The 57,501-nt window shown below is 64.4% G+C and carries 49 protein-coding genes and 2 pseudogenes (1 of these 51 only partly in view); 29 read left to right on the top strand and 22 right to left on the bottom strand.

What is annotated here, in order from left to right; genetic code table 11:
* On the top strand, positions 1-492 hold the 3' end of the coding sequence (locus ACFQ24_RS16130; protein WP_380913046.1) for a uracil-xanthine permease family protein. The gene continues 909 nt to the left of window position 1, outside the view; the window shows 492 of its 1,401 coding nt (coding positions 910-1,401); the start codon falls outside the window, past its left edge; the stop codon is at positions 490-492.
* A gap of 10 nt (positions 493-502) precedes the next feature.
* Here the strand turns inward: ACFQ24_RS16130 and ACFQ24_RS16125 are convergent, their stop codons facing one another.
* From ACFQ24_RS16125 to ACFQ24_RS16105, 5 genes are all read right to left on the bottom strand, one after another.
* Complete coding sequence (locus ACFQ24_RS16125) at positions 503-1,150, bottom strand: cytochrome b/b6 domain-containing protein (protein WP_380913044.1); 648 nt, start codon at positions 1,148-1,150, stop codon at positions 503-505.
* Between the two features lie 10 nt (positions 1,151-1,160).
* Positions 1,161-1,610 (bottom strand): c-type cytochrome, encoded by a 450-nt coding sequence (locus tag ACFQ24_RS16120; RefSeq protein WP_380913042.1) that lies wholly within the window; start codon positions 1,608-1,610, stop codon positions 1,161-1,163.
* A gap of 27 nt (positions 1,611-1,637) precedes the next feature.
* Positions 1,638-2,939 carry an ankyrin repeat domain-containing protein gene (locus ACFQ24_RS16115; RefSeq protein WP_380913040.1) on the bottom strand — a complete coding sequence of 434 codons (1,302 nt, stop codon included), beginning with the start codon at positions 2,937-2,939 and terminating at the stop codon, positions 1,638-1,640.
* Between the two features lie 100 nt (positions 2,940-3,039).
* Positions 3,040-4,380: a DUF1552 domain-containing protein gene (locus tag ACFQ24_RS16110; protein ID WP_380913038.1), complete on the bottom strand. Its 1,341-nt coding sequence runs from the start codon at positions 4,378-4,380 to the stop codon at positions 3,040-3,042.
* Positions 4,377-6,800: a DUF1592 domain-containing protein gene (locus ACFQ24_RS16105; protein WP_380913036.1), complete on the bottom strand. Its 2,424-nt coding sequence runs from the start codon at positions 6,798-6,800 to the stop codon at positions 4,377-4,379. The genes ACFQ24_RS16110 and ACFQ24_RS16105 overlap by 4 nt, the downstream gene beginning before the upstream one ends.
* Before the next feature lie 278 nt (positions 6,801-7,078).
* Here ACFQ24_RS16105 and ACFQ24_RS16100 point away from each other — a divergent pair, with 278 nt between their 5' ends.
* The 8 genes from ACFQ24_RS16100 to ACFQ24_RS16065 all read left to right on the top strand — a co-directional run bounded on the left by ACFQ24_RS16100 (position 7,079) and on the right by ACFQ24_RS16065 (position 15,607).
* Positions 7,079-8,587 carry an adenosine deaminase family protein gene (locus ACFQ24_RS16100; protein ID WP_380913034.1) on the top strand — a complete coding sequence of 503 codons (1,509 nt, stop codon included), beginning with the start codon at positions 7,079-7,081 and terminating at the stop codon, positions 8,585-8,587.
* Between the two features lie 446 nt (positions 8,588-9,033).
* Positions 9,034-9,687 (top strand): isochorismatase family cysteine hydrolase, encoded by a 654-nt coding sequence (locus ACFQ24_RS16095; RefSeq protein ID WP_380913032.1) that lies wholly within the window; start codon positions 9,034-9,036, stop codon positions 9,685-9,687.
* On the top strand, positions 9,684-10,550 hold the full coding sequence (locus tag ACFQ24_RS16090; RefSeq protein WP_380913030.1) for an alpha/beta fold hydrolase: 867 nt from the start codon (positions 9,684-9,686) through the stop codon (positions 10,548-10,550). The genes ACFQ24_RS16095 and ACFQ24_RS16090 overlap by 4 nt, the downstream gene beginning before the upstream one ends.
* Positions 10,551-10,576: 26 nt before the next feature.
* Positions 10,577-11,035, top strand: a complete 459-nt coding sequence (locus ACFQ24_RS16085) for a DUF4126 domain-containing protein (RefSeq protein WP_380913028.1) — start codon at positions 10,577-10,579, stop codon at positions 11,033-11,035.
* The gene (locus tag ACFQ24_RS16080; protein ID WP_380913026.1) at positions 11,032-12,405 is read left to right on the top strand and encodes an FAD-containing oxidoreductase; all 1,374 of its coding nucleotides are present in this window, start codon (positions 11,032-11,034) and stop codon (positions 12,403-12,405) included. Before ACFQ24_RS16085 ends, ACFQ24_RS16080 begins: the two co-directional genes overlap by 4 nt.
* A gap of 173 nt (positions 12,406-12,578) precedes the next feature.
* A complete protein-coding gene (locus ACFQ24_RS16075) occupies positions 12,579-14,036 on the top strand; it encodes a catalase (RefSeq protein ID WP_380913024.1) in 1,458 nt (485 codons plus the stop codon).
* 24 nt (positions 14,037-14,060) lie between these two features.
* Positions 14,061-14,891 (top strand): alpha/beta fold hydrolase, encoded by an 831-nt coding sequence (locus ACFQ24_RS16070; RefSeq protein ID WP_380913022.1) that lies wholly within the window; start codon positions 14,061-14,063, stop codon positions 14,889-14,891.
* Positions 14,892-14,974: 83 nt separating this feature from the next.
* Positions 14,975-15,607, top strand: coding sequence for a response regulator transcription factor (locus tag ACFQ24_RS16065; protein WP_380913020.1), 633 nt, complete (start codon positions 14,975-14,977; stop codon positions 15,605-15,607).
* Between the two features lie 261 nt (positions 15,608-15,868).
* Here ACFQ24_RS16065 and ACFQ24_RS16060 read toward each other — a convergent pair whose 3' ends face one another.
* The 4 genes from ACFQ24_RS16060 to ACFQ24_RS16045 form a co-directional block, all read right to left on the bottom strand.
* Entirely contained in the window at positions 15,869-17,446 is a 1,578-nt protein-coding gene (locus tag ACFQ24_RS16060; RefSeq protein WP_380913018.1) for a PAS domain-containing sensor histidine kinase, read from the bottom strand.
* Between the two features lie 27 nt (positions 17,447-17,473).
* Entirely contained in the window at positions 17,474-18,730 is a 1,257-nt protein-coding gene (locus ACFQ24_RS16055) for an MFS transporter (protein ID WP_380913016.1), read from the bottom strand.
* Positions 18,727-19,104 carry a response regulator transcription factor gene (locus ACFQ24_RS16050; protein ID WP_380913014.1) on the bottom strand — a complete coding sequence of 126 codons (378 nt, stop codon included), beginning with the start codon at positions 19,102-19,104 and terminating at the stop codon, positions 18,727-18,729. Before ACFQ24_RS16050 ends, ACFQ24_RS16055 begins: the two co-directional genes overlap by 4 nt.
* A gap of 769 nt (positions 19,105-19,873) precedes the next feature.
* On the bottom strand, positions 19,874-21,178 hold the full coding sequence (locus tag ACFQ24_RS16045; RefSeq protein WP_380913277.1) for a radical SAM protein: 1,305 nt from the start codon (positions 21,176-21,178) through the stop codon (positions 19,874-19,876).
* 130 nt (positions 21,179-21,308) lie between these two features.
* On the opposite strand from ACFQ24_RS16045, the gene ACFQ24_RS16040 reads away from it, so the two are divergent.
* On the top strand, positions 21,309-21,971 hold the full coding sequence (locus ACFQ24_RS16040) for an OmpW/AlkL family protein (RefSeq protein WP_380913012.1): 663 nt from the start codon (positions 21,309-21,311) through the stop codon (positions 21,969-21,971).
* Positions 21,972-22,136: 165 nt separating this feature from the next.
* Positions 22,137-22,339, top strand: a pseudogene (locus tag ACFQ24_RS16035) (NAD(P)-dependent oxidoreductase); the annotation flags it as partial.
* Between the two features lie 84 nt (positions 22,340-22,423).
* Here the strand turns inward: ACFQ24_RS16035 and ACFQ24_RS16030 are convergent.
* Positions 22,424-22,921, bottom strand: coding sequence for a GNAT family N-acetyltransferase (locus tag ACFQ24_RS16030; RefSeq protein ID WP_380913010.1), 498 nt, complete (start codon positions 22,919-22,921; stop codon positions 22,424-22,426).
* A gap of 16 nt (positions 22,922-22,937) precedes the next feature.
* Entirely contained in the window at positions 22,938-23,300 is a 363-nt protein-coding gene (locus tag ACFQ24_RS16025; RefSeq protein WP_380913008.1) for a hypothetical protein, read from the bottom strand.
* A gap of 116 nt (positions 23,301-23,416) precedes the next feature.
* Between ACFQ24_RS16025 and ACFQ24_RS16020 the strand changes: the two genes are divergently transcribed.
* From ACFQ24_RS16020 to ccoS, 12 genes are all read left to right on the top strand, one after another.
* Entirely contained in the window at positions 23,417-24,232 is an 816-nt protein-coding gene (locus tag ACFQ24_RS16020; protein WP_380913006.1) for a universal stress protein, read from the top strand.
* A 20-nt stretch (positions 24,233-24,252) separates the two neighbouring features.
* Entirely contained in the window at positions 24,253-25,398 is a 1,146-nt protein-coding gene (locus ACFQ24_RS16015; RefSeq protein ID WP_380913004.1) for a sensor histidine kinase, read from the top strand.
* 15 nt (positions 25,399-25,413) lie between these two features.
* Positions 25,414-26,019 carry a response regulator transcription factor gene (locus tag ACFQ24_RS16010; RefSeq protein ID WP_380913002.1) on the top strand — a complete coding sequence of 202 codons (606 nt, stop codon included), beginning with the start codon at positions 25,414-25,416 and terminating at the stop codon, positions 26,017-26,019.
* A gap of 155 nt (positions 26,020-26,174) precedes the next feature.
* Positions 26,175-26,918, top strand: coding sequence for a Crp/Fnr family transcriptional regulator (locus ACFQ24_RS16005; protein WP_380913000.1), 744 nt, complete (start codon positions 26,175-26,177; stop codon positions 26,916-26,918).
* Positions 26,919-27,064: 146 nt separating this feature from the next.
* A complete protein-coding gene (gene ccoN, locus ACFQ24_RS16000; RefSeq protein ID WP_380912998.1) occupies positions 27,065-28,723 on the top strand; it encodes a cytochrome-c oxidase, cbb3-type subunit I in 1,659 nt (552 codons plus the stop codon).
* 12 nt (positions 28,724-28,735) lie between these two features.
* Entirely contained in the window at positions 28,736-29,470 is a 735-nt protein-coding gene (gene ccoO / locus ACFQ24_RS15995) for a cytochrome-c oxidase, cbb3-type subunit II (protein WP_380912996.1), read from the top strand.
* Positions 29,467-29,643 (top strand): cbb3-type cytochrome c oxidase subunit 3, encoded by a 177-nt coding sequence (locus ACFQ24_RS15990; protein ID WP_380912992.1) that lies wholly within the window; start codon positions 29,467-29,469, stop codon positions 29,641-29,643. Before ccoO ends, ACFQ24_RS15990 begins: the two co-directional genes overlap by 4 nt.
* Positions 29,636-30,556, top strand: a complete 921-nt coding sequence (gene ccoP, locus ACFQ24_RS15985; RefSeq protein ID WP_380912990.1) for a cytochrome-c oxidase, cbb3-type subunit III — start codon at positions 29,636-29,638, stop codon at positions 30,554-30,556. Before ACFQ24_RS15990 ends, ccoP begins: the two co-directional genes overlap by 8 nt.
* Before the next feature lie 120 nt (positions 30,557-30,676).
* Complete coding sequence (ccoG, locus tag ACFQ24_RS15980; protein WP_380912988.1) at positions 30,677-32,113, top strand: cytochrome c oxidase accessory protein CcoG; 1,437 nt, start codon at positions 30,677-30,679, stop codon at positions 32,111-32,113.
* Positions 32,113-32,586, top strand: a complete 474-nt coding sequence (locus ACFQ24_RS15975; RefSeq protein WP_380912986.1) for a FixH family protein — start codon at positions 32,113-32,115, stop codon at positions 32,584-32,586. Before ccoG ends, ACFQ24_RS15975 begins: the two co-directional genes overlap by 1 nt.
* Positions 32,586-34,721 (top strand): heavy metal translocating P-type ATPase, encoded by a 2,136-nt coding sequence (locus ACFQ24_RS15970; protein ID WP_380912984.1) that lies wholly within the window; start codon positions 32,586-32,588, stop codon positions 34,719-34,721. The genes ACFQ24_RS15975 and ACFQ24_RS15970 overlap by 1 nt, the downstream gene beginning before the upstream one ends.
* Positions 34,718-34,864 carry a cbb3-type cytochrome oxidase assembly protein CcoS gene (ccoS, locus tag ACFQ24_RS15965; RefSeq protein ID WP_380912982.1) on the top strand — a complete coding sequence of 49 codons (147 nt, stop codon included), beginning with the start codon at positions 34,718-34,720 and terminating at the stop codon, positions 34,862-34,864. Before ACFQ24_RS15970 ends, ccoS begins: the two co-directional genes overlap by 4 nt.
* Before the next feature lie 165 nt (positions 34,865-35,029).
* On the opposite strand, the gene ACFQ24_RS15960 is transcribed toward ccoS, so the two are convergent.
* Positions 35,030-35,473, bottom strand: a complete 444-nt coding sequence (locus ACFQ24_RS15960) for a pseudoazurin (protein WP_380912980.1) — start codon at positions 35,471-35,473, stop codon at positions 35,030-35,032.
* 80 nt (positions 35,474-35,553) lie between these two features.
* The gene (locus tag ACFQ24_RS15955) at positions 35,554-36,093 is read right to left on the bottom strand and encodes a rhodanese-like domain-containing protein (RefSeq protein ID WP_380912978.1); all 540 of its coding nucleotides are present in this window, start codon (positions 36,091-36,093) and stop codon (positions 35,554-35,556) included.
* A gap of 82 nt (positions 36,094-36,175) precedes the next feature.
* Between ACFQ24_RS15955 and ACFQ24_RS15950 the strand changes: the two genes are divergently transcribed.
* On the top strand, positions 36,176-36,994 hold the full coding sequence (locus tag ACFQ24_RS15950; RefSeq protein ID WP_380912976.1) for a quinoprotein dehydrogenase-associated SoxYZ-like carrier: 819 nt from the start codon (positions 36,176-36,178) through the stop codon (positions 36,992-36,994).
* Positions 36,991-37,941, top strand: a complete 951-nt coding sequence (locus tag ACFQ24_RS15945) for a quinoprotein relay system zinc metallohydrolase 1 (protein WP_380912974.1) — start codon at positions 36,991-36,993, stop codon at positions 37,939-37,941. Before ACFQ24_RS15950 ends, ACFQ24_RS15945 begins: the two co-directional genes overlap by 4 nt.
* 6 nt (positions 37,942-37,947) lie before the next feature.
* On the opposite strand, the gene ACFQ24_RS15940 is transcribed toward ACFQ24_RS15945, so the two are convergent.
* From ACFQ24_RS15940 to ACFQ24_RS15920, 5 genes are all read right to left on the bottom strand, one after another.
* A complete protein-coding gene (locus tag ACFQ24_RS15940) occupies positions 37,948-40,266 on the bottom strand; it encodes a TonB-dependent receptor (RefSeq protein WP_380912972.1) in 2,319 nt (772 codons plus the stop codon).
* A 69-nt stretch (positions 40,267-40,335) separates the two neighbouring features.
* A complete protein-coding gene (gene acs, locus ACFQ24_RS15935) occupies positions 40,336-42,294 on the bottom strand; it encodes an acetate--CoA ligase (protein WP_380912970.1) in 1,959 nt (652 codons plus the stop codon).
* Positions 42,295-42,305: 11 nt separating this feature from the next.
* Positions 42,306-44,327, bottom strand: coding sequence for a TonB-dependent receptor plug domain-containing protein (locus ACFQ24_RS15930; protein ID WP_380912967.1), 2,022 nt, complete (start codon positions 44,325-44,327; stop codon positions 42,306-42,308).
* 109 nt (positions 44,328-44,436) lie between these two features.
* Positions 44,437-45,816 carry a porin gene (locus ACFQ24_RS15925; protein ID WP_380912965.1) on the bottom strand — a complete coding sequence of 460 codons (1,380 nt, stop codon included), beginning with the start codon at positions 45,814-45,816 and terminating at the stop codon, positions 44,437-44,439.
* A gap of 104 nt (positions 45,817-45,920) precedes the next feature.
* Positions 45,921-46,883 (bottom strand): PQQ-dependent catabolism-associated beta-propeller protein, encoded by a 963-nt coding sequence (locus tag ACFQ24_RS15920; RefSeq protein WP_380912963.1) that lies wholly within the window; start codon positions 46,881-46,883, stop codon positions 45,921-45,923.
* 169 nt (positions 46,884-47,052) lie between these two features.
* Between ACFQ24_RS15920 and pedF the strand changes: the two genes are divergently transcribed.
* From pedF to ACFQ24_RS15900, 4 genes and pseudogenes are all read left to right on the top strand, one after another.
* Positions 47,053-47,481 (top strand): cytochrome c-550 PedF, encoded by a 429-nt coding sequence (gene pedF / locus ACFQ24_RS15915; protein WP_380912961.1) that lies wholly within the window; start codon positions 47,053-47,055, stop codon positions 47,479-47,481.
* Positions 47,482-47,486: 5 nt separating this feature from the next.
* Positions 47,487-48,338 carry a substrate-binding periplasmic protein gene (locus ACFQ24_RS15910; RefSeq protein ID WP_380912959.1) on the top strand — a complete coding sequence of 284 codons (852 nt, stop codon included), beginning with the start codon at positions 47,487-47,489 and terminating at the stop codon, positions 48,336-48,338.
* Between the two features lie 97 nt (positions 48,339-48,435).
* Positions 48,436-50,180 (top strand): annotated as a pseudogene (locus ACFQ24_RS15905) (methanol/ethanol family PQQ-dependent dehydrogenase).
* A gap of 11 nt (positions 50,181-50,191) precedes the next feature.
* Entirely contained in the window at positions 50,192-50,959 is a 768-nt protein-coding gene (locus ACFQ24_RS15900) for a response regulator (RefSeq protein ID WP_380912957.1), read from the top strand.
* 42 nt (positions 50,960-51,001) lie between these two features.
* On the opposite strand, the gene ACFQ24_RS15895 is transcribed toward ACFQ24_RS15900, so the two are convergent.
* The 4 genes from ACFQ24_RS15895 to adh form a co-directional block, all read right to left on the bottom strand.
* Complete coding sequence (locus tag ACFQ24_RS15895) at positions 51,002-53,242, bottom strand: hybrid sensor histidine kinase/response regulator (RefSeq protein WP_380912955.1); 2,241 nt, start codon at positions 53,240-53,242, stop codon at positions 51,002-51,004.
* The gene (locus tag ACFQ24_RS15890) at positions 53,239-54,390 is read right to left on the bottom strand and encodes an FIST N-terminal domain-containing protein (RefSeq protein WP_380912953.1); all 1,152 of its coding nucleotides are present in this window, start codon (positions 54,388-54,390) and stop codon (positions 53,239-53,241) included. Before ACFQ24_RS15890 ends, ACFQ24_RS15895 begins: the two co-directional genes overlap by 4 nt.
* 100 nt (positions 54,391-54,490) lie before the next feature.
* Positions 54,491-54,883: a DUF779 domain-containing protein gene (locus tag ACFQ24_RS15885; RefSeq protein WP_380912951.1), complete on the bottom strand. Its 393-nt coding sequence runs from the start codon at positions 54,881-54,883 to the stop codon at positions 54,491-54,493.
* 106 nt (positions 54,884-54,989) lie between these two features.
* Positions 54,990-56,510, bottom strand: a complete 1,521-nt coding sequence (adh, locus tag ACFQ24_RS15880) for an aldehyde dehydrogenase (protein ID WP_380913275.1) — start codon at positions 56,508-56,510, stop codon at positions 54,990-54,992.
* Between the last annotated feature and the right edge of the window lie 991 nt (positions 56,511-57,501).

Below are 57,501 nucleotides of genomic sequence, written 5' to 3'. Positions count from 1 at the left end.
CTGATTGGGGCGACCTGCGCCGACGGTATGGGCACGGCGATCGCCGGCATGTTCGGTGCCATGCCGAATACCAGCTTCAGCCAGAATGTCGGCCTGATCGCCATCACGGGCATCATGAGCCGCCACATCGTGACGATCGGCGCGCTCTTCCTGGTCGCATGCGGCCTCGCGCCCAAGGTCGGCGCCTTGGTCACCACCATCCCGATCGAGGTGCTGGGCGGCGGGGTGATCGTGATGTTCGGCATGGTTGCGTCGGCCGCGCTGTCGATCCTGTCGGGGGTCGCCTGGACTCAGCGCAACATGCTGATCTTCGGCGTGGCACTGTCCGTCGGCATCGGGTTGGAACTTGAGCCTGATGCGGTTTCCCACCTGCCCGATACGCTCCAGGTCGTGCTGACATCGGGCGTGCTGCCTGCGGCGCTGATCGCAGTGGTCCTCAACCTGCTGGTGCCCGATCAGCCTCCGCAGCCTCTGGCAGCCCCGGCAGAATAGGGGATTCCGGTCAGAAATGCAGGCCTTCCGACACAAAATAGGTGACCGCGGCTGCAATTAGCAGGCCTATTAGGGCTCTCCAGGCGGACGTCCCAAGCGGCACGGCAGTTGATCCGTCGATTGTCGTCGTGCCGCCGGTGATCATGGGTCCGATTAGGTTCCGCCGGCGCGCTACTTGGTAGAAGAGGATGGCCGCAACATGCAGCGCGATCAATCCAAGCAGCAGGTTGAAGATCAGGCTATGCATGTCCGAAGCCCAGCGTCCTGCATCGAAGCTGACATAATCGGCAAGCGGCCCTGATTCGAGGCCATCGACATCGACCGCGAACAGTCCGGCCGTCACCATTACGATCAATATCGCCAGCACACTCCAGCCGCCTAGTGGGTTATGACCAATGTCCGGTCTTTCCAAGCCGCGGAGATAGGCATATGCCGCGCGGGGCCCTCGCACGAAATGCGCAAAGCGGGCGGTCGTTCCGCCGACCAGCCCCCAGTAGAGACGGAAAACGAGCAGGAAGAGAATCGCGTAGCCCGACCAGCGATGCCATTCCATCTCGTGATTCTCGCCGCTCCACCAGGAGAAGGCGAGGAGCCCGACGAGCAGCCAGTGGAACAGGCGGAGCGGCAGATCCCAAACAGGCTGTAGGGTCGGCTTCATCGCTCGCGCCTCAGTTATCCGCGCGGAACTGCTTGTGACAGCCTGCGCAGGTGCCGCCGACAGTCTTGAACTGCGCGCCGATGGCATCGACGTTGCCGCCGTTGACGACCGTCACCAGCTTGCCCGATTCCGCGACCAGCTTGGCCATTTGTGCGTCGAAGGTCGCCTTCTGCGTCCAGATGGCGGGCAAGGCATCCGTGCCCGCGCCGCTGCCGGCTGGGAAGAGGGCACCCTGCTGCCTGGCGGTGGCGGCAACCGTTTGGGCTGCTGCCAGCATCGCCGGCTTGGCAGGAGAGCCGCTGGCGAGCTGTTCCTTCAACACTTTCATCGCGGCGCCCATCTTCTTGAAGCTCGCCTGCCGCGTGGCCTTGGGGTCCGTCGGCGCTGCGCCAAGCGCGCCAGCCAAGGTCAAAACCGTCAGCGGAAGCGCGATGCGGCGGGTGATTACAAATATGCTCATGCCTGTCTGCCCAATGTCCTTGTTGATCTATTTCTGTGCGGTCGCGAGGGTGGTCGCAGCCGGCGGTGGAAATATTTTGAGGAAGATGTTCTTGACTTCGCTGAGGCCCTTTTCGGCCATCTGCGCCGCCGTCGCGCCGCGCTTGGTCGCGATGTCGGTGCGCGCACCATGCGCCGCCAGCAGGCGCAGCATGGGTTCGAGCGCCGGCTGCGGCCCGCCATAGAGCAGTACGTGCAACGGCGTCGCGCCGGCGGCATCGGCGACATTGGCATCGGGCGCAAGCGTCAGCGCATAATCGAGCGCCTCGACATTACTGCCGGCTGCAGCCGCCAGCAGGATGTTGGTCCCGTCCGCAGCGATGAAATCCGTCTTGGCGCCAGCGTCGACCAGCTGTCGCATGACAGCCGCATGGCCGCCAGCGGCCGCCATCAACAAAGGCGGCGTCGGCGGAACCGGCGGAGGCGGGACGCCGAAATTCGCTTCGGTCACCCATTTGATGCTGGTCGAGCCAGTGAGGCCGTTCACGTCCGCGCCCTTCGCCAGCATCGCGGCCACCAGGGCAGCGTCACCCCCCGACGCAGCGACATGCAGCGGCTGTCGTCCCTCCCGGTCCCGCTCGGCAAGATCACCGCCCTGCCCCACGAACAGCAAGGCAGCAGCATAATGATGCTGGTAGAGCGCGAGCTGCAGCGCGCTCGTCCGCTCTGGCCCGCGATAATCGGCCTTCGCGCCCGCCGCCAGCAAGGCCTCGCAGGCGGGAACAGACCCTTTGCGGATCGCGAAGAACAGGGGCGTGAAGCCGCCCTTCGACACGCGATTCACATCGGCACCGGCCTTGATCAGTGGTACGATCGCCTCGACCCGGCCTGAGGACGCGGCCCACATCAGGGGCGTCTGCCCCATGGCGTCGGACTTGTCCGCAGGCGCGCCGGCCGCGAGCATCCGTGCGACCGCGTCCGCCGGGCCAAAACGCGCGCAAATGGCGAGCGGAGTGACACGATCCGGCCGAGCGGCACCGACATCGGCATGGGCGTCGAGCAATTGCGATACAATCCCGGCATCGCCCAGCTCGCAGGCCAGCGCGAGCGGAGTCACCCCGTCGGCGCTGGCCGTGTCTGGCCTTGCGCCGCCGGCGAGCAGCGCCCGCACCAGATCGGGATTCTGCCGGCTGACCGCCCAGGCGAGCGGGGTCGCGCCGAAGCCAAGCCTCTCGTTCGGATCGGCCCCGGTCACGAGCGCGCTGGTCACACCAGCCACATCATTCGCCTTGATCGCGTCGAGGAGCGGCCCCTGAGCCTGGGCGAGGCTCCCCCAAAACATCAACGTCATCCCCGCGAGGCCAGGAAACCATTTCCGACCCTTGCATCTAGACGAAAGGACTGGAGATGGATTCCTGCTTTCGCCGGAATGACGGCCGTTCTGCGCATGGCTAGCCATCGGTCAATGCTCCGAACGGCGCGTTGCTATCGCCGATCGCCTTGGCTGGCACATCAAGCAGATGGAGGCCCGCAAGCAGCAGGTTGGACATGGTCGTGCCCTTTTCCGCCGCGATGTGCCGCCCGCCCCTGATGAGGCCGCCAGCCGCGATCACCGGCAGGTCCATATGGTCGTGATCGTTGGGATCGCCGAAGGCCGAGCCGCGCAGCACCAGCGTACGATCCAGCAGGGTGCCGTCGCCATCCTTCACCGCCTGCATCCGATCCAGATAATAAGCGAAATAGCTCATATGATGTCGATTGATCTTCGCCAGCTTCTCCATCTTGTCCGGGTTGTTGCCGTGATGGCTCAGCATATGATGGCTGTCCGGCACGCCGATCTCGGGATAGGTGCGGTTGGAAAGCTCGCGGCCGATCATGAAGCTGCCGATGCGGGTGATGTCCGCCTGCATCGCCAGCACCTGAAGGTCGATCATCAACCGCACATGCGCGTCGAAACTGTCGGGAATGCCGGCCGGCTGGACCATGTCGCCGGCGCTTGCCGTCACCGGCGATGTCATGGCCCGTTGGATGCGGTTTTCGATGTCGCGGGTGGCGGTTAGATATTCGTCCAGCTTGGCGCGGTCCGCCATGCCGAGGTCGCGGGTGAGCCGCGCCGTATCCTCCATCACGAAATCGAGGATGCTGGTCTGGCGGCGCAGCTGCGCGATCCGCCCCTTCTCGTCCAGGGTCTCGCCGTCGCCGAACAGCCGCTCGAATACGTCGCGCGGGTTGGCGGTGACGGGCAACGGCACGGTCGGGCTGCGCCAGCTGATGCCGTTGGTGTAGGCGCAGCTATAGCCAATGTCGCAGCTGCCGAGCAGGCTGGCCTGATCGATGCCTAGCTCCAGAGAACTGATCTGCGTCGCGTCGCCCAGGTGATCGGCGAAGACCTGATCCATCGACACGCCGCAGCGTATGTCGGTTCCTTCGGTCTGCTTCACATGCACCCCGGTGATGAAGGCGGGGCAGGAACGGCCATGCCCGGCCGGCCGATCGCCCATCGCGGCGGCCTGCGGATGGCCGAGGCCGGTGACGACGGCGATCCGCTCCCGATGCGCGGCCAGCGGCTCCAGCGTCGATGGCAGGGTGAAGCCAGCGCCCGTCTCCTTTGGCACGAAATCCTTCATCATCATGCCGTTGGGAGAATAGAATATCTGGAGGCGCTTGGGCCGGGCCGCGAGGTCGGCTGCCTTCGCGCTCGGCATCATCGCCTCCAGGAATGGCAGCGCCATCGTCGCGCCGAGGCCGCGCAGCATCGTGCGCCGATCAATGGGATTGCGGATCAGCCTCATGATTGCGGGGTCTTTCGCAGGAGGAAGGCGTCGCTCTTCACGATGCCGCGCACGATCGTCTGGATGCGATAGCCGTCCGCAGCCGCCGCCCGGGAAATGCCCCGCACCATCGGCATGTCGCGGCCGGTCAGACCCCGCGCCAGCGCGTACGTCAGCAGCCGTTCTGTGAAGGCGGCGGTAAACTGATCCTTGCGTGCCATCAGCACCTCCCGAAGACCGCCGATGCCGGCGAACTTCGTGCCGTCGGGCAGGACGGCGGAGGCGTCTATCGCCTGCCCTGCATCCATCCGGCGATAGCCGCCGATCGCGTCGAAATTCTCCAGCGCGAAGCCAAGCGGGTCCATTTTCACATGGCATCCGGAACAGGCGGGGTCGGCGCGGTGCATCTCCAGCTGCTCGCGCGCAGTCAGCAGCCGGCCATCCCGCGTTTCCTTGAGCGCGGGCACATCGGGCGGCGGCGGCGGCGGGGCGGCGGCTAGCATATTGTCGAGAATCCACTTGCCGCGCTTCACCACCGACGTGTGATTGCCATAGGAGGTGACGGTCAGGATGCTCGCCTGCCCGAGCAGTCCGCCCCGGTTTGAACCGGCGGGCAGACCGACCAGCCGCATCGCTGGCCCGCTGACGCCGCCGATGCCGTAATGATCGGCCAGCCGCTGGTTCATGAAGCTGTAATTGGCGGAGATGAAGTCCAGCAGGCTGCGGTTGGTGCGCAGCACATAGCTGAAGAACATCGCCGTTTCCTGTCCCATGGCGCTGCGTAGCCGCGCATCGAACTTGGGGAACACGCTGATATCGGGCCGCTGCTGGTCGAGGTTGCGCAGATAGAGCCATTGCCCGGCGAAATTGGTGGTCAGCGCCTGTGCCTTGGGATCGGCGAGCATCCGCGTCACCTGCGCGTCGAGAACGGCCGGATCGCGCAGCTGCCCCTTGTCGGCCAGGTCCAGCAATATGTCGTCGGGAATGCTGCTCCACAGGAAGAAGGAGAGGCGTGACGCCAGTTCATGATCGTTGACCGCGTGGACGCTGCCGGGCGCGCTGCCCTTCGGATCGCCTTCGACCAGAAACAGGAAGTTCGGCGACACCAGGATCGCCTCCAGCCCCGCCTCGATGCCATGCTCGAAATCGCTCCGCGCCCGCTCAGCGGCATAGAGGCGCATCAGCGGCGCGAGATCCGCATCGGTCACGGGCCGGCGATAGGCGCGCCGCGCTAGCGATCCCAGGATGCGCCGCGCACAAGCCGTCTGCGCCGCCTCGCCCTTTGGATTGCAGAGGAAGACGCGGTCGCGGCTGGGCGTGCGCGCTGCCCCCTTCGGCGCGAACGGCCCCGCGACATCGATCTGCAACACGTCGCGCGGGTAGTTCTGCTGGGCATAGCGGGGCGACAGACGATAGGACGGCACCGCCACAGTCTTCACCACCTTGCCGTCGATGGAGACGTCCATCGGCAGCATCTGCGGCGCGGCGGTCGGCATCGGCACCTTGTCCAGATCGTTGCGCAGCGTCTGCACGCTCTCCTCAGGGGCCAATCGCCGGCGGAAGGACAGGCCCACGACATGCGCGCCTGCCTTCATTGGCACCCGCACGCTCACCTTGTCCTCGGGCAGCCGGTCGGTCTCGTTATTGGTGTTGGCGTTCAGCCAGCCGCTGATCTCGTACGTGCCGTCATGCCGCGCAAAATAGGTGAAAGCACCGCCGCCGCGCGAGCCCAGCGGCAGATCGTCGCTCGCCTGCTCATTATAGGCGGGGCGGCCGCCATTCATGATCGATCCGTCCTTGGGCAGCTCATAGCTGGTGACGAACGGCCTTGCCGAGGCAAGTCCCGTCGCCATCCGCCCGACCTTGCCCGCGACCGCGATATAGCGGTCCATCAGCGTCGGCGAGACGCTCAGCACATCGGCGATATTGTCGAAGCCATAGCCCGAATTATCCTGCGGCAGTTCGCGTGACATATCGATCTTGAGCGCCAGCAGGTCGCGCACGGCATTGGCATATTCGACGCGATTGAGCCGGCGGATGGTCGCGCGGCCCGGATCGGGATGGGCGGCGGCATAATCGTCCAGCGACTTTTCCAGCCACCAGACGAAGGCGGCGCGCTGGGCCGGATCGGGCTGCGGTTTATTGAGCGGCGGCATTTCGCCCAGGCTGACCCGGCGCAGCACCTTCTCCCATTCCTCGACATGTTTGCCCCACTCCAAATCGGCGGTGCGCAGGTCGTCGAGCGATAGGCCGGCGATCCGATCGTCGTCATTATGGCATCGCCCGCAATAGTCACTAATGATGTCGGGCGGGCTGTGCGCGCTTGCAGACGCCGGAACGGAGGGCATTGTCGGCGCGTCCTGCGAATGGCTGACAACCGAAGCGCCAAGCGTCAGCGCGGCGAACGCAAACGCGTATCTCGGCCACAATACGCCGGTCATAGCCGCCAATCCCGCCGCCTTGTCGGCACCCGTCAAACTCCCTTTCGATAAGCAGGACGGGCAGCGCAGCGATATCCGCAGTCTGCTCGTCCGCGCTGGACTATGGAGGATACAGCGCAACGTCCATTGCCGTTATCGCGACGAGGCGATGTAAAAATTAGGCGGCAATGGCCCTGCCCGATCGAATAAACGCAATGTCACGTGCGCAATATCGTGATTGAAGCGCCGCGGAGGGACCGTCACAGCGCATCGCGGTGCTTGTTCGTTTGGGGGGTGACATGACAGGCTTGACGAGATGGATCGCAGCGCTGCTGCTGAGCGCGACTGCGGTATCGGCGGAGACGCCGCCCGTGTCCGACGAAGCGCGCACCGCCGCCTATATGGACGGCATAGCGGCCAGCCCACCTCGCCTGCGCCTTTTCCTTCAAGCCATGCCCAAGGGCGGCGACCTGCATAATCATGCCGGCGGCGCCAATTTCGCCGAGGACTATCTTCGCTGGGCGGCGTCAGACGGGCTTTGCCTGATGACGGACAGCTACAAGCTGGTCGAACCCCCATGTGACGCGCCGGGCCGCATTCCCGCCGCAGGCCTGGAGCGCGACTATCCGCGCTATGCCGCTGCCATCGACGCTTTTTCGACGCGCGGGTTCGAGGCCGGGACGGGCGACCCGACAGTCGCGGGCTATGACCGGTTCTTTTCGACCTTTGATCGGTTCGGTCCAGCCTATTCGCGCCACGTGGGGGAAGTGCTGACGCTAGCGCGGCGACAGGCGTCGGCGGACCATGTATCCTATCTCGAATTGTCGAGCGGATCACGCGTCGCTGGGACATTGGCGGCAAAGTTCGGCAGCGCGGACCCGGGCGACTTGGCCGCGCTTTACGCCCGGATCGCCCCCCTCCTGCCCGATGTCGTGCGACAAGTGACCGCCGATTATGATGGCTATGACGCGGAAATGGCTAAGGCCGATGGCTGCGGCGGCGCGATGCCGACGCCCGCCTGCGATGTGCCGATGCGCTATCTGTTCACCGCGTTGCGTACCGTGCCACCAGCCCAGGTGTTCGCCCAGCTCGCGCTTGCCTTCGCCACGGCCGACGTCGACCCGCGCTTCGTGGGCGTCAATATCGCGGCACCTGAGCACGATCCCGTCGCGATCCGTGACTATCGGCTGCACATGGCGATGATCGCCTTCCTGAAGGCGCGCTATCCCAAAGTCAGGTTGTCGCTCCACGCTGGCGAACTGTCGCTGGGGCTGGTGCCCTCCCGCGATCTGGCCTTCCACATACATGACGCCGTGACGGTGGCGGGGGCCAACCGCATCGGCCACGGCATCGACATCAGCTATGAAACCGATGCGGCCGCGCTGCTCCAGCGTATGGCGCGGGACAGGATCGCAGTGGAGATCAACCTTACCAGCAATGCCGTGATTTTGGGGGTGAAGGGCGCGGCGCACCCCCTCTCGCTCTACCGCGAGGCTGGTGTGCCGGTGGTGCTATCAACCGACGACGAAGGGGTATCGCGCAGCGACATGACCAACGAATATCTGCGCGCCGTCGTCGAGCAAGGGCTTCGCTATCGCGATCTCAAACAAATTGCGCGCGACGGACTCCAATATGCTTTCCTTGAAGGGCCGAGCCTCTGGCAGGATCGCGCGGGCGGGCCTTTGGTTGCCGCCTGCGCTGCACCCGATGCGCCGACGTGCAAGGCATTCCTGGCAGCCAGTCCCAAGGCCGAGCGGCAATGGCGGCTGGAACGCGACCTGAAAATCTTCGAGGCCACAGCTCGCTGATCGGACATCTCTTCGGGCTTGCGTGTACACCGCCCCGGGTGCGGACTGCACCCCGAAAGCAAGCGCATTTAGCGCTTCGAAACAGCAGGGTTAAATCGGGGCACAATCGGTGCCGGTCGAGCAGAAGAGGACTCAAAGTCGGATTCTACCAATTGTTGGAATTCTTAGTCGTGAAAGGACATTGGCACCTGTACCCTCAAATGTACCGCAATTGAATAGCAGAGGGGTACGAGGCCCATACTCGCTTGTCTGGCAATTTTTCTATCTAACGGCTTCTACCAAAAACGCACCCTTTCTCCGGGCGCAAGGCCGATCAATTGGTTCGCCAAGCCGCTTGATCATACCAAGGTTTAAGCCAGCCATCCGCTCGCACAATTGGTTGGCGGCAATGATCTGCCATTCTTCCTGCCGCAGCCCGCTCCGGGTTGCAGCGGAGGACATAGTCTATGGCGAACGATTGTATCGAGCCCACGCGTACGGCGCTGCTGCTGGTCGATCCCTATAACGACTTCCTGGCGTTAGAAGGCAAGCTCTGGCCGATCGTCGCCGACGTCGCCCGGCAGGTCGGCCTGCATGACAATCTTCGCCGGGTGGTTGGTGCCATGCGCGCCGCGGGTGTCCAGATCGTCTTCGTTCCCCATCATCGCTGGCGGCCGGGCGATCTGGACGGGTGGAAGCATCCCAATCCCTATATGCTCGCCCGCTATGAGCAGCAGATATTCGCGGCGGGAAGTTGGGGCGGGGAATGGCATCCCGACTTCGTGCCGCAACCGGACGACCTGATCGCGACCGAACATTGGGGTAGCAGCGGCTTTGCCGGCACCAATCTCGACACGCTGCTGAAGCAGAGGGGGGTTACCCATGTGATCCTTGTCGGGCTGATCGCCAACACCTGCCTGGAGAGCACCGGCAAATTTGCCGTCGAGCTTGGCTATCATGTGACGCTGGTGCGCGACGCGACCGCCGCGGCGAGCGGTGAAGCCATGGCCTGCGCCCATGAGATCAACGGGCCGACTTACGCCCATCACATCACCACCACGGCAGAGCTGATCGGCGCCTTGTCGCCCCAAAGCCCTGCCCCTGAAGGAGCACGTCCATGAGCATCGTCCTAGATCACCAGACCGCGCTCAGCGCACCCAATCAGTTTGTGAAGGTCGGCGACCGCCGCATCGCCTATCGCCGTTTCGGCAGCGGCCCCGATCTGGTGCTGTGCGTGCGGTTTCGCGGCACGATGGACGTGTGGGATCCGCTGTTCCTGGACTTGCTGGCGGAGAATTTCACCGTCACCATCTTCGACTATCGCGGCCTGGGCGGTTCGACTGGCAAGGCGAGCTATGCCAAAGCCGACATGGCACAGGATGTCGATGACCTGGTCACCGCGCTGGGCATCGAGAAGCTGATCATCGCGGGCTGGTCGCTGGGCGGCTTTGCAGCACAGGTGTTCGCCGCGACCCGCCCGGAGAAGGTCAGCCATGTCCTCGCGATCGGCACCATGCCGCCCGGGCTGATGTCAAAGTCGTTCGAGAAGCTGTTCTTCGAAACCGCCTGGATGCGAGAATATGGTACGCGCGAGGAATATATCCTGTTCTTCGAGCCCGACAGCGCGCGCAGCCGTGCGCTCGCCGACCAGTCGCTCGCCCGGATCGCCGCGCGTAGCGTGGTGCACGATGATCCGACCGATCCGCAGGTCTTTATCGATTCGGTGGAGGCGAACACGGACCCCAGCACGCCCTTCCCTGATCCGGACGGTGCTTATCAGGCATTCTATCGGTCCACCGACATTCCGGTGCTGGCGCTGTCGGGCGATCATGACATCATCTTCCCGGTCGAAAACTGGTATGCGCTGAACGATCAGTGGCCGACGCTCTTTGTGGTGACCTTCCCCGACAGCGGGCACGGGCCGCAGCATCAATATCCGGCGCTGGCGGCGGACATCATCAAGAGCTTCGTGCAGAACAGCTGAAGCTTCGAGAACAGGGAGTATGCGTCATGATCCTCATCCTTGCGCTTTCCATCGGCGTGGTCGCTGGCTTGCGCGCGATGATTGCGCCCGCCGCCATCAGCTGGGCGGTGCATAGCCGCTTGGTTGGCTTGGACGGGAGCTGGCTCGCCTTTCTCGGCTGGCGCTACACGCCCTGGGTGTTCACCGCGCTGGCGCTGGCGGAACTCGTCACCGACCAGCTGCCCGCCACGCCGAGCCGCAAGGTGCCTGTGCAGTTCGCCACGCGGCTGATCATGGGCGGCCTGTCGGGCGCTGCGATCGGCGCAGGCGGTGGCATGCTGTTCGCGGGGCTGGCGGCCGGAATCGCGGGTGCCGTGATCGGCACCTATGGCGGCGCGACTGCACGCAGCGCGCTGGCGCGCGTCTTCGGTGCGGACCGGCCGGCGGCGCTGATAGAGGACGCGGTGGCCGTTGGCGGCGCGGCGCTGATAGCGGTGCCGTTGTGACGGAGCGGTTCGATGCGATCGTGGTTGGTGCGGGGCAGGCGGGGCCGGCACTGGCCGGGCGGCTGACCGGTGCGGGTATACGCGTGGCGCTGGTTGAGCGCGACCGGATCGGCGGCACCTGCGTCAACACCGGCTGCACGCCCACCAAGGCGATGGTCGCCAGCGCCCATGCCGCCCACATCGCGCGGCGCGCGGCCGATTTCGGCGTGTCGGCCGGGTCGGTGTCGGTCGATCTGGCGGCGGTGGTGCGGCGGGCACAGGATATCGCCGCCCGATCGCGCCACAATAATGAGCACTGGCTCGAGGGCATGGCCGGCCTGACGCTGATCCGGGGCCATGCGCGTTTCGTGGCACCGAAGGAGATGGTGGTCGGCGACCGGCGGATCACTGCACCGCGCATATTCCTGAACGTAGGCGGCCGCCCCGCGCGGCCCGACCTGACCGGCATCGGCAGCGTGCCGACACTCGACAATGCCGGCATATTGGCGCTGGAGACCGTGCCGCAGCATCTTGTCGTGGTCGGCGGCAGCTATATCGGGGTGGAATTTGCGCAGATGTTCCGCCGGTTCGGCGCGGCCGTCACGATCGTGGAGACGGGCCCCCGCCTGATCGGCCGCGAGGATGAGGAGATCAGCGCGGCAATCCACGCGATGCTGGAGGCCGAAGGGGTCGCGATACGGATCGGGGCCACTTGCATCGCGCTGTCGCCGGCAGAAGGTGGTGTAGCGGTCGGCTTGGATTGCCAGGGCGGGCCGCCCAAAGTGATCGGCAGCCATGTGCTGCTCGCGACCGGGCGGCGGCCCAATACAGATGATCTCGGGCTCGAGATCGCCGGGATCGAGTTGGATGCGCACGGCTATATCACTGTCAACGACCGGCTGGAGGCGAGCGCGGACGGAATATGGGCCTTGGGCGACTGCAATGGGCGCGGGGCCTTCACCCATACGGCGTGGAATGATTTCGAGATCGTCGCCGCGAACCTGCTCGATGGCGAGGATCGGCGCGTGAGCCAGCGGGTGCCCGGCTATGCGCTCTATACCGATCCGCCTTTGGGCCGCGTGGGCATGACCGTAGCGCAGGCGAAGGCGAGCGGGCGGCCGCTGCTGGTGTCGACCCGGCCGATGAGCAGGGTAGGCCGCGCGATCGAGAAGGGGGAAACGATCGGCCTGATGCAGCTGGTCGCCGACGCGGAGACGCGGATGATATTGGGCGCGGCGATCCTGGGCACGGGCGGCGACGAAGCGATCCACGGCATCCTCGACATGATGAGCGCGGAGCGGACGATAGACGAGTTGCGCTGGGCAGTGCCGATCCATCCCACGGTCGCGGAGCTGATCCCGACGCTCATAGTGGATGCGCAGCCGGTGTAGGCTGCGCAATTGGGAAATGCAGGCGGCGCGGGCGTTCGATCGCCCGGACCGCTTTTTCCGTGGGCGTCGCGCATCCGTTCATACCTCCGTATGAGGGCGGGAACCAAGCGTACAATGGATTGGGCCAGCCCGGCGCTGCACATTCCTTCCCGACACGAAGGAGGAGCCGAACCATGACCGACAAGCCTGTCCTGACCCACGCCAATGGCGCGCCCGTCGTGGACAATCTCAATATCCTGACCGCCGGCCGGCGCGGGCCTGCCCTGTTGCAGGATGTCTGGCTGATTGAGAAGCTCGCTCATTTCGACCGCGAGGTGATCCCGGAGCGGCGGATGCATGCCAAGGGGTCGGGCGCCCATGGCACCTTCACTGTCACCCACGACATCAGCCGTCTGACGCGGGCGAAGCTGTTTTCGCGGATCGGCAAACAGACGGCCGTGTTCGTCCGCTTTTCAACCGTCGCAGGCGAACGCGGCGCGGCGGATGCGGAGCGCGACATCCGGGGCTTTGCTGTCAAATTCTACACCGAGGAAGGCAATTGGGATCTGGTCGGCAACAACACTCCCGTCTTTTTCTTTCGCGATCCGTTGCGTTTTCCCGACCTAAACCACGCGGTGAAGCGCGACCCGCGCACGGGCCTGCGCAACGCACAGAATAACTGGGATTTCTGGACCCTGCTACCCGAGGGGCTGCACCAGGTGACCATCGCCATGTCGGATCGCGGCATCCCGCGCAGCTATCGGCAGATGCATGGCTTTGGCAGCCATACGTTCAGCCTGATCGATGCAGAGGGGCAGATCGTTTGGGTCAAGTTCCACCTGCGCTGCGGGCAAGGGATCGAGAACCTGACCGACGAAGAGGCGGCCACCATTATCGGCGCGGACCGCGAAAGTCATGGCCGCGACCTGTTCGAGGCGATCGAAGCGGGCGATTTCCCGACCTGGACGCTCTGCATCCAGGTGATGACGAAGGCGCAGGCGGCGGCGCATCGGCACAATCCGTTCGACCTGACGAAGACATGGCCCAAGGCGGATTATCCGCTGATCCCCATCGGCGAACTAGAGCTGAACCGCAACCCAGATAACTATTTTGCAGAGGTCGAGCAGGCCGCCTTCTCCCCGGCCAACATGGTGCCGGGGATAGGCTTTTCGCCCGACCGTATGCTCCAGGCGCGGCTCTTCTCCTATGGCGATGCGCAACGTTACCGACTGGGCGTCAATCATCAGGCCATTCCGGTCAATGCGCCAAAATGCCCGTTCCACAGCTATCATCGAGACGGCGCGATGCGCACGGACGGGAATTTGGGCGCAACGCTCAGTTTCTCTCCCAATAGCCAGGGCGTGTGGGAGGACAGCCGGCATCTGCCCGAACCGGCGATGGAGCTGGACGGCCCGGCCGACCATTGGGACCACCGCGCCGATGACGATCATTGGGAGCAGCCCGGCGCGCTGTTCCGCCTGATGAGCCCGGCCGAGCAGGAGCGGCTGTTCGCAAACACCGCTCGGCAGATCGGCGGGGCATCGGTCGCGGTGCAGCGGCGCCATGTCGACAACTGCACCCGCGCCGACCCCGCCTATGGCGCGGGCGTGGCGCGTGCCTTAGGCATTGAGCTGCCGATGGCAGCCGAGTGATCCCGCATCGAAAGGAGCATTGCCATGACCATGTTCAAGACCAGCGACGGCACAGAAATATTCTACAAGGACTGGGGGCCGACGGACGCAACGCCGATCATGTTCCACCATGGCTGGCCGCTGTCCGCTGACGATTGGGACAATCAGATGATGTTTTTCCTGGAGCGCGGCTATCGCGTGATCGCGCATGATCGGCGCGGCCATGGGCGATCGAGCCAGACGTGGCGAGGCAACGAAATGGACACCTATGCCGCCGATGTCGCCGCGCTGACCGACGCGCTGGACCTGAAAAACGCGATCCATATCGGCCATTCGACCGGCGGTGGCGAGGTCGCGCATTATGTGGCGCGGGCGAACCCGGGTCGGGTTGCCAAGGCGGTGCTGATCGGCGCGGTGCCGCCCATCATGATCAAGACACCCGATAATCCAGGCGGCCTGCCGATCGAGGTTTTCGACGGCTTCCGCAAGGCTCTGATCGACAATCGCGCGCAGTTCTTCCTGGATGTTCCGGCAGGGCCCTTTTACGGCTATAATCGGCCTGGCGCGAAGGTGGACCAAGGGATCATTCAGAACTGGTGGCGGCAAGGGATGATGGGCGGCGCGAAGGCGCATCATGACTGCATCAAGGCGTTCAGCGAGACCGATTTCACAGACGACCTGAAGCGGATCGACGTTCCGGTGCTGGTCATGCATGGCGATGACGATCAGATCGTGCCCTATGCCGATTCGGCGCCCTTGTCGGTGAAGCTGCTTAAGAATGGAACGCTCAAGACGTACGAGGGCCTGCCGCATGGCCTTTGCACGACACATCCCGACATAGTGAACCCGGACCTGCTGGCGTTTATCGAGAGTTGATCGGCCTGCCTTCCCGGCAGTTGCGGCGGCGCGCGATGATGATAGCATCGCGCGCCGTCATTTTGCTTGGCTTGGGGGAGTGCATGACCGATCCGATCGTCCACATTGTTGATGACGATGAATCGCTGCGGCTGGCGCTGGATGGCTTGTTCCGGTCCGTCGGCCTTGCCACGCGGCTTTACGGATCGCCGGCCGAATTCGTGGCGGCCGATCGCCCCGATGCGCCGGGATGTCTAGTGCTCGATGTACGCATGCCCGGGATGAGCGGCCTCGATTTCCAGGAACAGCTTGCCGGCCTGGGCGTCCGGCTGCCGGTCGTGCTGATGACCGGCCATGGCGACATACCGATGACGGTGCGGGCCATGAAGGCGGGCGCTGTCGATTTCCTGAGCAAGCCGTTCCGCGACCAGGATATGCTCGATGCAGTCGGTGCCGCGATCGACCGTGACCGGGGCCGGCGCGCTAGCGATGGGCAGACCGACGCGATCCGCTCCCGCTTCGCGCAGCTGACCATGCGCGAAAAGCAGGTGATGACGTTAGTCACCGCCGGCAAGATGAACAAGCAGGTCGCCGGCACGCTGGAGCTGAGCGAGATCACGGTGAAAATCCATCGCGGATCGGCGATGCGCAAGATGGAGGCCCGCACGCTGGCCGACCTGGTGCGCATGGCTGAGGTGCTGGAGTTGCGGCCCGACGCCGTGCTGTCGCCACCCTAGCAGAAGCGCGACAGGCTTCGTCTCACCCGAACCAGTCCCAAACGTAGCGCGACTGCCGTCAAAGTCGCTTCCGCCGGCGACTGGCGTAGCGTCAGGGCGAGGACGAGCACAACTACCGTCCACCGGTCCTGAGGCAGAATGGGCTGCAACCACTGGATCATGCGTCATTCCCTTCGATCGGTATGACGCATGATCGCCTGTCGGCCAGGCGCGGCCCATTCTACGGACGGATCGCGACCTCATATGGACGTATGAGTCGTATCATGCCGCAGGCAGCAGCAAGCGGAAGACGGCGCCGCCGCCGTCGCGATTGGCGGCGCTGATCCGCCCGCCGAGCGCCTCCACGATCGACCGGCAGATGGGCAGGCCAAGGCCTACGCCGGTCTCCTTCGTCGTGAAAAAGCTTTCGAACAATCGATCCATATGATCGGGCGCGATACCAGGGCCGTTGTCCGCAATATCGATCAGGATCGCCCCGTCGGTGGCCAGCGTCGCGATCGACAGCGCGCGCCGCGGGACATCCGCCCCGCTCATCGCCTGCATCGCGTTGACGGCAAGGTTGACGATCACCTGTTGCAACTGGGTCCGGTCGGCGACGACGGGGGGCAGGCCTGGTGCCAAGTCGAGCGTCAGCGTCAGCTGCTGCGCCTGTTGCTCGTGCGTTAGGAACAGCATGGCTTCCCGGATCAGGTCGTTGATGTCGATGGGCACCGGGTCAGGCGCGCGTTTGGCCGACATCGCCTTGATCCGAGCGATGATGTCTGACGCGCGGCGGGCATCAGCGACGATGCGGCCGGTCAGCGCGCGGACTTCCTCCACCTCCGGCACCGGCCGGCCCAGCCAACGCAGCCCCGCCTCGCCATTGGTCGCGATCGCCGTGAGCGGCTGGTTCACCTCGTGTGCGATCGAGGCCGCCAGTTCGCCCAGTACGGCGATCCGGGCGGCATGGGCGAGATCGCTTTCCATTTGTCGCATCACACGCCGCTGCGCCATCTGATCGGTCAGGTCCGTGACGCCGACCAGCACCGATCCCTTGCCCTTGTTGTCGGTGGGCCAGGAGACGGTGAACAGCGTATCGATGGTACGGCCGTCGAGCGTAAGCAACTGCGTCTCCGCGATCAGATGCGGCTTCATCTCGATCGCGGCCAGCAGGCTCGCGGCATAGACATGCTCGCTCTGCGGCGGCCAGAAGCGGCGCACGTCCCGCCCGATCAACTCGTCGCGGGTCGCGGCGCCGAACAGATCCAGCGTCTTGTCGTTGACGTCGACGATGAAGGTGCTGCGCATCGCCTGGTCGATGAAAACGGGATTGCCTGCCAGGAAGGTCCGCATGTCGCGGGGGCCGGCGATCATGACGTCGCGGATCATAGCGCGAACCAGTGAGAAATCGAGCTCCCAGAAGGATACGACCATAGCGTGAAACATGTTGCGATAGCGATGGTCGAGTACCGATTGCGCCTCTGCTTCACGATTGCGTTCGGTGACGTCCCAGCTGGTTTCCAGTATCTCGCCGGACGTAGCGGTGTCGCAGATAAGGGTGCAGCGCATATCGACGATCAGTTCGCGGCCATCGGATGCCGTCCGGCTGACCTGGCCAGACCAGTGGCCGTTGGCGGCCATTTCCTCCTGGATCAGCTCCACCTCGCGCGCATAGCGGCAATGGAGCAACTGCTGGATGTTGCACCCCGCGGCCTCCGCCCAGGTCCATCCGTAGAGTCGTTCCGCCGCCGTGTTCCAGCCGATGATCCGGCCGCGCAGATCGCGCCTGACCATCGCATCATGCGTCTGGTTCCAGACATCGCCTGAGGGGATCGCCGGATGGGAAAGGTCACGCGCCACGGCGCAGAATGTATCAGGTCGTTTCGATCAGGAAAGTGGCCTGCGCAGCGGCAGGATCAGGGCCGTGCTAAGCAGGGCGATCGACGCGGGTGCCCAGATGGCGAGCATGTCCAGCATGGCGAGCGCGGCCGGTGCCTGTGTCGGCGCACCCGGCACGAAGCCGGCACGGTCCAGCAGCATGAAGGCAATGCCCGGGCCGATCGCCATGCCAAGCTTGTTCGAGGAGAGGAACAAAGCGGCGATCAGGCCAGACTGGTCAACGCCATGCGCCTGTCGCTCCACCTCCGCGACGTCTGCCAGCATCGATCGAATGAGGACGGGCCCGGCGCAGAGCGTCGCGCCGAACAGCAGCAGCAACGTGGCGGTTCGCACGCCCGGCGCGGCCGGCAGCAGGGCGATCAGCGCCAGCAGCAGGGCAAAGGCGACGAACGCCACGCCCGCCGCCGGCGCCTTGCCGATACGGCCGCCAAGCCAGGCCCAGAGCAGCGCGCCCGGCAGCGAGCCGAGATTGGTGAGCAGGAACAGCATCGCCGCCGTCTTGCCCTCCAGCGCACGCGCGCCGAAATAAAGGAAGAAGAGTGTGCCACAGGTGAAGACCGCCATGCCCGTCAGCATGTCTACGGCCAGCAGCCGCAGCATGGAGGGCTGTGCAACCAGCGCCATGACGTCGCGCAGCCGCGCCCGTTGCCCGCTGCCTTGCTTCGTCGGCAGTGGCAGGATCAGGCAGGCGACGACTACACCCGCAAGCAGTGCAATCAGGATGAACAAGGAGGTCGGCGTTGCCGCTCGAGCGGGGTCGGTGGCGACGAACAGCGGAATGATCGCCGGGATCAGTACCCCCGCCACATGGGCCGCCTGTGCCCAGCCGAACAGCCAGTTGCGGCCATCCCTGTCCTCCGCCAGCGCGCAGCCCCAGCCCAGATGCGCGATGCCATAGGCGGAATAGCCGACATAAGTGAGCAGCAGCGCCGCCAGCAGCCAGGACGCGCCGACATTGGCCGGCGGGAAGAAGAGCATCGCCGTACCCGCCATCAGCGCAGGCGTCGCCAGCAGCAACCAGGTCCGGTGCCGCTGCAGCGCGCCGGTCCGGTCGACCGCCACACCGATCAGCGGATCGACCGCCATGTCAAGGATGCGCACCAGCAGGAAGACCGCGCCGATCGATGCCAGCGGCACGCCGAGCCCGGCATAGAAGGACGGCAAATAGGTCAGCAATGGCAGGCTGAGCCCGGCCAGCCCGATCGCCGGTGCGGCGAAGCCCGCGCGCAGCAGTCCCCCCTTCATGCGCCAGCCACCCCCAAGGCGCGATCGATGCAAGCGATGAGCTGATCGGCATCGAACGGTTTGCGAAGCAGGCAGAAGGGCTGAGCATCGCGGGCGCGCGCAAGGAGATTTTCCTCGGTTCGGGAGGTGATCATGATGAGGGGGATGGCATGACCGTGATCGTCAAGCCAGTGCTTGAGCGTAATCCCGTCCATGCCTGGCATCTGGATGTCGGTGACGATGCAGTCGGGACGATCCTGCATCATCATCGGGAGGTAAAGATCGGCCGATGGGCTGAGCTGTGTCCTGTACCCTAGCGACCGGACTAGCCCGGCAAGGGCATCCCGGAGAGAATGGTCGTCATCGATAATGGCGACAAGGGGTTGGTGGAACAATGAAGCGACCTTTTGGTGATATCCCTGACGGGTCCGATGCCGCCAGCATGCGCTGATCGCACAGGGCCGCAGCGGCAGAAATTATACGGTGGTATAGGCGGCTTACACGCCAGCGACAGCGCCAACCTCCTTGAAGTTCGCGGCATCCATTTTGGCACGCGTTATTTGATCTGATAGTGCACGGACAGCGAACAAAGGACATCATTCTCGGCGGGACTCGGAGGTTTACGTACACATTCCAACCGGTCTGAAACGCTCGTAGCCGGATTTTGCCGCCAAGATGCTGGGTGCAAGTCTAGCCCGGTGCAGTTCGCGGACCCGCGACGCCCTATGGCTTTCCGACAAGGGATCTGCGCCAGACCGGCTATTATTGGCTGGCCTATGATCTGCGGAATACTGTTCCCTTGGCATGCATTGCTGCTGAACGGCAGGCGGGGACGTCGCCGACATAGGCCGATATCGAACGCATGCAGATCGTGTCGGGAGCCCTGCACGAGCCGAAAATGCATTTTGAGGCTCCGCCATCGGAAGCGGTCACATCTTTAGATACAACAAATTTCTGAAACCGCCCCGCCTCTCCCGGTCGTTTCCGCATAGTAAAATATGGCAAAGATTAGCCCGTAACGGTTCCCGCGGCAACTGGCGATGGCCGGGCGGCACCCAGCCTCGCGGCATTGCGCCGCAAAACGCGGTGGCGCGCGCAGAAGCCGGTGCCGGCGGAGTCCCCGCCGCCAGATTGAGGCAAGCGGCAGCCGCTAGCCACGCTGCGCTAGACCGCATGGCTGAAGCGCTTTTCCTCCACCGCCAGATAAGCGTCGAACCGCGCTGCAATGGCCCGCGCATATGGACGCGCGGCCGGTGTGAGTAATATGCGCTCCTCGCTGTATTGCACCAGCCCTAACGCTTCGAAATCCGACAGATCGGGCATCGGCGTTGCACCCGGATGCGCCTCGCCCCGGCAGAGCAGCGCCTCTATGATGCGCCCCCGTCGCCGGTCCTCTCCATCGCGGATCAGCCCACGGGTGGCGGTCAGCCGGCCGGCGGCGACCCGCTCGCGCCAAGCCCCGGCGCGCTTCTCATTCTGGATCAGCAGGTCGGGAAATGCGCTGATTGCGGTTGCACCCATGCCGATCAGCGCATCAGCGTCATCCTCGGTAAAGCCTTGAAAATTACGCTGCAAGCGCCCCTCGCGCGCGGCCCGTGCCAATCCGTCGCCGGCCAGCGCAAAGTGGTCAAAGCCAATTGGCTGATAGCCGGCCGCGACCAGTCGATCATGCCCTTGCGCCGCCATCGCGAAGCGGGTTTTCAGGTCGGGTAGGTCGTCGGCGTCGATCCGTCGCTGGCGCGGCATCAGGCAAGGCATATGTGCATAGCCGAACAGCGCGATCCGCGCCGGCGCCAGTGCGATGCTGGCATCCAGCGTGGCGATGAGGTCGTCAATCGTCTGTCCCGGCAGCCCGTACATCAGGTCAAATCCGGTCGCCACGCCGGCATCGGCAAAGCCCTCCACCGCGCGCTCCACCATCTCGCGCGGCTGAATGCGACCGATCCGCGCCTGCACAGCCGGGTTGAAGGTCTGCACGCCCAGATTAACGCGATGCACCCCCATGGCCGCCATCGTTGTGATCCATTGGCTGTCCAGTCGGCGCGGATCCAGCTCCACCGAAATCTGCGCATCATGCGCATCGAAACAGCGGGTTAGCTGCTGCAACAAGCGGACGAAATCGACCAGCGGAAGGGAATTGGGACTGCCACCCCCAAAGGCGATGCGCCGCACCCGGCCTCGGCCGGCCAGGCGTGTGGCGATCATGGCCATTTCACGCTCCAGCGCCTCGATATAAGCGCTCAGGCGTTGGACGCGATTGGCCGCGCCGGTGTTGCAGCCACAATACCAGCAGATATCATGACAATAGGGAATATGAACATAGAGGGAGAGCGATGTGTCTGCCTCAATCGCTTCCAGCCGCGCCATCAATTCCGCCTCTCCCACGGCATCGCTGAATTGCGCCGCAGTGGGATAGCTGGTGTAGCGCGGCACCGGCCGCGCGAGCAGATCGGGATGGTAGGTCCACATATGGACGAGATCGCACAGACGGAGGCTCCGCACATTGCGCTATGTCAAATATCGCGTTGCGCCGGATCAATGTCCAATCGGCCGATGGGGCGCAAAGGGCAGTCATCAACCAGAAGGGAAGGAGACCCCTATGAACCGGACAGTCCTATTGCTGAGCGCCGCAACCATTGCCGGAGCTCTCGCCACGCCGGCGCAGGCGAAGCAGGGTGATGTGCTGATCCGACTGCGCGGCATCATGGTCGCGCCCAACGAAAAAAGTGGTAGCGTGCTGCCTGGGTTCGCGGGCGAAAAGGTGAGTGTCGATAATGCGGTCGCGCCGGAGGTCGACTTCACCTGGATGGCGACTGACCACATCGGCTTCGAACTGATCGCAGCGACCACCAAGCATAGCGCCAGTGGTCGTACCGGCACGATCGGCAGCATCGGCAAGCTCGCTTCCACCTGGGTGCTGCCACCGACGCTCACGGCGCAATATCATTTCGTGCCCCAGGGCAAGGTGCGGCCATATGTAGGTGCCGGCATCAACTACACGCTGTTCTACAATGAGGACGCTTCCACGGCTCTGGAGGGCGCTGTCGGCAAGACCAAGGTGCACATGTCCGACAGCTTCGGCTGGGCGGCGCAGGCCGGCGTGGACATCGACCTGACCGATAAGGTCTTCCTGAACTTCGACATCAAATATATCGACATCGACACCAACGCGCGGCTCAGCACGAGCGCTGCGGGCGTGCAGAAGGTCCATGTGGAGCTAGACCCGCTGGTTGTCGGCGTCGGCATGGGTATGCGCTTCTGATCTCAGGGAGGGGCGCCGCCTCTGAACAATGCCCCCTTTCCGTTCGCCGGCATCGGGGCATTGACCACCGCACGACCACGCCACCATGCTGGGATGCGCGTCGCGATCTTCGGCACCAAGGGTCGACGGCCATGACCCGCAGTTCCTGAGCCGGGCCAATGCCAAGCCGTCGCCGAGTTCACTATGGCCCTGCCGCTGGCGCTCGACCGCAAGGTGCATCGCGCCTGGGCGCGCGTGCGGGAGAATGATTTCGCGCTGGATGGCCTAACCTGCACGACCGTACCGCCCGCGTCATCGGCACCGGCCGGATCGGCGCGCTGGCGGCCCGCACTCTGCGGCTGGGCCTCGGCTGCGAGATGCTGGCGAACATCACCGATTTAGAGGCGGGGAGCCGCTTGCGAACAGGATCGATCCGCCGCTGGTACGGTAGCGCCCTTCGGTGCCGACGCTGTTCAGAAACAGCGCTCCAGGATCACCAAGGTCGCGTCGCCCTCGACAGCGCGCGCGGAGAAGCCCTTCTCCCGCTCCAGCGAGATCGCGGCATGATTCTCGCGACTTTCGATCGATCGGAGCCGGCGGACGCCCCAGTGCCGTGCTTCGGCGGCGGCGTGATCGAGCAGGGTCCAGCCGATGCCACGCCCCTTATAGTCTGCGTCGATGGAGATCGCGACTTCGGCACTCTCACCAGTCCGGTCGGCTGCCAGTGTGGCGGCTGCTATGATCTCGTCCATGCCAGGCAGAAAGGCCAGAAAGGTTTCGCGTCGGTGATAGTCAAACTCGGTGATATCCTTCGCCTGCGCCGCCGTCAGATGCCGGATCGAGGACAGGAAGCGGAACCGCCGGTCCTCGTCCGACACCCGGTCGAAGAAATCGATCACCGCGTCGGCATCGGCGGGTATGGCGGGGCGGAGCGCGAGACTGAAGCCGGCGCGGGTTTCGAGATGGATCATAACCAAGTCCTTTCGTTCAGGCTGGCGCGAGGCCCTTGACCAGGAAGGGAAGCTGGTCTCCGTCCGGCTCGGTCAGCGTCAGGTAACTGCCCGACCGGATGACGCGCGCATCCAGCCGGAATATCCGTTCATCATCCTCTTCCCCCGGGGCGTAGGACAGCACCCATCCCTCGGACGTCCGGACAAGATAGCCCCGCCGATCGGGTTCGTTAGGCCAGAAACGGCGGGCGGTCGCCAGCTCCGGATGGGACCGATATTCCTGCTCGTTGATCAGCCCGTCGGGTTGCAGCGGCAGGCGCAGCACATAGCTGCGGGCGGCCGAACCGTTGGGGAAATCCTCCGTGCGCGCCAGTTCCAGGCGTATCGTCGTCCATGTCATGGCCCCCTTTTCCCGTTTCGCAGCGCCCGAAGAAATAAGGACTATCCCTGATGTGCGATCCCGGACTCAGGGGCTAGTGAAAGCCATCGAAACATCCGCGCGGAAAGGTCGGGGCCATGAAATCCATACTGCTTCATATCCATGACGATCTGGGTCAGGAAAGCCGGTTGCAGGCAGCCTTCGACATCGCGCGCGCGACCGGCGCGCATATCCGCTGCGCCCAGGTGACGATGCTCCCGGATCTTGTGGAGGCCGATCTCTATGGCGGCGCGGGCTTCGCGCCGACGATCATGTCCGAACTGAAAGAGATCGATTGCAAGGCGCAGGGAGAGGTCGAGGCACGGATGGCGCGGGAAGGCGTGCAATGGGACTGGATCCAGCGCGAGGGAGATGCCGTGAGCGGCATCCTCTCCGCCGCGCGGCTGTCGGACCTGATCGTCGCGACCCTACCGCAGGGGCCGCGTCGCAGCATGTGCGACCCGCTTGCCATCGTGCCGGACCTGACGCTTGGCGGCCGCGTGCCGGTGCTGGGCGTGCCGCAGGCGGCGGCGCGCTTCGCCGTGGCCGGGCGGGCGCTGGTTGCCTGGGACGGTTCGCAGGAAGCGGAGGCAGCGCTCCGTTCCGCCATCCCCCTGCTCAAGATGGCCGACGCGGTGCAGGTCGTGACCGTCGAAGAGGTTGGAAAGGATGCCTTCCCGGCCACCGACGCGCTGAAATATCTGTCGCGCCACGGCATCGAGGCCGAGCTGAGCTGCCGACCGCGGCAGGGGCACAGCGTCGAGGAGGTGCTGATGCGCATCGTCGGCGACCTCGCGATCGACTGGGTCGTCATGGGCGCCTATGGCCACAGCCGGCTGCGCGAGACCGTGTTCGGCGGCGTCACCCGTCGCCTGCTGCGCGACACGCCCGTCCCGCTCTTGCTGGCGCACTGAAAGGACGGCATGGTCGCGGCATGGCGGTTGCGGATGACGAAACGGACGGGCTGAGCGAGCGCGCCCACAGCCTGGAGCAGGCGTTGCTTGGATCGATCCTGGCAACTGTGCCGGACGCGCTGATCGTCATCGACATGACCGGGCGCATCGTATCGTTTGGCGCGGCGGCGCAGCGCATGTTCCAATATGCCGAAAGCGATGTGCTGGGCGAGAATATCTCGATGCTGATGCCATCCCCTGACCGCGAGCGGCACGACGGCTATATCGGCCATTATCTCGCCACGGGGGAAAGGCGGATCATCGGCGTTGGACGGTTGACCAGCGCGCGGCGACGGGACGGGTCCACCTTTCCCATCGAACTGTCGGTGGGCGAGGTGCAGGACGGGACGCGGCGGCTGTTCACCGGCTTCATCCGCGATCTCACCGAACGGCAGCAAGCGGAACGGCGCGTCGCCGATCTTCAGGCGGAATTGGCCCACGCCAGCCGTGTCACCGCGATGGGAACGCTGGCGTCCGCTCTCGCGCATGAACTGAACCAGCCGCTGACTGCGATCGCCAACTATATGGAGGCAGGGCGCGACCTGCTGGCAACGGACGGGCCGGTTGACCGCGACATGCTGCGCGAGGCGATGGCCGAAAGTGCCGGCCAAGCCCTGCGGGCGGGGGAAATCATCCGGTCGCTTCGCGAATTCATCCGTCAGGGCGACACGCTGCGCCAGCCCGAGCCGCTGCGCGGTGCGCTGGCGGAGGGAGTCGCGCTGGCCTTTATCGGCATGGACAGCCGGGGCATCGACATGGACATCAGCGTCGATCAGCAGGTGGACAAGGTGTTGGTCAACCGAGTCCAACTCCAGCAGGTGATCATCAACCTGGTCAAGAATGCGGTGGAGGCGATGCAGAACCGCCCGGCGCACATCCTGCGCTTGACCGCCACCCCGGCAGAGGACGGCCGTGTGGAGGTGGTGGTCGCCGACAGCGGGCCGGGACTGGACCCCGAAATGTCGCGCACGCTCTTCACCCCTTTCACCACCACCAAGGCACAGGGCATGGGCCTCGGCCTCTCGATCAGTCAGACCATCGTGGAAGGACATGGCGGCCGCATCTGGGCCACACCCTCGCAATGGGGCGGCACCGCCTTCCACTTTACCCTGGAAGCCGTTGATTAGGGACGAAACGGCCACATGAGCGAACTATACACCATCTACGTCGTGGACGATGACGAGGCGATCCGACGCTCACTGTCCTTTATGCTCAGGACCAGCGGTTATACCGTGCGCCTGTTCGCGGGCGGGCCGGAGTTCCTGAAGGAGGCGGGCGCGCTGCCTCGCGGCTGCGTGCTGCTCGACGTCCGCATGCCCGACATCGATGGGCTGGAGGTGCAGCGGGAACTGCGCGCGCGCGGCATCACCCTGCCGGTCGTCATCATGACCGGCCATGGCGATGTCGACATGGCAGTCGCGGCGATGAAGGCAGGCGCCAGCGACTTCATCGAAAAGCCCTTCGAAAAGGCAGCGCTGCTCACCTGTATCGAGGCCGCCAAGACCCTGTCCTTGGCCGAGCGAGGCGCCATGGCGCGCGCCGAGGAGGCACGGGCGCGACTCAACGTGCTGACGGACCGGGAACGTGACGTGCTGGACGGGCTCGTGCAGGGCCTGCCCAACAAGAGCATCGCCTACGACCTGGGGATCAGCGCAAGGACGGTGGAAATCCACCGCGCCAACCTGATGCACAAGCTGGAGGTGAAGAGTCTGGCGGAGGCGCTGCGTATCGCCTTTCATGCCGGGTAGAGGAGGCGGAGAAATCATCAGCACCTATCTGGAACATCCCGCCAAGAGCGAGAGTGAAGCCTGATACGCTATTTTCGGTTTCATGCCTTCGACGCCGCGCACCGATAGGGACATTTACGGATAGGTCGCGGCCTGCGCTCTCGTCATCCAACGGCATGGATATGCGATTTGACATGGCGCAAAATGCCGCCTTCCCGACCCCGGCACGAATCTGCGGCAGCCAGTGCTGCAACGCTTGCGTCGTGCGCGACCGTGCCATCTGCGCGGACCTAACCGAAGGCGATCGCGGCGCGCTGAGCCGTCTTGGACGGCGGGTCACTTTGCAGGCCGGTCAAACCGTGATGTGGGAAGGGGACGACAGCATGGTCGTCGCCAATGTCATCGAGGGCACGTTGAAGCTCGCCACGTCCACAGGTGACGGGCGCGAGCAGATTGTCGGCGTCGTCTATGCCTCCGACTTCATCGGCCGCCCTTTTGGCGCACGAACGCCGCATAGCGTGACGGCGTTGACCGACGCGCGGCTGTGTCTTTTCCCGCGTGGCTGTTTCGACGGTTTCGCCATGCGGCATGGAGAATTGCAGCATCGCCTGTTGCAACGCACGCTGGATGATCTCGACCGCACCCGCGCCTGGATGCTCCTCCTCGGCCGCAAGTCTGCGCGTGAGAAGGTCGCCACTTTCCTCCTCGACATGAGCCGGCGGCTGAAGGCGGACGGGGATGGGGTGATCGCGCTCCCGCTGTCGCGCCAACAGATCGCCGACGTTCTGGGCATTACCATTGAGACGGTGTCGCGGCAGATGACCGAAATGAAACGTGACGGCATTATCGACCTGGTTGGGCGACGCGGCGTACGGCTGATTAACATCGCTGCACTGGAAACGCTGTCCGAGACGGTTTGAAGTTCGCCCACCCGGGTCATTCGCCGTCAACCCCACGACTACGCAATTTCCCGTAAAGACCCGCTCCACCGCTTTTGACAGAGGTGAGGCCATAAAGGCGGGAGCTCTCCAACAGAGCGCCGCAAAGCCTTCGCGGGGACAGATCCATGGACAGATTGGTAATGCGGACGGGCGGCTGGTTCGCGCTGGCGCTGGCCGCCTTCGGGGCGATGCTGGCGGCGGGCGATAATGGTTTTTCCGTTCATATGGGCATCGTGAGCGCGACGGCGCTGGGGCTGGCCATCTATGGGTTGCGCGCCGCGGATTATGCGGGCTTTGCGCGGGGGCTCGTGAGGATGCCGGCAGATCAGGGCCGCTATTATGACGATGTGATCCGCTGGGGCGTGATCGCCACCGTCTTCTGGGGCCTCGCGGGATTCCTTGCGGGCCTCTATATCGCGTTGCAACTCGCCTTCCCCGCGCTGAACCTGGGCCTGGAATATACCAGCTTCGGGCGGTTGCGGCCGCTGCACACCTCCGCGGTCATCTTCGCCTTCGGCGGCAACGCGCTGATCGCCACCAGCTTCTACGTGGTCCAGCGCACCTGCCGTGCCCGGCTCTTCTCCCCCGCGCTCGCGAACTTCGTCTTCTGGGGCTACCAGCTCTTCATCGTGCTGGCCGCCACCGGCTACCTGATGGGGATCACCGAGGGCCGCGAATATGCCGAGCCCGAATGGTATGTCGATCTGTGGCTGACCATAGTCTGGGTCGCCTATCTCGTGGTCTTCGGCGGCACGATCCTGAAGCGCAGCGAGCCGCATATTTATGTGGCGAACTGGTTCTACCTCAGCTTCATCCTGACGATCGCGATGCTGCACATCGTCAACAACCTGACGGTGCCGGTCAGCTTCCTGGGCTCCAAGAGCTACAGCGCCTTTGCAGGCGTGCAGGATGCGCTGACCCAATGGTGGTACGGCCATAATGCGGTCGGCTTCTTCCTGACCGCCGGTTTCCTTGCCATGATGTATTATTTCGTGCCGAAACAAGCCGAGCGGCCGGTCTACAGCTATCGCCTGTCGATCATCCACTTCTGGTCGCTGATCTTCCTCTACATCTGGGCGGGCCCGCACCACCTGCACTACACCGCTCTGCCCGACTGGGCGCAGACGCTGGGCATGGTCTTTTCGATCATGCTGTGGATGCCGAGCTGGGGCGGGATGATCAACGGCCTGATGACGCTGAACGGCGCCTGGGACAAGATCCGCACCGACCCCATCATCCGCATGATGGTGATGGCGCTCGCCTTCTACGGCATGTCGACCTTCGAAGGCCCGATGATGTCGGTGAAGGCGGTGAACAGCCTGTCGCATTATACCGACTGGACCATCGGTCATGTCCATTCGGGAGCGCTCGGCTGGAACGGCATGATTACCTTCGCCTGCCTCTATTATCTCGCGCCGCGCCTATGGCAGCGGGAACGCCTCTATTCGCTGCGCCTCGTTAACTGGCATTTCTGGCTCGCGACCGTGGGGATCGTCCTCTACGCGGCATCGATGTGGGTCGCGGGCATCATGCAGGGGCTGATGTGGCGCGAATATGGGTCGGACGGCTATCTGGTCTACGCCTTCTCGGAGGTCGTGAGCGCCATGCTGCCCATGTACCTGATCCGCGCGGCCGGCGGCCTGCTCTACCTGTCCGGCGCGATCATCATGGCTTGGAACATCGGCCGGACCATCGCCGGCAGCCCGCTGCGCGCGGAGAAGCCGATGCATGACGCAGCCTATGACCCCGCGGTCGACAAGCCGCTGATCGCCCAGCCCGTTTAAGGAGACGCCCTGATGGCATCCCGCTTTTTCGACCATGGCAAGCTCGAGCGGAACGTCTCGCTGCTTGGTATCGCCGCGCTAATCGTTGTCGCCATCGGCGGCATCGTGGAGATCGCCCCCCTCTTCTGGATCGACAACACGATCGAGAAGGTGGAAGGAGTGCGCCCCTACACGCCGCTCGAGCTGGCCGGGCGCAACATCTACATCCGCGAGGGTTGTTATAATTGCCATAGCCAGATGATTCGCCCCTTCCGGGACGAGACCGAGCGCTACGGCCATTACAGCCTTGCCGCAGAGAGCATGTACGACCATCCATTCCAGTGGGGGTCCAAGCGTACCGGACCGGACCTTGCCCGCGTAGGCGGGCGCTATTCCGACGAATGGCATGTCCAGCACCTGAAGGATCCGCGCGCCGTGGTGCCGGAATCGATCATGCCGACCTACCCGTTCCTCGCCGAGCGCGACCTGAAGGCGGGTGACATGGCCGCGCATCTGACGGCGCTGTCCGACGTGGGCGTGCCCTACAGCAAGGAGGACGTCGCGAAGGCCGATGCCGACCTCGTCGCGCAGGCCGATCCGAGCGCCGACGCCACGGACCTGGTCAAGCGCTACCCCAAGGCGCAGATCCGCGACTTCGACGGCGATCCGGGCAAGCTGACCGAGATGGATGCGCTGCTCGCCTATCTCCAGATGCTGGGCACGCTGGTCGACGTTAACGCCGCCGAGCCGCAGGAGGTGGAGCGATGAGCCGCTACGACACGCTGCGACATTTCGCCGACAGTTGGGGGCTGGTGTTCATGGGGATGAGCTACCTCGTCTTGGTGGGCTGGCATTTCCTTCCCCGACGCGGCGCACACAGCCACGCCGCCGCCAGGATGATCTTCAGGGACAGCGAAGAGACGGAGATCGGTCATGGCTGACGACAAGCATATCGACGCCGCCACGGGCACGGAGATCAAGGGGCATGAATGGGACGGTATCCGTGAGCTGGACACGCCGCTGCCCCGCTGGTGGCTCTGGACCTTTTACGCCACCATCCTCTTCGCGGCCGCCTATACCATCGCTTATCCCGCCTGGCCGATGATCCACAGCGCTACGCAGGGCATGCTCGGCTGGTCGAGCCGCGGTGCGCTTAACAAGGAACTGGCCGCGCGGGAGGCGCAGATGGCTCCGATCCGCAAGGCCATCGCCAAAACGCCGGTCGAGGCGCTGCCCGGCAAACCGCAGCTGATACAGGCAGCGGTCGAGGGCGGGCGGGCCGCGTTCCGGGTGCATTGCGTGCAATGCCATGGCTCGGGCGCGGCGGGGGCCAAGGGCTATCCCAACCTGAACGACGACGACTGGCTGTGGGGCGGCGATCTCGCGACGATTGAGAAGACGATCTTCGACGGCGTGCGCAACCCCGATCATGCGGCGACCCGCATGTCGCAGATGCCCGCCTTCGGCCGCGACCAGCTGCTGACCGCAGCGCAGGTGGACGATGTCGTCGCCTATGTCCGCGCCATCAGCCGGCAGGATCGGCCGAGCACGGCCTCGCAGCGCGGCGCAAAGCTCTTCGCCGACAATTGCGCCGTCTGCCACGGCCCCGTCGGCGGAGGTAATCGGGAGGTTGGCGCGCCCAATCTGACCGATGGCATCTGGCTCTATGGCGGCGATGCCGACACGATCCGCCAGACCGTGTGGAACAGCCGCCAGGGCGTGATGCCCCGCTGGGGCGACAAGCTCGACAAGGCGACGGTTCGGATGCTCGCGGCCTATGTCCACAGTCTCGGCGGGGGCGAGGCGGCGCCGGTCATGGCGGTGGCCGAAGGGGCGGGCGATGCAGGGAAGTAAACTCAAACCGTTCGCCCTGAGCTTGTCGAAGGGGCCGGCAGAGCGAAGCGAAGCCACTTCGCTTCGCTCTGCGGAGGGCTTCGACTTCGCTCAGCCCGAACGGTTGTAGAGGTAAGCGCCATGCTGATGCCCGCCGGCTCTTCCGACCTCTATGAAAAGCGCAAGGGCGTCTATCCCAAGGCGGTGGACGGCTTCTATCGCCGCCTCAAATGGGCGGTGATGGCGGTCACGCTCGGCATCTACTGGGTGACGCCGTGGCTGCGCTGGGACCGCGGTCCCTATGCGCCCGATCAGGCGGTGCTGGTCGACCTCGCCCATCGCCGTTTCTACATGTTCGCCATCGAGATCTGGCCTCAGGAATTCTATTACGTCGCAGGCCTGCTCATCATGGCGGGGGTGGGGCTGTTCCTCGTCACCTCGGCGGTGGGCCGCGCCTGGTGCGGCTATGCCTGCCCACAGACGGTGTGGACTGACCTCTACCAACATGTCGAGCGCTTCATCGACGGCGACCGCAACGCGCAGATCCGGCTGGCGAAGGCGTCCTGGACCCCGGCGAAGCTGGCGCGGCGCCTGCTCAAATGGAGCGTCTGGCTGGCCATCGCCTTCCTGACGGGCGGCGCCTGGATCTTCTACTTCGCCGATGCGCCCACGCTCCAGCAGCAATTCTGGACCGGCAGCGCCGCGCCCGTCGCCTATGCGACGGTCGGCGTGCTGACCGCGACCACCTTCGTCCTGGGCGGGTTCATGCGGGAACAGGTGTGCATCTACATGTGCCCCTGGCCGCGCATCCAGACAGCGATGCTGGACGAAAAGTCGCTGGTCGTCACCTACAAGGACTGGCGCGGGGAGCAGCGCGGCAGCCTGAAGAAGGCGGAGGCGCATCCGGGTGACTATGGCGACTGCATCGACTGCAACCAGTGCGTCGCGGTGTGCCCGACCGGCATCGACATCCGCGAAGGGCCGCAAATCGGTTGCATCACTTGCGCGCTGTGCATCGACGCCTGCGATAAGGTGATGGCGCAGGTCGGTCGCCCGCGCGGCCTGATCGACTATTGCACCGAGGACGATGCGGAGGCGGAGAAGAAAGGGGCAGCGCCCCGCCCGGTGCTACGGACGCTGCTGCGGCCCCGCACCATCGCCTATTTCACGCTCTGGTGCGGGATCGGCGCAGCTATGCTGTTCGCGCTCGGCGCCCGCACCCGCATAGGGATCAGCGTGCAGCAGGACCGCAATCCCATCGCCGTGCGCCTGTCCGACGGCATGGTCCGCAACGCCTATACGATCAGGCTGAGCAACATGGAGACGCGGCCTCGCCAGATGGCGGTGACGGTCAAAGGGCTGCCGGGTGCGCGCCTCTGGACTGATGGCATGACCCGCGAGCAGGCTCGCCCGGCCATTGCCGCGACCGTTCCCGCCGACAGCGTCGCCAAATTGCGCCTGTTCGTCGCCCTGCCCGGCGAAGGTCCGCAGCGCCAGGACTTCCGTTTCACCGTTCGCGCTACTGACCGCGAGGGCGGCGGCGACAGCGAGCCCGCCCGTTTTGAAAGGCCTCTATGATGTCCAACAGCCTTCCCGCGCGCCGCTTTACCGGCTGGCACATGACCGCGATCCTGGTCGCTTTCTTCGCGGTAGTGATCGCGGTCAACATGCTGATGGCGACGGTCGCCGTCCGTTCCTTCGGCGGCACCGTGGTGGAGAACAGCTATGTCGCGAGTCAGCGCTTCAACAGCTGGCTGGCCGCGGCCCGCACGCAGGAGCAACTGCGCTGGAAGGACGATGTGGCGACCGATCACGCACGCCATGTCGTGCTGACACTAGGCGACGATGCCGGCGCACCGGTCCGGTACAGGACGGTGAAGGCTCTGGCGCAGCATCCGCTCGGCCGGGCCGCCGATATCGCGATCGCCTTTCGTGAGACCGCGCCCGGCCGCTATGTCAGCGAAGCCGCGCTACCACCCGGTCGCTGGCGCCTCCGCCTCGACATTCGCCATGCGGGCAGCGAAAAGCATCTGCTGCGGGAGATCGACTGATGGCGACGCGAGCACTCCTTCCTGAACCGGCGCCGCAGGTCGAAACGCGCGAAAGCCTGCTCGCCGTCCCCGGCATCCACTGCGCGGGTTGCATCTCGAAGATCGAGAACGGCCTGCCAAAGGTGATCGGCATCGAATCCGCCCGCGTCAACATGGGGGCCAAACGTGTCGCGATCCGCCATGACCCAGCGTTGAGCCCGCCCGACCTGAAGGCGGCGCTCACCCGGCTCGGTTTCGAAGCGGAGATGCTGGCCGACCCCGGCCTTGACGTTGCCGCGGCGGAGAACCGAGCCTTGCTTCGTGCCCTCGCCGTCGCCGGCTTCGCAGCGATGAACATCATGCTGCTGTCGGTATCCGTCTGGTCCGGCGCGGAAGGCGCCACGCGGCAGATGTTTCACTGGCTCTCAGCGCTGATCGCGCTGCCGACCATCGCCTATGCCGGCATGCCCTTCTTCCGGTCCGCCTGGGCGGCGCTGCGGCAGGGCCATACCAACATGGACGTGCCGATCAGCATCGGCGTGCTGCTGACCTCGGGCATGAGCCTTTACGAGACCGCGACCGGCGGCGCGCATGCCTGGTTCGATGGGGCGGTGATGCTGCTCTTCTTCCTGCTAGCGGGACGCTGCCTCGACGGCTTGATGCGCGGCCGCGCACGGGCCGGCGTTGCCGCGCTGCTAAAACAGACCGCGCCGGGTGCTCTCGTGCTGGACGAGGCGGGGCAAAGCCGCTGGACGCAGGCTGAAACGCTTCGTGCGGGAACGCGTATGTTGGTCGCGGCGGGAGAACGGCTGGCGGCGGACGGGCGCGTTCTATCAGGAGACAGCAGCCTCGACATTTCGTTCCTGACTGGAGAAAGCACACCCGTTCGAGTCCGAGCGGGTGATACTGTACAGGCTGGAGCACTCAACGTCGCCGGCCCCTTGACGGTCGAGGTGACCGCGTCGGGCACCGACACAGTGATCGCCGACATAGCAAGGTTGATGGAAGAGGCGGGACAAGGCAAGTCGCGCTACGTCCGCCTCGCCGACCGGGCAGCGGGCTGGTATGCGCCATGCGTCCACTTGCTTGCCGGCTTGTCCTTCGCCGGCTGGATGATCGCCGGGGCGGGGATGCACCAGTCGCTGCTGATCGCAGTCGCGGTGCTCCTCATTACCTGTCCCTGTGCACTCGGCCTTGCCGTGCCGGCAGCGCAGATCGTGGCTTGCAGCGCACTTATGCGGCAGGGCGTCCTGGTGAAGGACGGCTCCGCGCTGGAGCGGCTGGCCGACGTCACCGAAGTCGTGTTCGACAAGACCGGCACGCTGACCCTTGGCCGCCCCATTCCGCGTCATCTCGACCGGCTGGATGCGGAGGATCGCTCCGTCCTTCTCGCGTTGGCGCAGGCCAGCCGCCACCCGCTGAGCATGGCGTTGCGACAGGCGCTGGAGGCCGAAGGCGTCCGAGCCGCCTCTCTTGATGCAATCCGCGAGATGCCGGGCAAGGGACTGTTCGCCGACCATGAAGGCGTCCCGGTATCGCTGGCACGTCCAGTCAGCCCAATTACCCTGTTCGAGCTGGCGAGCGAATATCGCCGCGGTGCGGAGGCGCATCTGCTTCCCTTCACCGATGCGCTGCGGCCCGATACGGCCGAAACGCTCGGAGCGCTACGCGGTGCGGGCCTTCGGACACTGGTCGCCAGCGGCGACCGGCCCGACGCGCTGGAGGAGATCGCGCGCGCGACCGGGACAACGGCGATCGGCGGGCTTCGGCCTACCGGCAAGTTGGCGCTGCTTGATCGGCTGAAGGCGCAGGGTCAAAAGGTGCTGATGGTCGGCGATGGGCTCAACGATGCTCCAGCGCTTGCCGCCGGGCACGCCAGTATGGCACCGGCATCTGCGAGTGACGCCAGCCAGCTTGCAGCCGATATCGTCTTTCTGGGAGACAGGCTGACGCCGGTCGCGATTGCGCTGCGGGCCGCGCGGCGTACGATACGCGTGGTGAAGCAGAATTTCGCGCTCGCCATCTGCTACAATATATTGGCGGTGCCGCTCGCGATCGCGGGCAAGGTGACGCCGCTGGTGGCAGCGGTAGCCATGTCTTTGTCCTCGCTGATTGTCGTCGTTAACGCCCTTCGTCTCAACGACAGCGCGAAATGACCGGTCTAGCCCTCCTCATCCCGCTCGCCCTGCTGTGCGGACTTGTGGCACTGGCAGCTTTCTTCATGGCGCTGCGCACCGGTCAATATGACGATCTCGACGGAGCGGCGATGCGGATGCTGGCCGACGGCGAGGAGGATTGACCCTAAAACCGCGCAGCCGCCCTCCGTTGTCTTGCTGGAAGGAGCGCCGCGTCGCCACGATTGGCCGCCTTACCCTGAACTGTCGCTCCAGATCGGCTTCGCGACCATCGAGTCCATCCCGCAAGCCGACATCCGCTCAAGCGAGCGTGTTCGGACCACCACCGATCATCTGGCCTTGTTCAGAAGAACGATCATCCGCTTGGCGGCGAACGGGGGGAGCTTGACTGCGCGAGCGGCCGCGATGTCGGGTGCGGCCGGCTTTCCTACCTGGATGAGCGCGACCATGCCCATCGAATAATGTGGCATGCACTTGATGCCATAGAGGCCGGGCTTTGCCACCGTCAGCACCGCTTCCTTGTTCATCATTCCCTTCATCGGCGATGCTCCGGCCGGAAGCATGGTCGAAATGGTTTCCGCATTGTGACTGGGGTCGGTCGGCTTGAAACGGATGACGTCGCCGGGGGCGGCCTTCACGAAGGACGGTTCGAAGACCATGGCGCCTTCGGCTCCCTGATTCTTCATGTGGACCACGATCTCTCTCGCCTGGGCGGGCATCGCCGACGCGGCGGCCATCAAGGCTGCGGCGGCCATCACGATGGGATGTCGCATCTCGTCTCTCCATAATATGTTGCCGGTTGGACCCGCACCTTGCCGATGGCGACGGAGCAAACAATTGATCTTTGGTCCAATCAGCGCTCGGGATCGACCGGCTTGAGGGTCAGGCCGAGGTCTCGCCAGCCGTCGGTCCCTTCCGCCAGCCACCAGACATTGCGGTATCCAAGCGCGCGCAGTCGCCGTGCCGCGTTCCAACTCATCCAGCAGTCGGCGAGGCAGAAAGTGACGATCATCCGGCTCTTGTCGCCGCCGGAAAGCTGCGCGATGCGGCGCTGAAACGCGAACAATATGGCGGCCGGCGGTGCTGCACGGCCGGCCTCGGCAAACCAGTACGCGCCGGGAATCGTGCTGTGCGCCCGCGCGAGACGCCACCGACCGTCATCCTGCCGATAGCCGCCCTCCGCCGGCAGCACGTCCACAAATATGGCGTCGACATCGGGCCTCAGACCGGCAAGAGCGACAGGCGCGATCCGCCCCACGCCTTCGGGTGCGCGATGCACCGGGCCGCGATGCTGAGCGGCGCGATAGCCGGCCGCGTCGAAGAGACGAGGCTCCTGCGCGTGAACGGTGACCGGCAGCGTCGTCATCAGCAGGATACGCATCACCGCCTTCATCACACATGCCCTTCATCATCGACCCAAGGTGCAATGGTAGCGATCCTGACGCCCGAATAATCATGGACTTTGGGAGAGTGGCATGACGCGCCTTTTGCTGTGGACGGTTCCGGTCCTGCTGTCGCTAAGTGGATCGAGCGCCGCGGCCTGGGCGGGAGCGCCCTACCCGGCTGACCCGCTTGGGTCGCCGATGTGGGAAGCTCATGCCCGGATGCTGTTCGGCGACGATCCGGTTCAGTTCGATCAGCGCGTTCGCGTTCTCTTTCCCCAGATCGCGGAAAACCAGCGCAACTTTCCCGTCATAGTGGATGCGCGCGGCGTTGGTGCCGTGGAACGAATGCTGATCTTTGCCGACCTCAATCCTATTCCCGTCGCCATCGACTACCGGCCGGTCGGAGCCGATCCCTATGTCGCGACCGGGATCAAGCTGGATCAGCGGACGCCGGTTCGCGGGGCGGTGCGGCTCGCAAGCGGGGAGTGGCTGGTAAGCGGCGGATGGATCGACGCAGCGGGGGGCGGCTGTTCGGCCCCGCCGGTCAGCCGCGTCAAGGGAGACTGGGCGGAGCATCTGGGCGAGATAAGGGGTGGGGCATGGCCCGCGCGTGACGGGACGAGCCGGCTGCGCCTGATTGTCCGCCACCCGATGGACACGGGCTTTGTTGCGAACATCGCCACCTATCATATCGATCGGCTGACGGTGACGGACGCACGCGGCGACACGCTCGGCGATATGGACATCTGGGCGTCCGTCGCGGAAGACCCGACAATCACATTGCTGCCGCGCGCGCAAGCCGGCGCACCGCTGGCCGTGACGGCGCGCGACACCAACGGCCGCGTCTATGCCGCCAAGATCATGGTTGCTCGCCAGTCGCCATTCCCTTCCCACGGCGATGCCCCATGACGATCAGCCGCCGGCACGCCCTGGCCGGCCTGATCGGCGTCGTGCCGATGGCGGCTGCGGCCGAAAGCGCCTACGCCATCAAGCCGGTCGCGGTCGCCGACGGCATATGGATGATCCACGGCGCGGACGAACCGATGCTGTTCGCCAATGGCGGCGCGATCGCGAACATCGCGATCATCGCCACGTCGGCGGGCACCGTGCTGGTCGATGCGGGGCCGTCGATCCGCTACGGGCGCTTGCTCAAAACAGTGGCAGAGGAACTGACACGCCAGCGGGTGGTCCGGGTCTATGTGACGCATCTTCACCCCGATCACGGCATGGGCATCACCGCGTTCGATCCGGCCATCGTCGCCGCGCTGCCCGGCACGATCGCGGACATGAAACGGGACGGGAGCGGCTTTTCCGATGCGCTCTATCGTCTGCTGGGCGACTGGATGCGGGGCACGGACGTGGTGTTGCCCGGACGCAGCATCGATCAAGCTGCCGAGGATTTTGGAGGTTGCCGCCTGCGGTTGCTGGCTCTCGCCGGGCATAGCGCCGCTGACCTCGCCTTGCTGGACGAGCGGACCGGCACCCTGATAGCGGGCGACCTGCTGTTCCTCGATCGCGCGCCAAGCACGCCGACCGCCGATCTTGAACGGTGGCGCGAGAGCCTTTCGGTGCTGGCGGCGCTGCGGCACAAGGCGGCCATCCCCGGCCATGGCCCGTTCGACCCGACAGGCCGCAGGGCAATCGATCAGACAAGGGACTGGCTCGACTGGTTGGACATGACGCTACGCCAGGCGGCCTCGTCCGGGCTCGATATGGTGGAAGTGGGCGATCTGCCGATCCCGCCGCGATTCGCCGGCATGGCGGCGGCGCGTTACGAACTGCAACGCAGCGTGTCGCACCTCTATCCGGCGCTGGAGGCGGCACTGCTGCCCCGCGTGGATGTGGAAGGCGAGTAGGGGCGATCAGAAACGTGCCTTGACGCCCATATGCCAGCGGCGCGGGGCGCCCGGACCATAAGAACGCGCGTCGCTCGCGCCGGGCGCTTCCTCCAGCTCGATCTCATCGACCTGCGCGAAAGTGCCGAATGTCGCATAGCGGCGTCCGAACAGGTTGCGCACCTCGCCGAACAGGGTCACTCGCGGCATTACATCGACTCCCGCCCGGACATTGACGATCAAGTATCCGGGCGATCGGGCATTGTCGTTGCCTTCGTCCCCGACGAGATACTGGCCGGATCGTGCGATCAGGTCGCCACCGACCGTCCAGCGGCGACCGCCGACCGTGCCTGCATAGTCGAGGCTGAGCGTTGCGGAGTGTCGCGGGATGCCCGGCAGTGTGTCGCCGCCCTGCACCTCTATCGTCCCGTCCTCGCCGGCCATGGGATTGGCGGGGCTGCTCAGGAGCAGCGAATGGCGATAGGTCGCATCCGTGAAGGCGTAGCTGAGGCGGGCGTCAACGCCGCCCCGCTTCAGCTTGACGGATGCGTCAAGCCCCTGCCGCCGCGTTCGTCCGATATTGCGGAAATAAGCCCGCCCCCTGATGGCGGAGGCGACATATTGGATGTCGTCGTCATTGGTGGTGCGATAGGCCGACAATAGCCAGTCCGCGCTCCATCCGCCGCTTGCGACATGGCCCGACGCCCCGGCTTCCCAGCTTCGTGCGACGACCTGCTTGAGCGGCGGATCGGCGATGAAGAAGTTGGTGAGGCTGCACGGTGCGGCTTCATCGGCGCAGGAGAGTTCCGCAGGAGTCGGCGCGCGGCTCGTCTCCGCATAGCCTGCTCTCAGCGACAGGCCGTCCGACAGGCGATAGTCAAGCTCGACGCCGGGATTGAGACGCTGGAAGCTGTGCCGCCCATTGAGGGCCGTCCCGATCTGATCCACCAGTTCGATCCGCGCATGGTTCCAGCGCAAGCCGATTTCCGCGGCGAGGCCTGGCGCGATCGGCAGGCGGTCCTGCAGGAAAACGCCCCAGTGACGGTTATGGGCGACCAGTCCGACCGGCGCTATCGCACCATCGTTTTGCATTATAATGGAGCCCAGCCCGGTGACGCTGCGATCCTCTGTCAGCGTGCCCAGTTCGGTCGATGCGGCAAAGCGGGTGCGGCCGCGATCATGGCTGATGCCGAGGGCCAGATGATTGCGGCCGCCCGCCAGGCTGCTATCATCCACGATCTGGACTAGGAACCCGGCAGCATTCGTCCGGATCCGTCCGCGGTTGAGCACGCCATAGCCTTCCCCGCCTAGACGGTCGGGGACAGATTCGCCGGCCGTTGTGGTCAGGATCGCCTCCTCGCCAGCCCCGCCTGCTGCTTCCAGACACAGCAACCCCTCCGCATCGTCATCCTCGCAGGATTCGATATCGGCCGCGTCACCATTCACCGTGCGCAGCGTCAACCGCTGGGCATAGAGGCTGGCCTCCAGCCGGCTGGTGTCCGACAACGCGACCCAGGGGTGCAGGCTGACACGGCCATAGCGGCTGCGGCTGTTGTCGGGCCAGGTGAAGACCGCGCGCCGATTGGCGGCCAGCAACTCCACCGGAGCAACGCCATTTCCGGTAAGGTCTGTGTCCGCGCCGACCAGTTTCGCGTGAATGCCGCCTCTCTCCGCATCCAGCCCGAGATCAATGTAACCGTTGACGAGGCGCGAAGGGCTGTGGTTGCGCCAGCCGCGTTCGCGACTATACTGGATCGCGCCGAAACCGCTGAATGCGCCATCGGCAAAGCCCGCCGCCATGCTCGCTTCCGCATAGCCGAAGCGACCGCCGGTCGCGCTCGCCTCGATGCCTGGTTCGGCCCGTCCGTCCTTGGTTTGCAGCAACAGCGCGCCGCCCAGTGCGTTGAGACCGTAAACCGGGCTGGCGTCGAGCAGGGTGATGGACCGGATTGCGGCTTCGGGGATGAGGTCGAACTGGACCGTATCGCCGAACGGCTGGTTGAAGCGTGCGCCGTCCATATAGACGGCGATGCCCTGCGACTGGCCTTGAAGCGGCGAGGCCGTGAAGCCCCGATGGACGAGATTGGGTTGCCAGGGATTACCCTGCGCATCCTGCAAAGTGATGCCGGCGATGTTCCGGGTGAGTGCCGCCAGCAGATCGGGGACGCCGGCGACAATGATGTCGCGCGACCCGATTATGCGCGCGTCGTCCATGTCAATCGCGCCGCCGGGCGCGGTGACGACGATAGCCGGCAGCTGTACGACAGCGGCCTCGTCCGCGCGCGCCGGGGCCACACTGAAGCCGATGCCGGCCAAACCTGCTAAAAGCCAGCCTCGACCTCGCACATCCCCTCCTGCTCATCTTGTTGATCGGAGGGTAGGAGGCGCATCCATGCGCCTCCATTGGACCTTGGGTCAGGCGGCGAAGGCCAGGCGGCTGCGCACCAGATCGTCCACCACGGAGGGGTCCGCCAGGGTGCTGGTGTCGCCGAGCGCCTGTGGGGACACCTCGCCCTCGGCGATCTTGCGCAGGATGCGGCGCATGATTTTGCCCGACCGGGTCTTGGGCAGGCCCGGCGCGAACTGGATGACGTCGGGGGTCGCGATCGGGCCGATTTCCGCTCGAACCCACTGGATGAGCGCGCGGCGCAGTTCCTCGCCCGGCACCTCCCCGGCGTTTAGCGTCACATAAGCGTAGATGCCCTGTCCCTTGATCTCGTGCGGCATACCCACCACCGCCGCCTCCGCCACGGCAGAGTGAAGGACGAGCGCGCTTTCAACCTCCGCCGTTCCCATGCGATGGCCCGACACGTTGATGACGTCATCGACGCGGCCGGTGATCCAGTAATAGCCGTCCGCGTCGCGCCGCGCGCCGTCGCCGGTGGTATATTTGCCGGGAAAGGTCGTGAAATAGGTCTGGAAGAAGCGGTCATGATCGTTCCACACGGTGCGCATCTGGCCCGGCCAGGACCGCGCAATCACCAGATTGCCCTCACCCTCTCCCTCTATCGGCCGGCCTTCGCCGTCGACGATCATCGCCTCGACCCCAGGCATTGGGAAAGTGGCGCTGCCGGGCTTCAAGTCCGTGGCGCCGGGCATTGGAGCGATCATCGCGCCGCCCGTCTCAGTCTGCCACCAAGTGTCGATGATGGGGCATCGATCCTCGCCCACGACATGATGATACCAGCGCCACGCTTCGGGATTGATCGGTTCGCCGACGCTGCCCAGCAGGCGCAGCGACGCGCGGCTGGTGACATGAACGAAGGCGTCACCTTCCTTCATCAGCGCCCGCAGCACCGTCGGTGCGGTGAAGAGGGTATGGACCTGATGCCGGTCGACGATTTCCCAGATGCGGCTATGCGTCGGCCAGTTGGGGAGACCTTCGTACATCAGCGTCGTCGCTCCGTTCGCCAGAGGACCATAGACGATATAGCTGTGCCCTGTGACCCAGCCCACGTCGGCGGCGCACCACCAGACATCGCCCGGCCGATAATCAAAGCAGAGTTGATGCGTGAGGCTGGCCCAGAGCAGATAGCCGCCGGTCGAATGCACCACGCCCTTGGGCTTGCCGGTCGAGCCGGACGTATAGAGCAGGAACAGCGGATCCTCGGCGTTCATGATCTCGGCGGGGCAATCGGCCGAAGCCTGCGCCATCGCCTCGTCGTACCAGATATCACGGCCGTTTTGCATGGGCACAGTGCCGCCGGTTGCCCGGACGACGAGGACATGGTGCACGCTGGAGCAGTGATCGAGCGCCAGCGCGGTATCGACATTGGCCTTGAGCGGAACACGCCGTCCGCCCCTGCGCCCTTCATCGGCGGTGACGACGATGGTGGAATCGCAATCGATGATCCGGCCGGCCAGCGCCTCGGGCGAAAAGCCGCCGAAAACGACCGAATGGATCGCGCCGATGCGGGCGCAGGCAAGAAGCGCGACGGCGGCCTCCGGTATCATCGGCAGATAGATGGTGATGCGGTCCCCCCTCCGCGCACCGGCTCCCTTCAGCACGTTGGCGAAGCGGCAAACCTCGGCATGGAGCTGACGATAGGTCAGCTGGCGCGGCGTTTCGTCCGGGTCGTCCGGTTCCCACAATATGGCGACCGCGTCTCCACGTTCGGCAAGGTGGCGGTCGAGGCAATTGACAGACGCGTTGAGCGTGCCGTCGGCGAACCAGCGAATAGTGAAATCAGCTTCATCGAAACTGCTTTCGGACGCGCGCGTCGGCGGCGTGTTCCAGTCCAGTCTGCGCGCCTGTTCTAGCCAGTAAGCGTCGGCATCTTCCAGGGAGCGCTGGTAATCGGCCGCCCGCGCAGCCTTGTCGATCCGCGCACTTGCGGCCCAATCGGCAGGTACGGGAAAAAGATCGTCGGACATGATGGCTCCCTTCAATGACCAAATCGGACGCCGATCCACAGCGTCCGCGGCGTTCCCAAGTCGATGGATCCGCCGGCATTTCGCGTGACGACCCGGCTGTTGGACAGATTTTCCGCGCGGGCGATCAGGCTGAAGCGGCTCGACACCGGCAGGCGCAAAAAGCCGTCGACGGTAAGCGCATCGGGCAACGCGTCCACTTGCAGATCGTCCTCATATTGCCGGCCTACATAGCGCAGTGTCGCCGACAGGGTTGCGGCGCCCCGCGTCCAGTCCACAGTTGCGCTCGCCGCGTGGCGAGGCACCTGCGCTGGCCTCTTGCCATCGAGCAGCGCACCGGGCGCTGAGACGCGCGAGCGGCTGTAGGCGTACGCTGCCGTCAAGGTGAGCTGCGGGCTGAACCTTGCGCGTCCGGTGAGTTCCGCGCCATGCGCCTCGATCGCGTTGACATTCTGCCGCTGGCGCAGGTTCGGGGCGACCGTGACATTGGCAATGGCATCATCAAGGCGGTTGGCGAAAAGGGTGGCCGACATCATGATCTTGTCGTCCACCGTCCAATCGAACCCACCCTCAACGCCTTTCAGTTTTTCCGGTTTCAGCGCAGCATTGGCCTGTGTCGTCACGGGAAACACCACGAACGGGCGGTACAGTTCATTGAGGGTCGGCAGGCGGAATCCGCTATAGGCTGCCGCTCTCAGGGCAAGAGCGTCCGAGACATGAAACAGGGCGCCGGCCCGGCCCGAAACAACCCAGTTTGAGCGGTCGGGAAAGACGTTGTTGGCGGTCAGCATGCCTGCCGCGTTGGCGGCGCGGAACGTGCCGTTCCGGATCGCCCAGCGGTCCGCGCGCATCCCGCCCGTCAATACCAGCCGCCCGCCCAGCGCGGCCGGAGTCCAGTCATCCTCCGCGAAGAAGCCGGTCGTCAGTTGATGCCCGCTTGCCCGACGCCGCGCAGTCAGCGGGTTGGCGGCGATATTTGCGTTATAGGCGTCCTCTGCCATGGTCCCGCTGGACCATCGCGTGTCCATGCCGAAGCGCAACGCATGGGCAGTGCCGAGCGGCGGTCGCAATTCGATCTTCCCGCCAATGCCTGTGGATGGCGTATCACGCTGATCGAGCGACTTGCGGAAGCTGGCCGAAGAAATGACGATATTGGAAAAGTTGCGCGCCTGCACATAGGCGAGCGCATCGACCTGCCAGCGCCCCCGCGACAGATAGCGGATGCTGGCGTCCTGCCCCTGGCTTGCGCTGTCCGCTCCGGCGAAACGAAGCGTGCGCCGGTCGTCGAACAGGGTGGCGCGAAACTGCACCTCGCTGCGCGCGTCGATCGGCGCGGCGATGCGCAGGTTGGCGGACCAGCTATCGTACATGGCAGGCACTGTAGCGGCGACGCGCTGGTCGCGAGGGGTCGTGTGGAACCCGTCTCCTTTGTCCCAGCGCCCCGACAAAGACGCAAAGCCTGCTCCCATATTCGGCGAAACGCTGGCGGAAATCTCGCGCGAGTCCCGACTGCCATAGAGAGCATTTGCCTCGACTGCGGCCAATTGATCGCGCGTGGCGCTCGCCAGTTCGATCGTCCCCGCCACCGCCCCAGAACCGAAAGCACCGCTTCCGCCGCCTCGGGTCACACGCACGAGTGACAGACGGTCGGGGACCAGCGCGGAAAAGGGAATGTAGCCGAAGAAGGGATCGGCAACCGGCACGCCGTCTAGCAGGACTAGCGTGCGGCTCGATGCGTTGCCGCCCAATGCGCGCAGCGTCGCGCCCTGGTTGGATGGGTTGGACGCGCGGCTATCCGCCCGACGGAACTGCTGGAAGCCCGCGACATCCGATAGCAGGTTCTCGATCCGGCTTGATGCGCCATTTTCAAGACGCGGGCGGTCGATCAGCACGGATCCATAAGCCGGAGCGCCGGGCGGCAGCGGCAGCCCTGCGCCAGTGACCACTATTGCAAGGCCAGGCGCCGCGTCCGGCTCCGCCCAGACAGTGACCGGCGTTGCTGCCGCCGCGATCGCGAGACAGGCTGTTCCGCGCATCTTCTCATCCTCCCCCCGTACCCCCGCCCGCGTTGAGGCGGCACCGTCAGAATAGGGCGCCGCCTCTCCGGTCGACATTGACCTTTCGGTCGCTGCCGCAATCGCTCCATCAGAAGAAGAGGATCGCTCCTGCCGCGATCGTGTCGCTCTGCGCCTCGTTGCCGTTATGCGCGCGCGATGTGGTGCTGATATATTCGCCGATCAGCGTCACCCAGCTGGTCAACCCGTATCGCGCCTGCCCCACCCAGCTGCTGTTCCGGCGCAGCAATGCGGGATTGGCGATCGCGTCGGCAGCGTTGGCATAATGCAGCCGGCTCGCGCCATAGCTGCCGCCCAACGAGAATTTGCCGAAGGTCGCGAGACCCTGAATATAGAAGCCGTCGCTGTCCCGCTTGTTCCCCAATGCGTCGGTGTCGAAGAGGTTGAGAGCGGTCGTGCCCAGGCCCGAACCTTTATAGTAATAGCCGGTCAGAACCACCGGGCCGTACCCGATCTTGGCGCCCGTATCGAATCCGCTGCCGGTATAGGAGATGCCGTCGACCCGGTTGTGCTTCTGAGTGATGCCCGACAGCCAGGCCCGGGCGGAAAAATCCCCGAACTTACCGTCATAGACGATCTTGCCCTGAAAGCCGGGCGACTTGCTGGTTTCGCCGGGACCGGTCAGGGACTGGAGCGGCTCGAATATGCCGACCGACACCTGGAATCCCGACAGGTTGGGGGAGGCGTAGGTGATCTGCGGCTGGAAATCGGTGTAGATATAACCGATGCCGATGCGGCCGAGCGACGTGTTGGAGGGCGCGACGTTGCCGCCGCTTGACCCGACAGACAGCAAAGTAATGTCGTTCAATATGCCTTCCGAGCCGAACAGGCCGATGTCGCGCCCCAGCTTGAATTCGCCGAGGCCGGCCCGGCCGACCGTGAGGTAGGTCTGACGAAAATCGATCCCCGCGGTTTGAAGTGCAACCGGGCGGCCAGCTGAATTGGCGCCACCGCCAGCGGCGTAATTGACGCTATTGATGCCGGGATACATGCCGAAATGCGCGCCGACGTCCCACCCGGCCTGCGTGGTCGTCACGTCGAACTTCAGGAAGCCTGGCAACAGGCCGTTGCGGATCGCGGAACTGCTGCCACCAACCGGCACAACGCCCCCGACCACCCCGGTGCCCGGCCCGGCTGCCTGCCCGCTTTCATGGGTGTAGAAGCCATTGACCGAACCGGAAATCTTGACCGTTACGTCGCCGACGTCGAAGCCGACACCGCTGTCGGCGACACGGACGACAGGCTTGCCCTCTACCGCAGGAGGGGCGGTCGGGGCTGGTGAAGGTGCAGCATCGTCCTTCGCCAGCTGGGCATATTCCTCGTCCGTCAGGATACCTTTTTCATGCAGTCGCTTCAGAAGCTCCGCCGTCGTTCCGGCTTGCGCCGGCACACTCGCAGCGACAAACAGCAGTGCCGATGCGGCACTGCCCAGGAATTTCCCCCTAGCCATGTCATCCTCCCTATGAACTGCCGGTCATGCCGGCCGATGGGCAGAGTGCGCGGCAGGTGAAGGCGCTGGAATTGAACTTTAGGTCTTATAACTTGTCCTTTGGGTCAGGGCACGACCACTATTCCCCACGGCCCGGCGCCCACCGGGATATTACCGACGACTTTCGCCGCCGGAACATCGATGATCGAAACATTGTCCGAAAGGCCATTGGCGGCGTAGGCGCGTGCGCCGTCGGCACTGACGGCGACATGCCAGACCCGCTTGCCCACCGGCACGTAGGCGCGGACGGTGCGGGTGGCGACATCGACCAGCGCCACATGGTTGGCGCGGCCTAGCGCCACGATGGCGGTCCTACCATCCGGCGTGAAGCGAATGCCGCATGGCAATATCTGATAGTCCTGCAAGCCCGGAATGGCGAAGCGGATGGTGTCCACGACCCGGCGCGTGTTGGGATCGGCGATCTGCACCGTCCCGCCCATTTCTGCCGCGATCCACAGCGCGCCGCCGTTGGGCGTGAATTCGACATGACGGGGCCGCTGGTCGGTCGGCGTCGCATCCACCATCTTGCGGGACACAGGATCGATCCAGTTGACGACGCCCTCGTCCTCGGAGGTTACGACGACCCATTTGCCATCCGGGCTCTGCGCCACGCCCTCCGGCTCCTTGCCGACATCGACCTGAAAGGCGACGGTGCGGCTCGCCAGATCGATTGCAGTCAGCGCTGCGTCATCCTCATTGGCGACGAACAGCGTGCGCCCGTCGCGCGACAGGAAGAATTGCTCGGGGTCCTGACCCGACGGAAGATCGGCGACAAGCTTCCCGGTCGCGCGGTCGATCATCTGCACGGCATGGTCGCTGCTGGCGCAGAGAAGAATATATTTGCCGTCGGCCGTAAGCGTGATGCCGCGCGGCCTGCGGCCCACCGCCCATGTGGCGACGGTTCGCATCGTCGCTGCATCGATCACGCTGATGCTGTTCCCGCGCTCGTTCGAGACATAGAGGGTTTCGGCATCGGCTGCCGTCCCCACGCCGACCAGCGCCAGTCCTAACAGGACGCCCTTCATCATGCCGCTCGATCCTCACCCTCGTCTGTATCCATAGGTATCTAGCCGAGCACACCGGCGGACAGCATTGTACCAAAGACCAATGGGGCAGCATCAGCGGCTTCCCTACTATCCAGGGTCATCATGGACGGTCGGCGGCTGCTAAGACCGCGACAAAAAAAGAGGGTTTGGGATGAGGAACTTCGGACGTATCGCCCTGATCGGCGCAGCCTGCGTCGCCGGGGGATCGATTACATCGGCGCTGATGGCGCACGGCAATGTCACTCCGCAGGCCGTGGACACCGCCGCCCTGCCCGAGATCGGCACGGAATGGGTGCAGCACAACCCCTATCGCGGCAACGCGACTGCGGCGAAGATCGGCGAATCCGCGTACGGCCAGAATTGCGCGCGCTGCCACGGGCTCGACGCGGAAAGCGGCGGCATTGCGCCTGACCTGCGCTATCTGGAGGTTGGCGACAGCGGCGACGAATGGTTCATCCAGCGCTACCAGCACGGCTCCAGCCACGATGGAAAGGTCTATATGCCGCCCTTCGGCGATGTGCTCGGGCAAAAGGCCGGATGGGCGATCCGCGCCTGGCTCGAAACCAAGCATCAGGAATGATCGCCATGGACAGGCGCGCCTTTCTAGCCGGCGCGGCGCTCGCCGCGCTGGGCACCGCGACCTCCGCCATTGCCGCTCCACTCGGCAAAGTCAGGGAACTGGGAGTCCTTCGGGTCGCAGTCTACAAGGACAACCGCCCCTGGTCCTGGCGCAAGGATGGCAAGCTCGCCGGCATTGATGTCGACATCGCGCGGGCGCTGGCGAAGGCCTTGGGCGTGCGCGCCGACCTCGCCGAACTGGTCGCGGACGAAAGCGCAGACGACGATCTGCGCAACGGCGTGTGGAAGGGTGGCCTTCTGGGCTTCCAACCCGCCGACATCATGCTGCACGTCCCGTTCGACCGGACTTTTGCCGCGCGCAACGATCAAGTCGCGATCGTCGCGCCCTATTATCGCGAGAGCTTCCAGTTCGCCGCTGCCAAGGGGGCACTGGATGTCAACGCGCCGCCGACCCAGTATCGCGGGCGGCGCCTGGCGGTCGAGATCGACTCGATACCCGATTTTTACCTGATCGGTGCGTTCGGAGGACTGCTGGCGAAGGATGTCATCCACTTCCCGGGCGGAACGGAGGCCGCGATGGCCGTCGCCGAGGGCAAGGCCGATGCAGTGCTCGCCAGCCGCGCCCAGATAGAGGCCGTGCTGCACGACAGCGGCGCGACGAACATCGTCCGGCGCATCGGCCCGCTTCCTGCCTTCGCTTCACCGGGATGGGATATCGGCATGGCGGTCAAGGAAAACAGCCGCAACCTGGGCGACGCGGTCGAGACGATCCTGGCGGAGATGACAACGTCGGGCGCGCTCAATGCGATATTCGAGGCCCATGGCGTCACCTACGCCCCGGCGCTGGCAGCGGGCTGAAAGCCCCGACCCAAGGTCTAATTGGCAGCGGAGGCACGCGCAATAGACTGTCGCACGGACGGCGCGAAAACGCGCCGGAAAACAAGGGAGGATGAGAATGACGGGACGTTTCACGCGTTCGTTCCTGGGGGTAGCCGGCATCGCTCTGGCCGCAAGCACCGCGCCGCTGATGGCGGAGGGGCCGACCGACATGGACCTGATGAACGACGCCGCTTCCACAGGCGATGTGCTCACCTATGGCATGGGTCCGCAAGCGCAGCGCTTCAGCCCCCTTGCCCAGATCAACAGCCAGACGGTCGCCAAACTCGTTCCCGCCTTCTCCTCGTCGCTGGGCGGTGAAAAGCAGCGCGGGCAGGAGTCGCAGCCGCTCGTGTACGACGGCACCATCTACGTCACCGGCTCCTATTCGCGGCTCTACGCCTTCGACGCGCGGACGGGCGAAGAGAAGTGGGAATATGCCGCCCGCCTGCCGGACGACATCATGCCGTGCTGCGACGTGGTCAATCGCGGCGCGGCGATCCATGGCAACAAGATCATCTTCGCGACCCTCGACGCACGTCTGGTCGCTCTGAACCGGCATACGGGCAAGGTCATATGGAACAAGCAGATCGCCGACTATAAGGCCGGCTACAGCGCGACCGCCGCGCCGCTGATCGTCAAAGGCATGGTCATCACCGGCAACTCGGGGGGCGAATTCGGCATCGTCGGCGCGGTGGATGCCCGCGACGTCGAAACCGGCGAGCTGATCTGGCACCGCCCGGTGATCGAAGGCAACATGGGCACGTTGCGCGGCAAGGATAATGGCGTCACCGGCAAAACCAACGCCACCTGGACCGGCGACCTTTATAAGACCGGCGGCGGCGCGACCTGGCTGGGCGGCACCTACGACCCGGAAACCAACCTCGTCTATATCGGCACCGGCAATCCAGCGCCGTGGAACAGCCACTTGCGGCCCGGCGATAATCTCTACACCGCCTCCACGCTGGCGATCGACCCCGACACCGGCACTATCAAATGGCATTATCAGACGACGCCGCATGACGGCTGGGATTTCGACGGGGTCAACGAGTTCATTCCGTTCGACGCGACCATAAACGGCAAGCCGATGAAACTCGGCGCGAAAGCGGACCGCAACGGCTATTTTTTCGTGCTGGACCGCACCAACGGCAAGTTCGTGAGCGCCAACAAAAGTTCGTGATGCAGACGACATGGGCGAGCGGATATGACAGGAGCGGCAAGCCCATCCTGATCCCGACCGGGCGCCCCGGTGCGCCAAACGGCACCGAAAAGGGGGCGACCGTCTTCTCTTCACCCAGTTTCCTGGGCGGCAAGAACTGGATGCCGATGGCCTACAGCAAGGACACAGGCCTGTTCTACATCCCGTCGAACGACTGGGGCATGGACATCTGGAACGAGCCGATCGCCTACAAGAAGGGCGCAGCCTATCTGGGCGCGGGCTTTACCATCAAACCCATCGCGGAGGATCATATCGGCGCGCTGCGGGCGATGGACCCGAAGACCGGCAAGATCGTGTGGGAATATAAGAACAAGGCGCCGCTCTGGGGCGGGGTGCTGACGACGGCGGGCAACCTGGTCTTCACTGGAACGCCGGAGGGGTATCTCAAAGCCTTCGACGCAAAGACCGGCACCGAACTGTGGAAGTTCCAGACCGGATCCGGCGTCGTCGGATCGCCTGTCACCTGGGAACAGGATGGCGACCAATATGTCGCCGTAATGTCCGGCTGGGGCGGCGCGGTGCCGCTGTGGGGCGGCGAAGTCGCCAAATCCTTCAAGGACATCAACCAGGGCGGTTCGCTCTGGGTCTTCAAGCTGGCCAAATAGGGAGCAGCGATATGATCGTCATGGGGCGCGGGCATATGGTCCAGAGCGGAAATCGCGGGCAATTTGCTCCGCCCCATCCTATGATCCACCATCATGGCGGGGGGCCGGGCATGCGGATCGAGCAGAACGAAGCGATGATGGAACGAGTGCTGATCGTCGACGATCATCCGCTGGTTCGCGACGGGCTTCGCAGTGTCATCGCTGTCAGCTTTGATGGCTGCGAAATTTTCGAGGCCTCCAGCATGGAGGAGGCGATGGCGACGCTCGACAAGCAGTCCAACTTCGACCTCGTGCTGCTCGACGTTAACATTCCGGACGTCAAGCGGCTAGACGGCCTTAGGTTGCTGCGCAACCGGCATCCGATCCTTCCCGTCGTTATGGTGTCGGGGTCGTTCGACCGCTCGATCGTGCGAGAGGCTCTCGCGGCCGGCGCAGCCGGTTTCATCCCAAAGTCGATCAAGCGCAGTGCGATCGTCGAAGCGCTTCATCGCGTCGTTTCAGGCGAGATCTACATGCCCGACGCGATCGAGGATTCGCCGCAGGAAAGCGCAGAGGAAGCCGACATCCTGACGAAGATCGAGAGCCTGACGCCGCAGCAACGGATCGTGCTGACCCATCTGGTTCATGGTCGCCTTAACAAGCAGATCGCCCATGACCTCAGCGTATCGATGACTACAGTGAAGGCTCATGTCTCAGCCATCCTGCAGAAGCTCAACGTGTTCAGTCGCACTCAGGCCGTCATCCTGGCCAACCGGGTTCATTTCGACGGCGACAATTGAGCCTGCGGCAATGCGCGCCACGCGACAACCCCGCAGCTGCTCTTAGGCCAACACCATCCGCAGCAGCGCCCGCAGCTGGGCCGGCTTGACCGGCTTGTTGAGCAGGGGGATATCGCTGGCGGCAAGCAGGTTTTTAAGCGCTTCTCCCCGGTCGGCCGAAATCACGATTGCCGCCACTTGCGCACCGAAATGTGCACGCAGGCGCTTGATGACGACATCGCCGGTCTCTTGATCGTTCAGATGATAGTCGACCAGCATCACGTCTGGATGCGTTCCGATACGCAACTGGGTCAGAGCCTGGTCGAACCCGTCCGCAACGGTGACCTTGCATCCCCACCCCGTCAGCAGATTTACCATCCCCGTCTGGATCTGCTTTTCATTGTCGATCACGAGCACCGAAAGCCCACGCATTGAGCGATCCCGCGCTTCGATTCCCTGCGGCTCTTCATCCTGTTGTTCGACCCCGAGAGGCAGTGAGATGGAGAATGTCGCACCGCGCCCTGGTTCGGATCGCAGGCTGATGGGGTGGCCCAGCATATCGCCGGCGCGGCGAACGATCGCCAGGCCTAGACCCTTGCCGGGGCTCCGGGTGTCGAGGCGGCGGAACTCCTCGAAAATAAACTCCTGCTGCTCCGGCGCAATGCCGGGACCACTATCGGAGACGCTGATCTCCGCCCGCCCGTCCCCGCAGTGGCACGTCACATCGACGGCGCCCTGCGTAGTGTAGCGCAGGGCGTTGGAAATGAAGTTCTGGAGGATACGGCGAAGCAGCCGCTGGTCCGATTCGACCCAAATGGGACGGGCATCGATAGTGAAGGCCAAGCCTGCCGCCCGCGCCATGGGCGTGAATTCGACACGCAGATTCTGGAGCAGGCGATCGATGCGGAACGACGATATCTCGGGCTGGATCGCACCTGCATCCAGCCGCGAAATCTCCAGCAGCGCTTCAAGGAGCTCCTCGACCGAATCGAGGGCGATCGAGGTCTGGTTTACCAGAGCCCGCGTCGGCAGCGCGAGCCGCCGATCGCCAAGCGCCGCGACGAACAGGCGGGCTGCGTTCAAAGGCTGGAGCAGATCGTGGCTCGCAGCCGCCAGGAAGCGCGTTTTGGAGAGATTGGCCTTTTCTGCGGCTATCTTCGCCTCGGTCAGTTCCGCCTCAATCGTTCGGCGCTCCGCTACCTCTGCTCCCAAATGATGGTTGAGCCGGACCAGTTCCGCCGTTCGCTCCGACACCCGCCGTTCCAGCGTCTCTGCTGTTTCCCGGAGACCGGCTTGCGCCCGCAGCATGTCGGTGACGTCGGTGAAGCTGAACACCCGCCCGCCGTCGCCCATCAAGCTGCTGCGGAGTTCGAAATGCCGGTCGTCAACGGCGCAAGAGCAGATTGCGGGTCGATCGATCTGTGCATCGCCCGGCCAGTCCAACCGTCCTCCATCGGCCATGCCCAACGTCTCCCGGCACCAGTGCAGAAGGTCGCCATGGGTTTCCAGCACGCCCGAAAAATCGTCCGGCAAGCGCAACAGGCGGCGCAGCGCATCATTCCATGCCGCCAGATGTCCCGACCCGTCAAACAGGCACACGCCTTCGGACAGATTGTCGAGCGTCGCCTGCAACATGATATTATGTTCGGCCAGTTCGCGCGCGCGGGCACGCGCATCCTCCGCCTTGGTCTCGGTGATGTCGGTGTAGATGCCGACAATGCCCCCTTCGCTTGTCCGTAGTTCGTTGATCTGTATCCAGCGACCATCGGCAAGACGCTGTACATGGCCGCCATCGGCGATTCCGTGACGCGCAAGCCTGTCGGACACCCAGCGGTCGGGCGCGACCTGCGCTCCGGCTGGCCGCTGGTTCTGCGCTGCGATGCGGACAATATCCTGAAAAGTTAGGGGTTGCGCGACATGCTCGGCGATCTGCGGCCAGAAGCCGAGATAGGCTTCATTGCAAAGGATAAGCCGATCATCCGCATCGAATAGGACAAAGCCCTCGTTGATCGATTCGATGGCGTCGCGCAGCCGCATCTGCGCCGCCTCGGCCTGAGCGTGGGCGTCGGCGAGCGCGGTGTTCGCCTGCGCCAGACGGCGCAGCGCATCCTCCAGCTGCAAGGTGCGTTCCCGCACCTTGGCCTCAAGGGAGATCGCCGCTTCGAACATGGAAAAGGCGTTGACCGACATGTCGGAGGATCGTTCGACGCGGTCCATGAGCGCGCTGTTGATCCGCCGCAGCTTGTGCACCTCCGCCCGCAGAGCATCCGCTTCATTGTCAGGGCCGAGGCGCAGGTCGGTCATTTCCCGATCGCCAGGCCGCTGAAGGTCTGGTTGACATGCAGCGCGTGATATTGCTCCCCATAGGTGTTGAACCCGATAACATTGTGCCGCGCATAGAGGGCGGAAACCTCGCGCGACATCTGCCGCTGCTCGGCGTCGATGCGATTGAGGACGCAGTCGAAGGCGATGATGCGGTCGACCTCACCCACCCGCTCTTCCAGTTCGGCGAACAATTGCTCCATGCCGGCGATACGGTCCACCGGCTCGCCGATCGTCAGAACCAGCCCCTCGTCAATCGCGCAGTAGAAGGTGAGGCTGCCATCCGCATTGGCGCTTTGGATCGAACGGACATGATATTCGCCGCCGGCCCGCACCATTGGTGGATGTGCCGCGAAAAACTCCATGCCCAGTTCCTCGCCAGTATGGCCGGCGAGCCGCAGATATTCCGTGGCGGCGGGCTCCGCATTGATCTCAGTCACGATCCGCTCGTGCGGAACGGCGCCCGTAATCACCATCTTGTGCAGTCCTGGCTGGTAATGCTGGGCCTTGAAGACATGGACCGGGCGCGGCGTGGACAGGATGGCCACCACGGCGGCGCGCGCGTGAAACCGGCCTTCGTCGAAGATCGCGGTCTGCCGGAAGGCCAGATCGTCGCCTGACGATCCTCCGATCAGAGGAATATCGCCCAGCGCATCCTGGATCGTGATCGTGAGCCATTCCTCCCGATGGGAGAGGCCGTCGACCAGGAAAAGTGCCACATGATTGACCGCTTCGCCCAATTGCCGCGCGTCGCGCTCCGCCCGGGCTGCCAGCGACCGCACAATTTCGCGCGCCGTGATGGGGTCAAAGCGGTCTATGTCGGTGAAGCAATGGGAGGTCATGCGGAAATCGCTCGCAGGGAAGCCGATCATCGTCACGCAATCATGGTCATAACCGATGCCCGTCAACTCGCCCGAACTGATGCAGCCGATGACGGCCATTCCCTCGAACCTTCGGTTGATGGCCCGCGCCAGCAGATCGCGGTCGTACCGATGCGCACAGAACGTCACCACGCCGGCCAGGGGATCGTCGCCGAGCTGCTCGGCCAGCGCCGCCATGGCGGCTTGCGGATCATCGGTGTGCGAAACTGCAAATTTTATGCCGCTTCCTGTCGCAGCGCCTGTCGCCATATCCTGCCCCCATCACCTACTTTCTTATGCTTAGGGGCAATATGATGTAACGGCTTCCGTGACGCTGTCACGCGAAACCGAGACGGCCAATGCGGGCAGATCAACCACCACGGGTTGGTTCCTCGCCGAGTGCCAGCAAAACCGCTTCGGCACCGCTGAAAAGGCGCGAGCGAACGATGAAGCGCTGTCCTTCCGGGCTCTCCAGCGACATCCCCGCGCCCCGCCCCGACGCGACGTCGATGATGATCTGGGTATGACGCCAATGTTCGAATTGCGCGGCTCCGATCCAGACGGGCACGCCGCCGGCGACGTGCCCCAGCAGCACGTCCTGTGCGCCAACTCTGAACTCGCCGGCCTGGAAGCACATCGGCGCGGACCCATCGCAGCATCCGCCAGACTGGTGGAACATCAGCGGGCCGTGGCGCTCGGACAGGCGCGAGATCAGCGCTTCAGCGGCCGGGGTCGCGAGGATACGGGCGGGCGGGTCGGCCATGCGTCACCTGTTGGCGGGAACGAAAACTGGCGGGCGCCCTGCATGGAATGCCCGCCAGGACCGAAACGCCGGCCAGGGGAAGTAGCCGGCGCTTCGCAAGACTGCGTCAGAAGAAACCCAACGCCTTGGGGCTGTAGCTCACCAGCAGATTCTTGGTCTGCTGATAATGATCCAGCATCATCTTGTGATTCTCGCGTCCGATGCCCGACTGCTTATAGCCGCCGAAAGCCGCATGGGCGGGGTAGGCATGGTAGCAGTTGGTCCACACGCGCCCGGCCTGAATGCCTCTGCCCATTCGGTATGCGCGGCTGCCGTCGCGCGTCCACACGCCGGCGCCCAGTCCGTAGAGCGTATCGTTGGCGATCGCCAGCGCCTCCGCCTCGTCCTTGAAGGTCGTCACCGCCAGCACCGGCCCGAAGATCTCCTCCTGAAAGATGCGCATCCGGTTGTGCCCCTTGAGCACGGTAGGGGTGACATAGAAGCCCTTCGCCAAGTCGCCCTGATGGACAGCCCGTTCGCCGCCGGTCAGCACCTCCGCGCCCTCTTCCCGGCCGATCGCGATATAGGAAAGAATCTTTTCGAGCTGATCGTTCGACGCCTGCGCGCCGATCATGGTATCAGGATCGAGTGGGCTGCCCTGCCTGATCGCCTTCACCCGGACGATGGCACGCTCGATAAACTTTTCGTAGATCGACTCCTGGATCAGCGCGCGGCTAGGGCAGGTGCATACCTCCCCCTGGTTGAGCGCGAACATCGCAAAGCCTTCCAGGCATTTGTCGAAATAATCGTCGTCCGCGTCCATCACATCCTCGAAGAAGATGTTGGGGGATTTGCCGCCCAGTTCCAGCGTGACCGGGATCAGGTTCTCGCTCGCATATTGCATGATGAGGCGGCCGGTCGTCGTTTCGCCGGTGAAGGCGATCTTGGCGATCCGCTTGTTGCTGGCGAGTGGCTTGCCGGCCTCCACGCCGAAGCCGTTCACGATGTTGAGAACGCCCGGCGGCAGCAGATCACCAATGATCTCGGTCAGCACCATGACCGACATCGGCGTCTGCTCGGCTGGCTTGAGGACGATGCAGTTGCCCGCTGCCAGCGCCGGGGCCAGCTTCCACACCGCCATCAAGATAGGAAAATTCCATGGAATGATCTGGCCGACGACGCCCAGAGGCTCGTGGAAATGATAGGCGATGGTGTCATGGTCGATCTCGCTGATCGAACCTTCCTGCGCGCGCGCGCAGCCGGCGAAGTAACGGAAATGGTCGATCGCCAGTGGAATGTCGGCATGGGTCGTCTCGCGAATCGGCTTGCCGTTGTCGATCGTCTCCGCGAGCGCGATCAGGTCCAGATTGGCCTCCATCCGGTCGGCCATCCTGAGCAGGATGTTGGCGCGTTCAGTTGACGACAGCTTGCCCCACGCGTCTTTCGCAGCATGGGCGGCGTCCAGCGCGGCCTCGATATCCGCCGCCGTGCCGCGCGCAACCTGACAGACCACCTGTCCCGTTACCGGCGAGATATTGTCGAAATATTCCCCGTTGGCGGGCGGGGTCCATCTCCCGCCAATATAATTGTCATACCGGTCGCGGATCAGCCTCGTGCCCTCGAATTTCGCCAGCGCCTGTTGCAGCATCATCCCGTCTCCCAAGATCAATTAATCGCAAATCTCGGGGTGCAGCATGGCGTGTACGGTGCATCAGGCAATTAGACCTTGGGTCGGCCGCTACGCGCATCAATCGGGTGACGGTGCGGGACGCCGGCGGAAATATGGCACAAGATCGGAGACCAACAGATTTGCGGTATAAGTTGCTGCTCACTAGCTGAGGGTTGGACATCGGCTTGATGATCAGAGGTTAGGCGTGATCGTGACTCGACAGTTCAATGAGCATCGCATCAACCGGCATGCCCGCCATCGCGCGGGCGTGCTCGATCTCCATCTCGGTCCGAGCAACGACTCCCGGCAATCGGCGCAGGGCAACGGAAAGGCTGTTAATCCGTAGAGAGCGCCAAATTTCGAGCCGATGCAGCAGTCGCTGAGTGCCCCCCGGGGACGGTGCCGATACTAGAGTTTTTGCCACCGTCGAAGCACGCCACGGGGCAGATCTCGTAGTAGTTTGGGGTAGCAGATGCTCTCTGGAAACCGCTTTTTTCAACGATCCCGGCCAGATTTCAAGCACTTGAGAAGTGCTGGTGCCAGAAGAGGACTCGAGATCGCCACATAACACACTGTAATTATGGCCGTTTTTGTTTGAGCGACAACATCATACCATGGTCGATACCATGCCCCTCAAATTCTTGCAGTGGTTCGAGTCCTGGGAGCGCTTCGAGCTAGTCTCTTGGAGCGATTCGAAGCGCGGATGCGCGACTGATTGCTAACTGATTGATCTGGGCAACGAGACGAGGGAAAGCTACCCCAAAAGCATCTTCTGGTAACCGGACAATTCAGTATCGCGACCGTTTTCGGCACTGTCCGGGCCCCAGCGGCCGCATCCTAGCTTAGGGTCAGGACCCATTGATGTGAGAGGCGTGATCTGATTCATGCTCCGTAAGGAGACTGAGCATGAGCGACCTGTATTGGCTGACGGACGAGCAGATGGCGCGGCTTGAGTCATATTTCCCGAAAA

Source organism: Sphingobium olei (assembly GCF_042678845.1).
Lineage (GTDB): Bacteria > Pseudomonadota > Alphaproteobacteria > Sphingomonadales > Sphingomonadaceae > Sphingobium > Sphingobium olei.
Note: the sequence above shows the minus strand (reverse complement) of the source record. Positions and strands in the feature narration are given on the sequence as shown.

Coding starts and splice junctions, on each gene's coding strand:
- ACFQ24_RS15900 (WP_380912957.1), top strand. CDS start 50,192: ATGATCGTCATGGGGCGCGGGCATATGGTCCAGAGCGGAAATCGCGGG.
- ACFQ24_RS16005 (WP_380913000.1), top strand. CDS start 26,175: ATGGATATGCGATTTGACATGGCGCAAAATGCCGCCTTCCCGACCCCG.
- ACFQ24_RS16055 (WP_380913016.1), bottom strand. CDS start 18,730: ATGAAGGGGGGACTGCTGCGCGCGGGCTTCGCCGCACCGGCGATCGGG.
- ACFQ24_RS16125 (WP_380913044.1), bottom strand. CDS start 1,150: ATGAAGCCGACCCTACAGCCTGTTTGGGATCTGCCGCTCCGCCTGTTC.
- ACFQ24_RS16075 (WP_380913024.1), top strand. CDS start 12,579: ATGACCGACAAGCCTGTCCTGACCCACGCCAATGGCGCGCCCGTCGTG.
- ACFQ24_RS16090 (WP_380913030.1), top strand. CDS start 9,684: ATGAGCATCGTCCTAGATCACCAGACCGCGCTCAGCGCACCCAATCAG.
- ACFQ24_RS16110 (WP_380913038.1), bottom strand. CDS start 4,380: ATGAGGCTGATCCGCAATCCCATTGATCGGCGCACGATGCTGCGCGGC.
- ACFQ24_RS15960 (WP_380912980.1), bottom strand. CDS start 35,473: ATGCGACATCCCATCGTGATGGCCGCCGCAGCCTTGATGGCCGCCGCG.
- ccoS (WP_380912982.1), top strand. CDS start 34,718: ATGACCGGTCTAGCCCTCCTCATCCCGCTCGCCCTGCTGTGCGGACTT.
- ACFQ24_RS15885 (WP_380912951.1), bottom strand. CDS start 54,883: ATGGCCGACCCGCCCGCCCGTATCCTCGCGACCCCGGCCGCTGAAGCG.
- ccoG (WP_380912988.1), top strand. CDS start 30,677: ATGCTGATGCCCGCCGGCTCTTCCGACCTCTATGAAAAGCGCAAGGGC.
- ACFQ24_RS15970 (WP_380912984.1), top strand. CDS start 32,586: ATGGCGACGCGAGCACTCCTTCCTGAACCGGCGCCGCAGGTCGAAACG.
- ccoP (WP_380912990.1), top strand. CDS start 29,636: ATGGCTGACGACAAGCATATCGACGCCGCCACGGGCACGGAGATCAAG.
- ACFQ24_RS15955 (WP_380912978.1), bottom strand. CDS start 36,093: ATGAAGGCGGTGATGCGTATCCTGCTGATGACGACGCTGCCGGTCACC.
- ccoO (WP_380912996.1), top strand. CDS start 28,736: ATGGCATCCCGCTTTTTCGACCATGGCAAGCTCGAGCGGAACGTCTCG.
- ACFQ24_RS16100 (WP_380913034.1), top strand. CDS start 7,079: ATGACAGGCTTGACGAGATGGATCGCAGCGCTGCTGCTGAGCGCGACT.
- ACFQ24_RS15920 (WP_380912963.1), bottom strand. CDS start 46,883: ATGATGAAGGGCGTCCTGTTAGGACTGGCGCTGGTCGGCGTGGGGACG.
- ACFQ24_RS16065 (WP_380913020.1), top strand. CDS start 14,975: ATGACCGATCCGATCGTCCACATTGTTGATGACGATGAATCGCTGCGG.
- ACFQ24_RS16045 (WP_380913277.1), bottom strand. CDS start 21,178: ATGTGGACCTACCATCCCGATCTGCTCGCGCGGCCGGTGCCGCGCTAC.
- acs (WP_380912970.1), bottom strand. CDS start 42,294: ATGTCCGACGATCTTTTTCCCGTACCTGCCGATTGGGCCGCAAGTGCG.
- ACFQ24_RS16070 (WP_380913022.1), top strand. CDS start 14,061: ATGACCATGTTCAAGACCAGCGACGGCACAGAAATATTCTACAAGGAC.
- ACFQ24_RS16120 (WP_380913042.1), bottom strand. CDS start 1,610: ATGAGCATATTTGTAATCACCCGCCGCATCGCGCTTCCGCTGACGGTT.
- ccoN (WP_380912998.1), top strand. CDS start 27,065: ATGGACAGATTGGTAATGCGGACGGGCGGCTGGTTCGCGCTGGCGCTG.
- ACFQ24_RS16015 (WP_380913004.1), top strand. CDS start 24,253: ATGGCGGTTGCGGATGACGAAACGGACGGGCTGAGCGAGCGCGCCCAC.
- ACFQ24_RS15930 (WP_380912967.1), bottom strand. CDS start 44,327: ATGCGCGGAACAGCCTGTCTCGCGATCGCGGCGGCAGCAACGCCGGTC.
- ACFQ24_RS15890 (WP_380912953.1), bottom strand. CDS start 54,390: ATGGCGACAGGCGCTGCGACAGGAAGCGGCATAAAATTTGCAGTTTCG.
- ACFQ24_RS15895 (WP_380912955.1), bottom strand. CDS start 53,242: ATGACCGACCTGCGCCTCGGCCCTGACAATGAAGCGGATGCTCTGCGG.
- ACFQ24_RS15910 (WP_380912959.1), top strand. CDS start 47,487: ATGGACAGGCGCGCCTTTCTAGCCGGCGCGGCGCTCGCCGCGCTGGGC.
- ACFQ24_RS15990 (WP_380912992.1), top strand. CDS start 29,467: ATGAGCCGCTACGACACGCTGCGACATTTCGCCGACAGTTGGGGGCTG.
- ACFQ24_RS16025 (WP_380913008.1), bottom strand. CDS start 23,300: ATGACATGGACGACGATACGCCTGGAACTGGCGCGCACGGAGGATTTC.
- ACFQ24_RS16020 (WP_380913006.1), top strand. CDS start 23,417: ATGAAATCCATACTGCTTCATATCCATGACGATCTGGGTCAGGAAAGC.
- ACFQ24_RS16095 (WP_380913032.1), top strand. CDS start 9,034: ATGGCGAACGATTGTATCGAGCCCACGCGTACGGCGCTGCTGCTGGTC.
- pedF (WP_380912961.1), top strand. CDS start 47,053: ATGAGGAACTTCGGACGTATCGCCCTGATCGGCGCAGCCTGCGTCGCC.
- ACFQ24_RS15950 (WP_380912976.1), top strand. CDS start 36,176: ATGACGCGCCTTTTGCTGTGGACGGTTCCGGTCCTGCTGTCGCTAAGT.
- ACFQ24_RS16115 (WP_380913040.1), bottom strand. CDS start 2,939: ATGACGTTGATGTTTTGGGGGAGCCTCGCCCAGGCTCAGGGGCCGCTC.
- ACFQ24_RS16085 (WP_380913028.1), top strand. CDS start 10,577: ATGATCCTCATCCTTGCGCTTTCCATCGGCGTGGTCGCTGGCTTGCGC.
- ACFQ24_RS15925 (WP_380912965.1), bottom strand. CDS start 45,816: ATGGCTAGGGGGAAATTCCTGGGCAGTGCCGCATCGGCACTGCTGTTT.
- ACFQ24_RS16105 (WP_380913036.1), bottom strand. CDS start 6,800: ATGACCGGCGTATTGTGGCCGAGATACGCGTTTGCGTTCGCCGCGCTG.
- ACFQ24_RS16030 (WP_380913010.1), bottom strand. CDS start 22,921: ATGATCCATCTCGAAACCCGCGCCGGCTTCAGTCTCGCGCTCCGCCCC.
- ACFQ24_RS15945 (WP_380912974.1), top strand. CDS start 36,991: ATGACGATCAGCCGCCGGCACGCCCTGGCCGGCCTGATCGGCGTCGTG.
- ACFQ24_RS15975 (WP_380912986.1), top strand. CDS start 32,113: ATGTCCAACAGCCTTCCCGCGCGCCGCTTTACCGGCTGGCACATGACC.
- ACFQ24_RS16040 (WP_380913012.1), top strand. CDS start 21,309: ATGAACCGGACAGTCCTATTGCTGAGCGCCGCAACCATTGCCGGAGCT.
- ACFQ24_RS16010 (WP_380913002.1), top strand. CDS start 25,414: ATGAGCGAACTATACACCATCTACGTCGTGGACGATGACGAGGCGATC.
- adh (WP_380913275.1), bottom strand. CDS start 56,510: ATGCTGCAACAGGCGCTGGCGAAATTCGAGGGCACGAGGCTGATCCGC.